The 56411-nt window shown below is 72.0% G+C and carries 54 protein-coding genes (1 of these 54 running past the window's edge); 37 read left to right on the plus strand and 17 right to left on the minus strand.

Annotated features, from left to right (window positions below):
* Nucleotides 1-47 precede the first annotated feature (47 nt).
* Entirely contained in the window at nt 48-1079 is a 1032-nt protein-coding gene (locus ACFQO7_RS05270; RefSeq protein WP_376805328.1) for an extracellular catalytic domain type 2 short-chain-length polyhydroxyalkanoate depolymerase, read from the minus strand.
* 158 nt (nt 1080-1237) lie between these two features.
* Between ACFQO7_RS05270 and ACFQO7_RS05275 the strand changes: the two genes are divergently transcribed.
* Both ACFQO7_RS05275 and ACFQO7_RS05280 read left to right on the plus strand, forming a co-directional pair.
* Nucleotides 1238-1591, plus strand: a complete 354-nt coding sequence (locus ACFQO7_RS05275) for a S24 family peptidase (protein WP_376805555.1) — start codon at nt 1238-1240, stop codon at nt 1589-1591.
* Nucleotides 1592-1623: 32 nt separating this feature from the next.
* Nucleotides 1624-3723: a glycosyl hydrolase family 18 protein gene (locus tag ACFQO7_RS05280; protein ID WP_376805556.1), complete on the plus strand. Its 2100-nt coding sequence runs from the start codon at nt 1624-1626 to the stop codon at nt 3721-3723.
* A gap of 114 nt (nt 3724-3837) precedes the next feature.
* Here the strand turns inward: ACFQO7_RS05280 and ACFQO7_RS05285 are convergent, their stop codons facing one another.
* From ACFQO7_RS05285 to ACFQO7_RS05295, 3 genes are read right to left on the minus strand one after another with little or no spacing between them, the layout of a single operon-like run.
* Nucleotides 3838-4677 carry an SDR family NAD(P)-dependent oxidoreductase gene (locus ACFQO7_RS05285; RefSeq protein WP_376805329.1) on the minus strand — a complete coding sequence of 280 codons (840 nt, stop codon included), beginning with the start codon at nt 4675-4677 and terminating at the stop codon, nt 3838-3840.
* Between the two features lie 46 nt (nt 4678-4723).
* Nucleotides 4724-6064, minus strand: a complete 1341-nt coding sequence (locus tag ACFQO7_RS05290; protein ID WP_376805330.1) for a flavin-containing monooxygenase — start codon at nt 6062-6064, stop codon at nt 4724-4726.
* Nucleotides 6065-6121: 57 nt separating this feature from the next.
* The gene (locus ACFQO7_RS05295) at nt 6122-6766 is read right to left on the minus strand and encodes a TetR/AcrR family transcriptional regulator (RefSeq protein ID WP_376805331.1); all 645 of its coding nucleotides are present in this window, start codon (nt 6764-6766) and stop codon (nt 6122-6124) included.
* A gap of 66 nt (nt 6767-6832) precedes the next feature.
* Between ACFQO7_RS05295 and ACFQO7_RS05300 the strand changes: the two genes are divergently transcribed.
* Genes ACFQO7_RS05300 through ACFQO7_RS05315 form a run of 4 tightly spaced genes read left to right on the plus strand, consistent with a single transcriptional unit; the run spans nt 6833 to nt 10360 of the window.
* On the plus strand, nt 6833-8161 hold the full coding sequence (locus tag ACFQO7_RS05300) for an MFS transporter (protein ID WP_376805332.1): 1329 nt from the start codon (nt 6833-6835) through the stop codon (nt 8159-8161).
* 27 nt (nt 8162-8188) lie between these two features.
* On the plus strand, nt 8189-8941 hold the full coding sequence (locus ACFQO7_RS05305) for an SGNH/GDSL hydrolase family protein (RefSeq protein WP_376805333.1): 753 nt from the start codon (nt 8189-8191) through the stop codon (nt 8939-8941).
* A gap of 37 nt (nt 8942-8978) precedes the next feature.
* Nucleotides 8979-9371, plus strand: a complete 393-nt coding sequence (locus ACFQO7_RS05310) for an MmcQ/YjbR family DNA-binding protein (RefSeq protein ID WP_376805334.1) — start codon at nt 8979-8981, stop codon at nt 9369-9371.
* 5 nt (nt 9372-9376) lie between these two features.
* The gene (locus tag ACFQO7_RS05315) at nt 9377-10360 is read left to right on the plus strand and encodes a WGR domain-containing protein (protein WP_376805335.1); all 984 of its coding nucleotides are present in this window, start codon (nt 9377-9379) and stop codon (nt 10358-10360) included.
* Between the two features lie 18 nt (nt 10361-10378).
* Here ACFQO7_RS05315 and ACFQO7_RS05320 read toward each other — a convergent pair whose 3' ends face one another.
* Together ACFQO7_RS05320 and ACFQO7_RS05325 are read right to left on the minus strand one after the other, a co-directional pair.
* Nucleotides 10379-10714 carry a DUF952 domain-containing protein gene (locus ACFQO7_RS05320; protein ID WP_376805336.1) on the minus strand — a complete coding sequence of 112 codons (336 nt, stop codon included), beginning with the start codon at nt 10712-10714 and terminating at the stop codon, nt 10379-10381.
* A gap of 19 nt (nt 10715-10733) precedes the next feature.
* Entirely contained in the window at nt 10734-12305 is a 1572-nt protein-coding gene (locus tag ACFQO7_RS05325) for a nucleotidyl transferase AbiEii/AbiGii toxin family protein (RefSeq protein WP_376805337.1), read from the minus strand.
* Between the two features lie 173 nt (nt 12306-12478).
* Between ACFQO7_RS05325 and ACFQO7_RS05330 the strand changes: the two genes are divergently transcribed.
* Nucleotides 12479-12922, plus strand: coding sequence for a hypothetical protein (locus ACFQO7_RS05330; RefSeq protein WP_376805338.1), 444 nt, complete (start codon nt 12479-12481; stop codon nt 12920-12922).
* Nucleotides 12923-12978: 56 nt separating this feature from the next.
* Here ACFQO7_RS05330 and ACFQO7_RS05335 read toward each other — a convergent pair whose 3' ends face one another.
* Nucleotides 12979-13524 carry an EF-hand domain-containing protein gene (locus ACFQO7_RS05335; RefSeq protein ID WP_376805339.1) on the minus strand — a complete coding sequence of 182 codons (546 nt, stop codon included), beginning with the start codon at nt 13522-13524 and terminating at the stop codon, nt 12979-12981.
* A gap of 158 nt (nt 13525-13682) precedes the next feature.
* On the opposite strand from ACFQO7_RS05335, the gene ACFQO7_RS05340 reads away from it, so the two are divergent.
* From ACFQO7_RS05340 to ACFQO7_RS05360, 5 genes are all read left to right on the plus strand, one after another.
* Nucleotides 13683-14348, plus strand: a complete 666-nt coding sequence (locus ACFQO7_RS05340; RefSeq protein WP_376805340.1) for a hypothetical protein — start codon at nt 13683-13685, stop codon at nt 14346-14348.
* Nucleotides 14349-14649: 301 nt separating this feature from the next.
* Nucleotides 14650-16539, plus strand: a complete 1890-nt coding sequence (locus ACFQO7_RS05345; RefSeq protein ID WP_376805341.1) for an adenylyl cyclase — start codon at nt 14650-14652, stop codon at nt 16537-16539.
* Between the two features lie 89 nt (nt 16540-16628).
* Complete coding sequence (locus tag ACFQO7_RS05350) at nt 16629-17156, plus strand: GNAT family N-acetyltransferase (RefSeq protein WP_376805342.1); 528 nt, start codon at nt 16629-16631, stop codon at nt 17154-17156.
* Between the two features lie 306 nt (nt 17157-17462).
* A complete protein-coding gene (locus tag ACFQO7_RS05355) occupies nt 17463-18053 on the plus strand; it encodes a TetR/AcrR family transcriptional regulator (protein ID WP_376805343.1) in 591 nt (196 codons plus the stop codon).
* Nucleotides 18054-18090: 37 nt separating this feature from the next.
* Nucleotides 18091-18927 (plus strand): oxidoreductase, encoded by an 837-nt coding sequence (locus ACFQO7_RS05360; protein WP_376805344.1) that lies wholly within the window; start codon nt 18091-18093, stop codon nt 18925-18927.
* Between the two features lie 96 nt (nt 18928-19023).
* Here ACFQO7_RS05360 and ACFQO7_RS05365 read toward each other — a convergent pair whose 3' ends face one another.
* On the minus strand, nt 19024-19950 hold the full coding sequence (locus ACFQO7_RS05365) for a carbohydrate kinase family protein (RefSeq protein WP_376805345.1): 927 nt from the start codon (nt 19948-19950) through the stop codon (nt 19024-19026).
* A gap of 141 nt (nt 19951-20091) precedes the next feature.
* Between ACFQO7_RS05365 and ACFQO7_RS05370 the strand changes: the two genes are divergently transcribed.
* Nucleotides 20092-20754 carry a TetR/AcrR family transcriptional regulator gene (locus ACFQO7_RS05370; protein ID WP_376805346.1) on the plus strand — a complete coding sequence of 221 codons (663 nt, stop codon included), beginning with the start codon at nt 20092-20094 and terminating at the stop codon, nt 20752-20754.
* 114 nt (nt 20755-20868) lie between these two features.
* Nucleotides 20869-21363: an anthrone oxygenase family protein gene (locus ACFQO7_RS05375; protein WP_376805347.1), complete on the plus strand. Its 495-nt coding sequence runs from the start codon at nt 20869-20871 to the stop codon at nt 21361-21363.
* Nucleotide 21364: 1 nt separating this feature from the next.
* Here ACFQO7_RS05375 and ACFQO7_RS05380 read toward each other — a convergent pair whose 3' ends face one another.
* A complete protein-coding gene (locus tag ACFQO7_RS05380) occupies nt 21365-21982 on the minus strand; it encodes an HAD family hydrolase (RefSeq protein ID WP_376805348.1) in 618 nt (205 codons plus the stop codon).
* Between the two features lie 94 nt (nt 21983-22076).
* Between ACFQO7_RS05380 and ACFQO7_RS05385 the strand changes: the two genes are divergently transcribed.
* The 7 genes from ACFQO7_RS05385 (at nt 22077) to ACFQO7_RS05415 (ending at nt 30540) form a co-directional block, all read left to right on the plus strand.
* Nucleotides 22077-22478, plus strand: a complete 402-nt coding sequence (locus ACFQO7_RS05385) for a YchJ family protein (RefSeq protein ID WP_376805349.1) — start codon at nt 22077-22079, stop codon at nt 22476-22478.
* A 111-nt stretch (nt 22479-22589) separates the two neighbouring features.
* Nucleotides 22590-23402, plus strand: coding sequence for a TIGR03084 family metal-binding protein (locus tag ACFQO7_RS05390; protein WP_376805350.1), 813 nt, complete (start codon nt 22590-22592; stop codon nt 23400-23402).
* Nucleotides 23399-25189 (plus strand): acyclic terpene utilization AtuA family protein, encoded by a 1791-nt coding sequence (locus ACFQO7_RS05395; RefSeq protein ID WP_376805351.1) that lies wholly within the window; start codon nt 23399-23401, stop codon nt 25187-25189. Before ACFQO7_RS05390 ends, ACFQO7_RS05395 begins: the two co-directional genes overlap by 4 nt.
* Entirely contained in the window at nt 25186-26781 is a 1596-nt protein-coding gene (locus ACFQO7_RS05400) for an acyl-CoA carboxylase subunit beta (RefSeq protein WP_376805352.1), read from the plus strand. The genes ACFQO7_RS05395 and ACFQO7_RS05400 overlap by 4 nt, the downstream gene beginning before the upstream one ends.
* Nucleotides 26782-26785: 4 nt before the next feature.
* Complete coding sequence (locus ACFQO7_RS05405; RefSeq protein ID WP_376805353.1) at nt 26786-28756, plus strand: acetyl/propionyl/methylcrotonyl-CoA carboxylase subunit alpha; 1971 nt, start codon at nt 26786-26788, stop codon at nt 28754-28756.
* Nucleotides 28753-29907, plus strand: a complete 1155-nt coding sequence (locus tag ACFQO7_RS05410; protein WP_203690512.1) for an acyl-CoA dehydrogenase family protein — start codon at nt 28753-28755, stop codon at nt 29905-29907. Before ACFQO7_RS05405 ends, ACFQO7_RS05410 begins: the two co-directional genes overlap by 4 nt.
* A gap of 21 nt (nt 29908-29928) precedes the next feature.
* Nucleotides 29929-30540: a TetR/AcrR family transcriptional regulator gene (locus ACFQO7_RS05415; RefSeq protein WP_376805354.1), complete on the plus strand. Its 612-nt coding sequence runs from the start codon at nt 29929-29931 to the stop codon at nt 30538-30540.
* 17 nt (nt 30541-30557) lie between these two features.
* Here ACFQO7_RS05415 and ACFQO7_RS05420 read toward each other — a convergent pair whose 3' ends face one another.
* From ACFQO7_RS05420 to ACFQO7_RS05440, 5 genes are all read right to left on the minus strand, one after another.
* Nucleotides 30558-31103 carry a hypothetical protein gene (locus ACFQO7_RS05420; protein ID WP_376805355.1) on the minus strand — a complete coding sequence of 182 codons (546 nt, stop codon included), beginning with the start codon at nt 31101-31103 and terminating at the stop codon, nt 30558-30560.
* A gap of 141 nt (nt 31104-31244) precedes the next feature.
* On the minus strand, nt 31245-32297 hold the full coding sequence (locus tag ACFQO7_RS05425; protein ID WP_376805356.1) for a hypothetical protein: 1053 nt from the start codon (nt 32295-32297) through the stop codon (nt 31245-31247).
* 125 nt (nt 32298-32422) lie between these two features.
* Nucleotides 32423-32803 (minus strand): PPOX class F420-dependent oxidoreductase, encoded by a 381-nt coding sequence (locus ACFQO7_RS05430; protein WP_376805357.1) that lies wholly within the window; start codon nt 32801-32803, stop codon nt 32423-32425.
* Between the two features lie 69 nt (nt 32804-32872).
* Nucleotides 32873-35224 carry a M4 family metallopeptidase gene (locus tag ACFQO7_RS05435; protein WP_376805358.1) on the minus strand — a complete coding sequence of 784 codons (2352 nt, stop codon included), beginning with the start codon at nt 35222-35224 and terminating at the stop codon, nt 32873-32875.
* 86 nt (nt 35225-35310) lie between these two features.
* Nucleotides 35311-36603 carry an alpha-lytic protease prodomain-containing protein gene (locus tag ACFQO7_RS05440; protein WP_376805359.1) on the minus strand — a complete coding sequence of 431 codons (1293 nt, stop codon included), beginning with the start codon at nt 36601-36603 and terminating at the stop codon, nt 35311-35313.
* On the opposite strand from ACFQO7_RS05440, the gene ACFQO7_RS05445 reads away from it, so the two are divergent.
* The 4 genes from ACFQO7_RS05445 (at nt 36584) to ACFQO7_RS05460 (ending at nt 41300) form a co-directional block, all read left to right on the plus strand.
* A complete protein-coding gene (locus ACFQO7_RS05445; protein WP_376805360.1) occupies nt 36584-36766 on the plus strand; it encodes a hypothetical protein in 183 nt (60 codons plus the stop codon). The two genes, ACFQO7_RS05440 and ACFQO7_RS05445, sit on opposite strands and share 20 nt — an antisense overlap.
* A gap of 39 nt (nt 36767-36805) precedes the next feature.
* Nucleotides 36806-37714, plus strand: coding sequence for a helix-turn-helix domain-containing protein (locus ACFQO7_RS05450; protein ID WP_376805361.1), 909 nt, complete (start codon nt 36806-36808; stop codon nt 37712-37714).
* Nucleotides 37715-37748: 34 nt separating this feature from the next.
* Entirely contained in the window at nt 37749-38570 is an 822-nt protein-coding gene (locus ACFQO7_RS05455) for a dioxygenase family protein (protein WP_376805362.1), read from the plus strand.
* A 297-nt stretch (nt 38571-38867) separates the two neighbouring features.
* On the plus strand, nt 38868-41300 hold the full coding sequence (locus ACFQO7_RS05460) for a collagen-binding domain-containing protein (protein WP_376805363.1): 2433 nt from the start codon (nt 38868-38870) through the stop codon (nt 41298-41300).
* Between the two features lie 65 nt (nt 41301-41365).
* Here ACFQO7_RS05460 and ACFQO7_RS05465 read toward each other — a convergent pair whose 3' ends face one another.
* Complete coding sequence (locus ACFQO7_RS05465; protein WP_376805364.1) at nt 41366-42331, minus strand: hypothetical protein; 966 nt, start codon at nt 42329-42331, stop codon at nt 41366-41368.
* Nucleotides 42332-42427: 96 nt separating this feature from the next.
* On the opposite strand from ACFQO7_RS05465, the gene ACFQO7_RS05470 reads away from it, so the two are divergent.
* Entirely contained in the window at nt 42428-42799 is a 372-nt protein-coding gene (locus tag ACFQO7_RS05470) for a hypothetical protein (RefSeq protein WP_376805365.1), read from the plus strand.
* A 42-nt stretch (nt 42800-42841) separates the two neighbouring features.
* Here the strand turns inward: ACFQO7_RS05470 and ACFQO7_RS05475 are convergent, their stop codons facing one another.
* Nucleotides 42842-43228 (minus strand): DoxX family protein, encoded by a 387-nt coding sequence (locus ACFQO7_RS05475; RefSeq protein ID WP_376805366.1) that lies wholly within the window; start codon nt 43226-43228, stop codon nt 42842-42844.
* A 183-nt stretch (nt 43229-43411) separates the two neighbouring features.
* Here ACFQO7_RS05475 and ACFQO7_RS05480 point away from each other — a divergent pair, with 183 nt between their 5' ends.
* The 4 genes from ACFQO7_RS05480 (at nt 43412) to ACFQO7_RS05495 (ending at nt 47395) form a co-directional block, all read left to right on the plus strand.
* Nucleotides 43412-44308, plus strand: coding sequence for an RNA polymerase sigma-70 factor (locus tag ACFQO7_RS05480; protein WP_376805367.1), 897 nt, complete (start codon nt 43412-43414; stop codon nt 44306-44308).
* A 94-nt stretch (nt 44309-44402) separates the two neighbouring features.
* Nucleotides 44403-44555 carry a hypothetical protein gene (locus tag ACFQO7_RS05485; protein WP_376805368.1) on the plus strand — a complete coding sequence of 51 codons (153 nt, stop codon included), beginning with the start codon at nt 44403-44405 and terminating at the stop codon, nt 44553-44555.
* Nucleotides 44552-45004, plus strand: coding sequence for a Rossmann-fold NAD(P)-binding domain-containing protein (locus tag ACFQO7_RS05490; RefSeq protein ID WP_376805369.1), 453 nt, complete (start codon nt 44552-44554; stop codon nt 45002-45004). Before ACFQO7_RS05485 ends, ACFQO7_RS05490 begins: the two co-directional genes overlap by 4 nt.
* Before the next feature lie 54 nt (nt 45005-45058).
* Nucleotides 45059-47395: an ATP-binding protein gene (locus tag ACFQO7_RS05495; protein ID WP_376805370.1), complete on the plus strand. Its 2337-nt coding sequence runs from the start codon at nt 45059-45061 to the stop codon at nt 47393-47395.
* A 28-nt stretch (nt 47396-47423) separates the two neighbouring features.
* Here ACFQO7_RS05495 and ACFQO7_RS05500 read toward each other — a convergent pair whose 3' ends face one another.
* Nucleotides 47424-47984, minus strand: a complete 561-nt coding sequence (locus tag ACFQO7_RS05500; RefSeq protein WP_376805371.1) for an RICIN domain-containing protein — start codon at nt 47982-47984, stop codon at nt 47424-47426.
* 320 nt (nt 47985-48304) lie between these two features.
* Between ACFQO7_RS05500 and ACFQO7_RS05505 the strand changes: the two genes are divergently transcribed.
* The 7 genes from ACFQO7_RS05505 to yjfF form a co-directional block, all read left to right on the plus strand.
* Nucleotides 48305-49588: a L,D-transpeptidase gene (locus ACFQO7_RS05505; protein WP_376805372.1), complete on the plus strand. Its 1284-nt coding sequence runs from the start codon at nt 48305-48307 to the stop codon at nt 49586-49588.
* Nucleotides 49589-50009: 421 nt separating this feature from the next.
* A complete protein-coding gene (araB, locus tag ACFQO7_RS05510; protein ID WP_376805373.1) occupies nt 50010-51677 on the plus strand; it encodes a ribulokinase in 1668 nt (555 codons plus the stop codon).
* A complete protein-coding gene (locus ACFQO7_RS05515) occupies nt 51674-52354 on the plus strand; it encodes an L-ribulose-5-phosphate 4-epimerase (RefSeq protein ID WP_376805374.1) in 681 nt (226 codons plus the stop codon). Before araB ends, ACFQO7_RS05515 begins: the two co-directional genes overlap by 4 nt.
* Nucleotides 52355-52483: 129 nt before the next feature.
* Nucleotides 52484-53485, plus strand: coding sequence for an ABC transporter substrate-binding protein (locus ACFQO7_RS05520; protein ID WP_376805375.1), 1002 nt, complete (start codon nt 52484-52486; stop codon nt 53483-53485).
* Between the two features lie 171 nt (nt 53486-53656).
* A complete protein-coding gene (locus tag ACFQO7_RS05525) occupies nt 53657-55204 on the plus strand; it encodes a sugar ABC transporter ATP-binding protein (protein ID WP_376805376.1) in 1548 nt (515 codons plus the stop codon).
* Nucleotides 55201-56271, plus strand: coding sequence for an ABC transporter permease (locus ACFQO7_RS05530; RefSeq protein ID WP_376805377.1), 1071 nt, complete (start codon nt 55201-55203; stop codon nt 56269-56271). The genes ACFQO7_RS05525 and ACFQO7_RS05530 overlap by 4 nt, the downstream gene beginning before the upstream one ends.
* Nucleotides 56268-56411, plus strand: partial view of a galactofuranose ABC transporter, permease protein YjfF gene (yjfF, locus tag ACFQO7_RS05535; RefSeq protein ID WP_376805378.1) — the 5' end (the start) only. The gene runs 846 nt beyond the window's last position; 144 of the gene's 990 nt are visible here — the first part of the coding sequence; it begins with the start codon at nt 56268-56270; its stop codon lies off the right edge, out of view. Before ACFQO7_RS05530 ends, yjfF begins: the two co-directional genes overlap by 4 nt.

The following is a 56411-nucleotide window of genomic DNA, read 5'->3' on the forward strand; positions in this document are numbered from 1 at the left end:
TCGAGGCCGCGACTTTTTAAGAGTTGCGGAACGGGGGGAGGAGCGGGTCAGCCGTCGAGGCGGCGGATCATGTTCATGAGGGTTTCGAGTTGGAGGCCGCCTTTGATGGGGTAGTTGGTGTAGCCGAGGTAGCCCCACCAGTCCCAGCAGCCGTACGGGTTGACGGCGGAGGCGGTGGCCTGGGGGTAGAGGACGACGGTGTTGTTGGTGTCGGCGTACTGGTTCAGGTTGGCGCGGTCGACGAAGGCGGTGCCGACCGCGTCGTAGCCCTGGGCGCAGCCGTGCAGCGCGACCAGCAGGCGGCAGCTCTGACCGGCCGCGCAGCTGCTCGGCACGTACGCGAAGCCGCTGCCGCCCATGCTCAGCCCGGCCGCGAACCCGTTGACCGCGAACGTGTTCTGGTCGAAGCGGATCAGCGAGCCGGTGAGCGGGCCGGTGTTGCGGGCGTTCACCGCGCCGTACAGCTTGGCGAACATGGCGTTCTGCGGGTCGGTGCCGCAGTCGTTGAGGTACGGCGACGCGGTGGTCGTGCAGCCTCCCGTGCCGTACGGCGTGACCCAGGCGTGCCCGGCCGAGCTGGCCGAGTTGTAGGACACGCTTGAGCCGAAGTGCTGGTAGTACCGCACGAGGTCGTCGGTGACCGACTTCTTCACGGTGGTGTCGTTGCTGCCGTGGTAGACGTACACCGGGTCGCCGGACAGCTGTGACGGCGGGTCGATCCAGCCGTAGCCCGACCACAGCGAGGTGTACGACTGCAGGCTGCTCAGCTGCGTCGACCACAGATTGTCGCCGCACGCGTAGAGCGCCCGGCTCGCGTTGTACTGCGCGCAGTAGTAGGGCCCGGCGGCGAACACGGCCGCGCCCTTGATCCGGCCCGAGTAGGCCACGTGCAGCTGGGTCGCCATGTAGCCGCCGGAGGAGACGCCGGCGACGTACACGCTGGAGATGTTGTAGGTCTTCAAAGTGCCGGCGACGGGCGGCAGGGTGTAGGGCGTCGCGGCGGCGGCGGGCGCGGCGGATCCGAAAACGACCAGCAGCGCGGCGACGACCGCGACGCCGGCGCGGACACGTGGTGACATGCCGACTCCTTCCGGGGACAGGGGTGGCGTCACCGTAGGCGCGGGCCGCGCCGGCCTCCAGCCGCGCCGTCCACATGTTTCGATGTCCTGGGATGGCTGCCGCCGCCATGCGCTATATCGTTGGCCCGGCCTGGGCGCGTCCGGGCATCCTGTGTCCCATGGGAATGCTCGACAGCGTCGCCACGCGGGTTGCCGCCGGGGCGACCGTGCGGTTCCGGCCCACCGGCAACTCGATGGTTCCGCTGATCCGCAGCCGCGACCTGGTGACCGTCGCGCCCGTGGACCCGGGCGCGGTCCAGGTCGGCGACATCGTGCTGGCCCGTGTCGCGGGCACGGTCTACCTGCACCTGGTGTCGGCCGTGGACGCGGCAGCCGGGCGGGTGCAGATCAGCAACAACCGGGGGCGGGTCAACGGCTGGACCGGTCAGGCTCGCGTCTTCGGCATCTGCACCGAGGTCGAGGGAACGGCGCGGCCGCGGCTGGACGGCAAGCTCAGACAGGCAGGCACATAGACAGATGCAAGTATGGCATTGACCGCGCCGCGATCACCGGCTGGACCCTGGAGTTCGACCTACCGGCCGGCGTGACCATGAGCAACTTCTACAACGGCACGGCCACCCAGTCCGGCAGCCACGTCACCGTCGTCAACGCGCACTACAACGGCACGGTCGCCGCCGGGGCGAGCACCGAGCCCTACAGCCCCTGGTTCATCGCCTACGGCTCCGGCGCGGCCCCGCTGAACTGCCGAATCAACGGCAACAAGTGCGACGGCAGCCCCGACCGGGCCCCGGGCACGCCGACGGGCGTGACGGTCACCGGCCGCACGACGCGTACCGTCTCGCTGGCCTGGACCGCCGGCGCGGTGACGGACTTCCCGATCGCGGGCTACGACGTGCTGTCCGGCAGCACGGTCGTGGCCACGAGCACGACCACCGCCGCGACCGTCACGGGCCTGACCCCGAACACCGGGTACACCTTCACCGTGCGGGCCCGCGACACCCGCGGGAACCTGTCCGCCGTCAGCGCGCCGGTCAGCGCGACGACGCTGAACCCGGCCAACGACACCACGCCGCCGACCGTGCCCGGCAACCTGCGCTCGACCGCGAAGGCCGCCACCTCGGTCACCCTCGCCTGGAACGCGGCGACCGACGCCAACGGCATCGCCGGCTATGACGTGTACACCGGCACGACCCTGCGGGCCAGCGTCACCGGCCTGACCGCGGTGGTCGGCGGGCTGTCGCCGCTGACCGCGTACACCTTCACGGTCAAGGCCCGCGACACCTATGACAACGCCTCCGCCGCCTCGAACGCCGTCACCGTCACCACCGACGACGTCGTCGGCGCGGGCAGCTACGCGAAGGTCGGCTACTTCGTGCAGTGGGGCATCTACGGCCGGCAGTACTTCGTGCGCAACCTGGACACCAGCGGCGCGGCGGCCAAACTGACCCACCTCAACTACGCCTTCGCCAACATCGACCCGGTCAACCTGACCTGCCTGCAGGGTGTCACCCGGGGCACCACCACCAACCCGCAGGACCCCGACCAGGGTACGGGCGCCGGTGACGCCGACGCCGACTACGGCCGCCCGATGGCCGCCGCGCAGTCCGTCGACGGGGTCGCCGACACCGGCTGGGAGCCGCTGCGCGGCAACTTCAACCAGCTGCGCAAGCTCAAGGCCAAGCACCCGCACCTCAAGGTGCTCATCTCGATCGGCGGCTGGACCTACTCGAAGTACTTCTCCGACGTCGCGGCCACCCCCGCGGCGCGGGAGAAGTTCGTGCGGTCCTGCATCGACATCTACCTCAAGGGCAACCTGCCGGCGTACAACGGAGCGGGCGGGCCGGGCAGCGCCGCGAACATCTTCGACGGCATCGACCTCGACTGGGAGTGGCCGGGCGCGGAGGGCCACCCGGGCAACCACGTCAGTCCGGCGGACAAGGCCAACAACACGGCGCTGACCGCCGAGTTCCGCCGCCAGCTCGACGCGCTGACCGCGACCACCGGCAAGCGGTACCTGATCACCGCGTTCACCCCGGCCGACCCGGCGAAGATCGCGGCGGGCTGGGACATCGGGCCGAACGGCGTTTTCAACTACATGGACTTCGCCAACGTGCAGGGCTACGACTTCCGCGGTTCCGGCTCGGACAACTCGTGGGAGCCGAACCGCACCGGCCACCAGGCCAACCTGTACCGCGACGCGCAGGACCCGTACGCGTTCGAGTTCAGCGTGGACAAGGCGATCCAGACGTACCTCGACGCCGGGGTCAGCCCGCGGCGGCTCACCGTCGGCGTGGCCTTCTACGGGCGCGGCTGGCAGGGCGTCGCAGCCGGCGGGGTCAACGGCGAGTGGCAGACCGCGACCGGCGCGGCCCCGGGGCAGTTCGCCGAGGAGGCCGGGACCAGGGGATACGCCAACCTGCTGGCGGGCGTGCCCGGGTGCACGGTGTACCACGACGTGCAGTCGGTCTCCAGCTATTGCTACACCGGCGCGGGCGGGCAGTGGTGGAGCTTCGACGATCCCTGGTCGATCGGCCAGAAGACCGCCTGGATCAAGCAGAAGGGCCTGCTCGGCGGCATGATCTGGGAGATGTCCGGGGACACCGCGTCGGGCACGCTGATGTCGGCGGTGCACTCGGGCCTGTGACGGACCGCCGCGCGGCGCGCCCCCGCCCGGACGCGCGCCGCGCGGCCTCGACGGTGATCGTCGTTTCAGGACAGGAGCTGCGGTCCGACCGCACGTTCCGACCTCAAACGGCGATCACCACCGCGGCCGCCGCCGGGGTTCGCGGCCGGCGCGGCGGCGCATGCCCGCGGCCAGCGGGGCCTGGTCCAGGTCACCGGCGGCGACGCGCTTGGCGATGGTCCGGCGCACGATCGCGCCGGTCACCGAGGGCAGGTGCCGGGCCAGGAACAGCTCGAGCCGGCCGCGCCCGGTGGTGGCCACGTCGCGCGGGGCCTTGCGGGCGGTCGCGGCGCGCAGGATCGCGGCCACCACGCCCTCCACCGGCTCGTACCGGGACACGCCCTGCAGGGACAGGCCGGCCTGGGCGGACGCGTCGTGGATCGGGGACGCGACCATGCTCGGGTAGACGACGCTGACGCCGATGTGGGTGCCGACCTCCAGCCGCAACGCGTCGGCGTACGCGACCAGGGCGCGCTTGCTGACGCCGTACGCGGCGGCCAGCGGCAGCGGCAGCAGCGCCATGCGGCTGGACACGAACACCACCCGGCCCCGGCTGCGCTCCAGGGCGGGCACGGCCGCGGCGGTGGTGTGCCAGGCGGCCATCAGGTTCACGTCGAGCTGCCTGCGGGCGGCGTCACCCGGTGCCAGTTCGGCCGGGGCGGGCCCGCCGACGCCGGCGTTGTTGATGAGCAGGTCGAGGCCGCCGAGCGTCTCGATCGCCTGGGCGACCGCGCCGGGCACGGCGGCGCCGTCGGTCAGGTCGCAGGCGATGACCGGCGAGGTGCCGACCGTGTCCGCGCGCAGGTCGAGGCCGACGACGCGGGCTCCGGCCAGCTCCAGCCGCGCGCACAGCAGGCGGCCGAAGGTGCCGTTCGCGCCGGTGACGATGACGCGCCGGCCGTTGAGGGTGGTCATCGAGCGGTCTCCTGCGGTGTGCGGGCCGGGCGGCCGGTGGGCGTGCTCAACGGACGGTCGCCGAGCTGGTCCAGGTGACGCCCTGGCCGCGGCGGGCGCGGGCCGCGCCGTCAACCAGCTCCTTCGCGGCGAGCGTGAGGTAGGCGTCGAAGTCGATGCGCATCGCGGGACGGCGCTCGCCCCAGCGGTCGCGGGCGGCGCGGTGCTCGGCGGCGATGTCGGCGGCCTGCCCGGCGGCGTCGGGCAGCGCGTACTGCCCGGCCAGGTGGGCGGCGGCGAGCCGGGCCTGGGCCTCGACGACGGGCAGCGCCGAGCCGGTGGACTGCATCAGGCCGACGAACATCAGCCCGGGGGCCTGCTGGTGGAACACGTGCCGGAACAGCGGCAGCCGGTCCGCGCCGTCGCCGAGCAGCGCCGGGTCGAGGAACGGCAGGTCGATGTCGTAGCCGGTGCACCAGACGACCAGGTCGATCTCGTCGGTCGTGCCGTCGGTGAAGTGCACGCGGTCGCCGTCGAAGCGGGCGATCGCGGGCCGTACGCCGATCTCGCCGTGGGTGATGCGCGACAGCAGCGAGTCCGACAGGGTCGGGTGGTCCTGCAGGAAGCCGTGCTCCGGGGCGGGCAGGCCGTACGCGGCGGGGCGGCCGACGGCGAAGCGCAGCATGGTCTGGCTGATGCGCTGGCGCAGCCGCCACGGCAGGCGCTTGGCCAGCGCCCCGTTGAGGGTGTCGGACGGCTTGCCGAGCAGGTGCTTGGGCACGATCCAGACGCCGCGGCGCAGCGACAGCAGGGTGCGCGGGGCGACGTACGAGGCGTCGACGGCGATGTCCATGGCCGAGTTGCCGCCGCCGACGACCAGCACCCGCCGCCCGGCGAGCTGCTCGGGGCCGCGGTAGTCGTGGCTGTGCAGCTGTTCGACGCCCAGCTCGCCCGGGTAGGCGGGCGACGGCAGCTTGGGGCGGCTGTTGTGCCCGTTGGCGACCACGACGGCTTCGACGTGCACGGTGGTGGTGCCGTCGGGGCCGAGTGCGGTGACCCGCCAGCCTGCGCCGTCGCGGACGACCTCGGTGACGGTGTGCCGCAGTTGCACGGACTCCTGCAGGCCGAAGCGCTGGGCGTAGTCGTGCAGGTAGCCGGCGATGCGGCCGTGGTCGGGGTAGTCGGGCCAGTCCGCGGGCATGGGCAGGTCGGCGAACTCGGTGCGGGTCCGCGAGGTGTTCAGGTGCAGCGTGCGGTACGCGGAGGAGTGCGGCGCGCCGTACACCCACAGGCCGCCGACCTGGGCCGCGGCGTCGAAGGCGACGGCGGGCACGCCCCGGTCGGCCAGTGCCTTGAGCGTGGCCAGCCCGGCCGGCCCGGCTCCGATCACGGCGACCCGTGGCGTCATGCGTACCCTCCCGAAATCCAACGTCCGTTGGATATTGCGTCGGGACAGGCCCCCGCGTCAAGCGGGCGGCGGGTACATGCGGTCGAGCCAGCGGTGGGCGAAGGCGCGGAACTCGCGGCGCTGGCGGGCCCCGTTCGCGCCGGACAGCAGGCCGACGACGTGCGCGTGCACGGACCAGACCAGGCTGCGCACGGCCAGGTGCGGCTGCGGTTCGCTGAGCACGCCGGCCGCGTCGGCCTCGGCCAGCACCTGCTCGACGGCCCGGTACAGCGGCTCGCTGTAGCGCTGGTCGAGTTCGGCGTGCCGGTCCGGCTCCAGCCAGCGGCGCAGCCACAGGCCGGTCACCTCGGGGCGGTCCTCCAGGAAGTCGATGAACACGTCGACGAGTTCGTGCAGCGCGGCCATGGCCGGGGCGGGCCCGGCGGCGAGCCCCTCCCGAGCGGTGGCGACGGCCCTGGTCAGCGCCTCGCTCTCGGCCGCGAAGACGCGGGCGAAGCAGCACTCGTACAGGGCGGCCTTGGTGCCGACGTGGTGGTGCACGGTGGCGACGTCCACGCCGCAGGCCGCCGCGACCTCGCGCATGCCGACGGCGTCGAAGCCGCGCCGCGCGAACAGGCCCGCCGCCGCCTCGATGATCACGTCGGGGGTGGCGCGCTGGTCCGCGCGCCGGGGGCGGCCCGGTCCCCGTCGGGGTGTAGTCATGCGCTCCATCGTGCCCTACTATCCAGCAAACGTTGGATTACACCCGCGAAAGAGCGAGGAGAGGGTATGGACGAGGCGGCGCGGCTTCCCCGCGGCGGCATGCTGGCCTTCGCGAGCGGGTCACTGGGCATGGGCACCTGGGTCACCGTACCCGGCCTGCTGCTGCTCTACTTCCTCACCGACGTGCTCGCCGTCGCGCCGCTGGTCGCCGGGTTCGTGCTGCTGCTGCCGAAGATCGCCGACGTGCTGCTGCACCCGTGGGTCGGCCACCTCTCCGACGCCGACCTGGCCCGCCGCGGCCACCGCCGCATCCTGATGATGATCGGCTGCGGCCTGCCGCTCGCCTTCGCCGCCCTGTTCCTGGTGCCCGGCGGCCTGATCGGCAACTCCGCCGCCGCCTGGGTAGCCGTCGCCTTCATCGCGGGCAACCTGCTGTTCGCCGCGTACCAGGTGCCCTACCTGTCCACGCCCGCCGACCTGGCCATCGGCTACCACGAGCGCACCCGCCTGATGGGCTTCCGGATGGTGGTGCTCACCGTCGGCATCCTGCTCAGCGGCGTGCTCGCGCCGATGCTGGCGGGCAAGGAGGACCCGACCCGGTCCGGGTACGCGCTCATGGGCCTGGTGCTAGGCGCGTCGATGCTGGTCACCATGCTGATCGGCATCGGCGGCGTGCGGCGGCTGACCGCGGCCGCCCCGAGCCCGGTGAGCACCGGGCACGGCAAGGCAGGCCTGCGCACCCTCCTGGTCGCCCTGCGCGACCCGCAGTTCCGCTGGCTCGTCGGCTCCTACCTGGCCATGTCCACCACCAGCCACCTGGTGCTGGCCGCCGTGCCCTACTTCGCCGAGTACGAGCTCGGCCGCCCCGGCCTGACGACGGTGCTCGTGGCCGCGTTCGTGGCCCCGGCGCTGATCGCCACGCCGGTCTGGGTCGTGGTGGCCCGCCGTATCGGCAAGCAGCCCGGCCTGCTCATCGCACAGGGCGCGTTCGTGGCCGGTTCGATCGTGCTCGCCCTCGGCAGCGCCGCGGGCCTGCCCGTGCTGATCGCCGCGGTCGCGGTGCTCGGCATCGCGTTCGCCGCGATGCAGCTGCTGCCGTTCTCGATGATGCCCGACGTGATCCGCGCGAGCGGCGCGGACGGCACCACCCGCGCCGGCACCTACACGGGTGTGTGGACCGCGGCCGAGGCCACCGGCGGCGCGCTCGGGCCCTACGTGTACGCGGCCTGCCTGGCCATCGGCGGTTTCGTCGCCAGCAGCGCGGGCACCGAGGTCGTGCAGTCGGAGTCCGCCCACACCATGATCCGTCTCGGCTTCGGCGTCGTCCCAGCCGTGCTGATGGTCGTCGCGATGCTGCTGCAGCGCCGCTACACCCTGGATCGCACGCTGCGGTGACCGGGCCCGGCGGTTAGCATCCGGATCATGGGTCAGATCGCCGTACGAGCCAGCCGTCCGCTCGCCTTCGCGGTCGCGCCGATCCTGCTCGCGCAGGGGGTCCGGGTGCGCCGCCGGACGCCGGTGCTGCCCGAGGCCGCAGGGGAGCGCCACGGCGTCGAGGGCGGGCCGGGCCCGGACCCGCTGGCGGTGCTCGTGCTCGGCGAGTCGACCGCCGCCGGAGTCGGCGTGCCCAACCAGGCCGACGGGCTCGCGCCCGCGCTCGCGGCCGGCCTCGCCCGGCACAGCGGCCGTCCCGTGACCTGGCGGGTCACCGCCAACACCGGGTTCAGCGCGCGCAAGACCCTGGCCCGGCTCGTCCCCCAGCTGCCCGACGAGACCTATGACGCCATGGTCGTCGTACTCGGCGTCAACGACGTGCTGGAGATGCGGTCCGGTCGCGCCTGGCAGGCCGACATCGGAGCGCTGATCACGGCGCTGCGGCCGCGCCTGCGCGCCGGCGGCCGCATCGTGCTCGCGGGAGTGCCGGACGTCGCGGGCTTCCCGACCCTGCCCCAGCCGACCCGCGCCCTGCTGGCACTGCACGCCCGGCATCTGGACCGCCGCCTGGCCCGCGCCGCCGCGAGCACGCCGTCGGCCCTGCACGTGCCCAGCCCGCGCATCGACGAAACCGGCCTGTACGCCGAGGACGGCTTCCACCCCAGCGCCGCCGGTTACCGGATGTGGGCCGCTCATCTCGTGGAAGCCCTGACGGGTGGTCCTGTACGCCCCACGGGTTAGCCTGTGGCCGTGGACCAGTCGGCGGGAAGGCGGAGCGGTGGCTGACGCGGACGACGTGCGCCGGCTGGCGCTCGCGCTGCCCGAGGTGGTCGAGATCGACAGCGAGGGCTTCGACTTCCGGGTCGCGAACAAGGGCTTCGTCTGGTCCTACCCGGAGCGCCTGCCCGGCAAGCCGCGCGTCATCCGCACCGACGTCGCGGTGCTGTACGTCGGCGACGAGGCCGAGAAGCAGGCGCTGCTGCTCGGCGAGCCCGACCTGTTCTTCACCACGCCGGGCTACGACGGCTTCCCGCTGGTCATGCTGCGGCTGCCCCGGGTGGACGCCGCCCGGCTCACCGAACTGGTCACCGACGCGTGGCGCATGCGAGCCCCCGACGAACTCGCCGCGCTGCTCGACGGACCTGACCCCGCCCCTCCGGGTCAGGCCTGACACCGATGACGGATTGGCGGCGCTTCGAACGCGGCGAAGGCGACGAGCGGGAGTACTGGCAGATCCGCCAGGAGGGCATCCGCTGCTTCATCGGCTGGGGCCGGGTGGGCGGCCGGAACACGGGGTCGACCATCGTTGCCCGGGACGAACAGCACGCCCAGGCACACACGGCGAAGAAGATCAGGGAGCGGCTGCGCAAGGGATTCGTCGAGGTGCCCGGCCCACCGGCGCCCGTCGGTGATCCGGCCGCGCTCGTGGTCGACACCATCGCCGACGCGCAGACCAAGCCCGCCTTCGGCATCGCCCGGCCGCAGTATCTGCCGGTGGCGGGCTTCACCGACGTCGTCTGCCACGCGTCGGTCTGGCCCGCCTCACCAGGCAGGGGCTTCTACCACTATCTGGTCCTCGGTGACGAGGGCCGTCGAGCCGTCGGCTTCAACGTCCGTGAGTCAGCACATTGCGCGGACCTGATCGCGGCATTCCTGGAGACCATCGTGGCCCGGCGGGATCTCGCGTTCGACGGGCGGTCCCACCACAAGATCGTGCTGGACCGTCCGGCCGGGCCGTTCAGCCACGCGCTGGTGTGCTCTCCGGCGCTCGGAGGAGCGGCTTCCGTGTACCCGGCTATCAGGGCCAGGGTCGCCACAGCGTTCCCGATCCACGACTGCGAGATCGGCGACGCCGATTCGGAGGGATTCGTCGACGCGCGGATCCACGGGCACGCGTCGTTGCCGTACGCCGACTGGGATCGCGAACCCCGTCCCGTCCTGGACCTGCGCTGCGACATCCAGGGCCCGCGGCCCCTGCGGGACCAGACCTTCAAGGTGTATCCGGGCTACCGGCTGGACGGCTTCCTGCGCGACCTGGCCGACGGCGCGCCCGGGAGCTGGCTGGAACTGCGCAACTTCCGCGGCGAGGTTCGCCACCTGACCGCGGCGAACCTCCCGGCCGCCGGCGACCTCGACCGATTCCTGGTTCGCGGCAACTGACGGACAGCAGACCGGGCGTCAAAGCGGCGGCAGGGTCTCCTCGACCGCCGCCGCCCCTGCGACGTGGTGCACGGCAATCACGGCGCTGCGCGGCAGTGGACCGTACACGTGCGGGAACACGCCTCGGTCGCGGGACTCCTCCCAGCGCAGCGACTCCTCGACCGCCTGCGTGTCCACGGCGGCCACGACGAGCTCCGGCTCGTTCCCGAACACCCGCAGCGCGGTCGCCGCGACCTGCTCGCGCGAGGACAGGTGGATGAACCCGGACTCGTGGTCGAACGGCGAGCCGTCGAACCGTCCGGCCCGTTCGAACGCCGCCCATTCCGATGGCAGCAGGATCTTGTAGATCAGCACCTCACCACCCTGCCAGACGTCATGCGGCCGACCAGCTCCGGTGCAGGGCCAGGGCGAGCCGCCGCTGCCAGGCCTCGCCGTCACCGGGGATGGACGGGTACTCGCGGATGAAGTTCTCCCAGTCGACGGTCCAGTCCAGCACGGACTCGGCGGTGAAGGCGTCGGCCTGCTCGGCCAGTTCGGGCCGGATCAGGCCGCGGACGAGCCGCAGCTCCACCGCCGTGTGCTCGGCGAGCAGCACCGCGTCGTAAAGGTCCTTGCCCTGCGGATACCGGTCGGTGGCCAGCCACATCAGCTTCCAGGCCAGCGACAGCGCGGGCGAGGCCGCCCGCATCACTGTGTCGACGCCGTCGAGCGCCACCGCGACCGGCTCGATCGGCAGGTGCTCGTTGAACACGAAGTCGACCTGCACCGAGCCGCCCGGCACGCCCGGCGCGTCGAACGGAATGACCAGGCGGCGTCCGTCGGCCCGCTCGTAGGTCCAGATCTCGGAGTGGACGGCCCGGCTCGGGTCGAGGCTCACGCCGGGCCGGGCGCGCAGCTCGTCGAGGATCGCGTCGAGCATCGCGGCGGCCTCTGTGCTCCTGCGGCTCATCGAGAACGGTTCGACGACGAAGTCGACGTCGCCGGGTTCGCGGGCATCGCCGCCGAACCATGCGGCCATGACGGCGCTGCCCCGCAGCACGAGCTGCCCGGCGTACGGCGTGCGCTGCACCGCGTTCAGCAACTCGGTCATGGCCTGCCGGCGGGCTCGCTTCCACTGCCGGGCCGTGCCCGCGCCGTCGAACACGGGCTCGCTCGGCCGGTAGGCGCTCTGGTGCTGCTTGAGCGCCGGGTCGAAGGCCACGCCCTGCGAGACTCCGGGCGTGTCGGGCAGCGGCCGGTAGGTGGCCGGGTAGTTCGGCCCACCGGGTGGGGCCGTGCGTTGCTGGTCGTTTCGCGGATGTGCGGCCGGAGCCGGCGCGAGCCAGTCCGCGTCCAGGGAGAGGCGGTCATCGTGCACGACGTACTCCTGCTCCACGGAGGCGATCTCCCAGGAGGCCTCGCGCAGCGCGGCGATGAGCCGGTCGAGCCGGTCGCGGGCGGAATCGAGGCCGACCCCGTGGCAGCGCTGGGTGACGAAACGTTCCTGCCGCCCGTCGTCGCGGACTCGGCGCGCGTTGCGGGACAGCCGGGCACCGTGCTGCTCGACCAGCGTGGCAACGGCCAGCAGGGACGCCACGTCCTCGGCGGGCAGCAGCAGCTTCACGTGATGCTCGAAGTAGCGGCCGGCGGGCTCGGCCGCGGCGTCGGCGTCGGTGGCGGGCACGCCCGTGCACCACGGCGCGGCCTCGATCTTCGTGCGTCTCGGGTGCAGCATGGCGTCACGCAGCCGCTTCCTCCACTGCTTGGCCAGGGCGTGCTGGTCGGCCAGCGTTCCGCTGCCGGTCAGGGTCAGCATCGGCTGGGAGCGCCGCGCCCCGCGATCCAGGACCACATGCACGAACTTCACCTGATGCCGTGCGGCGAACTCGGCCAGGGCGCGCATCTGGTACTCCGACACGGTCAGGTGGATCTCGAAGTCACCGGTGATGTCGGGGTGCGCGGGCATGGGGGACACCATACAAGCGAAAGATCTTGCCTTGGCGGCTGTTTTCGCCGACGGGCGTCCGTTACCACCGGCGGGGATCGGGCCGTGCCCCAGGGGGTTGCCCGCGCTGTCGGACCAGGCATGCATGATGCCGCGGTGAACGCGGACGGCGCGTTCGCGGCAAGGGAGGCGACGTGGGCGGATCGGCCGCAACGGCGCAGGCGGACGCGTACGAGGAACTGGCGGAGTTCCTGCTGCGCCCCGAGGACGACGCCTACCCCGTGCACGAGGTGCGCGAATGCGTGTGCCGGTCCTGCGGCGGGCGGGTCTTCGAGGTCGCCGCCATGGCAGACGACGAGGGCGCGGTGCGCCGAACCTGCGTGGCCTGCGGCGTCCACGGGTTCATCGCCGACAGCGCGGAGTACTGGGACGACGAGGACGACGTCGAGGTCTGCGCGTGCAACTGCGGGCACGAGGAGTTCACCGCCGCGGTCGGCTTCTCCCTGTACGACGACGGATCGGACGACGTGCGCTGGCTCTACGTCGCGCTGCGCTGCCAGTCCTGCGCGGAGATCGGCGTCTACGACGACTGGAAGATCGGTTACGGCCCGAGCGGGCTGCTGCTGGACCAGGTCTGACCTCGAACGCGGCAGGGGGCGTGCCGCGGCACGCCCCCTGGTCACCGTGCTCGGGTTCAGACGCGTCCGAAGAACCAGTTGCCGGGGGCGGTCTCGTCGGCTCCGATGTAGAACTGGCGTACGCCGAGCATCAGCTCATCGATGGTGAGGTAGCCGTCCTCGTCGGCGTCGAGCTTGTCGAAGGCCAGGTTGATCTCGCCGACCGGGGTGCCGAAGGCACGCTGCATGGTGGCGAACTCGTCCCGGCTGACCCGCCCGTCGTCGTCGGTGTCGGCCAGGTGCAGCACGGCCAGCGCGCCGGGGCGGAAACTGCGGTCGAAGGCGTCGCCGTGCACGAACGCCTCGGTGAAGCCCTGCCGCCACTCCTGCGGGCTGAGTCGCTGGTCGTGGTCGACGTCCAGCGCCTTGGCCAGCTCCTGCCAGAAGGTGGAGAAGTCCTCGGCGATCCGCAGCGCCTTCGGCGCGTCGTGCGCGGTGCCGAACTCGGCCAGCAGGCGTATGCCGAGGTTGGTCAAGTCCTGCTGCTCGACGTAGCCGCTGCGGTCGTTGTCGAGGTGGCCGAAGGCCTTGTCCAGCTTGCGGAGCTGCATCTCAGTAGCCATACCCGAAATCTAGGGGGTGCCAGCGCATAAAGTCGATATCGGGCAAACACACTTCATTCGGAAGTGGCGGGCTGAATGTCGGTTGCCGTGAGCAGCCTGGTGTGGCGATGATCCAGGCATGCGAGACAGCCTGCGGGAGTGCGACCGGTGATGACGACGTGGTGACCCGCCTGGCCGAGCGCGAGTGGCGGGTGCTGGTCAGCACGGTCGGACTCGGCGGCAGGCGATACCGGGTGGTGCGCGCCGCCCGCCCGCCGGCGTTCGCCGGGCTCCGCGAGGGCCCGCTGGGCGCGCAGCTCTGCGTGGACAAGCATTCGGCGGCGATGTTCGCGATGGCCTGGGGGCTGGCCGCCCGCTCCCCGCACACCATCGTGTACCTGCCGCTGCGCGCGTCGGCAGCGGCGGACCCCTGCGCCTGGGCCCGCCCGCTGGACCTGGTGCTGGTGCACCACAGCCTGGCGTTCCCGCCGTCGCGGTGGAAGGACGTGCGGGCGCGGCTCGGGGCGGGCAGGCCGCACACGGTCACCCTGCCGGCGGGGACGTGGCCCGGCCGTCCCGCCGCCGACCACCGCCGCACGTGGTACCGGGAATACCGCGACCACCTGCTGTGGTCCGTCGCCGCGGACACGATGGTGCTGACGGGCAGCCGGGAAGCCTACGAGCTGCGCGCCGAGCAGGTACGGCGACTGGCCGAGGACGCCCCGGCATACCGTGCGCAGGAGCCGGACCTCCACTACTGCGCCGAGATCGCGATGGGGGCCTGGCACCGATTCCCGCACAGCCGCAACGGCCACAGCGAACTGCACGTCCAGTACTGCCCGTGAACGCGGCCGGGTCCGCTCGGCCGTCGGTTCGCGGGTCGTCGACGCGGCTGAGGGCGTGACGGTCGGGCGACAGGTCATCAGGCGGACGGCGGGAAGCCGCGTTGTCGACCCCGATCCGGTCGATACGGCATCGTCCACAACGGAGATTTCCAGAATGAGTCCGCTCGGCTACGCTCCGGGGGACAGGCACGGGAGAGCGCTCTCTCCGGCAGCCGTTTTCGCTTGCCGGGCCTACCTCGCACGGGCGAGAGCGCGGTCACCCGTGCCGACCAGTCCCAGCAGAGAGGACCTGCACGCAATGATGAGCACGAGTCCCGGCAGTGCCACGGCACCGTCCGCGGGCCGCCGACGCCGGAAGGTGACGCTCGGCCTGACGACGGCGCTCGCGGCCGTCGTCGTGGTCGCCGGCAGCACCGGTCCGGCCGCCGCCGCGACCCCGTCGTCGTCCGGCACGCCGAACTTCGGCGCGAACGTCACCGTCTTCGACCCGAGCATGCCGGTCAGCCAGATCCAGGCCACCCTGGACGCGGTGCACACGGCCCAGGTCGACGCCGAGATGGCGCCCAACCGGTACGCGTTCCTGTTCAAGCCGGGCACCTACGGCACCGCCGAGCAGCCGCTCCAGGTCAAGGTGGGCTACTACACCGAGATCGCCGGCCTGGGCGCGTCGCCGACCGACGTGGTGATCAACGGCAAGGTCGAGGTCTACAACCGCTGCCTGGCCGACGGTGGCACCAGCAACTGCCTCGCGCTGGTCAACTTCTGGCGCACCCTGTCCAACCTGACGATCAACGTCAACGCCGCCGGGCAGGACGGCTGCCGCGCCTCGGCGAACTTCTGGGGTGTGTCGCAGGCGGTCTCCATGCGCCGGCTCAACATCACCGGCGCGAACCTGTCGCTGATGGACTACTGCACCGCGGGTCCGCAGTACGCCAGCGGCGGCTTCATCGCCGACTCGAAGCTGCCGTTCGTGGTCAGCGGATCGCAGCAGCAGTGGCTCACCCGCAACAGCGAGGTGGCCGGCTGGTCCAACGGCGTGTGGAACCAGGTGTTCACCGGCGTCGTCGGCGCGCCGACCGACGAGGCGTTCCCGAACCCGCCCTACACCACGCTGGACACCACCCCGGTCAGCCGGGAGAAGCCGTTCCTGTTCGTGGACGCGCAGGGCAAGTACCAGGTCCGGGTGCCGTCGGCGCAGTTCGACACCAGTGGCGTCTCGTGGGCGAACGGCCTGACCCCGGGCCGCACCGTGCCGCTGAGCGACTTCTACGTCGCCAAGCCGGGCGACTCCGTCACGAAGATCAACCTGGCCCTCGCGCTCGGCAAGCACCTGCTGCTCACCCCGGGCGTTTACGACATCGCGCGCAGCATCGAGGTGTGGCGTCCCGACACCGTGGTGCTGGGTCTCGGCCAGGCGACGCTGACGGCCGTCAACGGCTCCGTGCCGCTCGACGTCGCCGACGTGCCCGGCGTCATCATCGCCGGCGTCACCATCGACGCGGGTCTCAAGGAGTCGCCCGTGCTGCTGCGCGTGGGCCGCAAGCACAACCTGCTGCGCTGGTCGACGCCGAGCAACCCGACCACGCTGTCGGACGTGTACTTCCGCGTCGGCGGCCCGCACGTCGGCAAGACCGACACCGCGCTGCAGGTCAACAGCAACGACGTGCTCATCGACCACACCTGGGTGTGGCGCGGCGACCACGGCGTGGAGGGCTTCACCGACACGCAGCGGTGGAACACCAACACCGGCCGGTACGGCGCGATCATCAACGGTGACCGGGTCAACGCCAACGGCCTGTTCGTCGAGCACTTCCAGAAGTACAACACCGTGTGGAACGGCGAGAACGGCCGCACCATCCTGTACCAGAACGAGCTGCCCTACGACCCGCCGACGCAGGCTGACTGGATGAACGGCGACGTCGAAGGCTACGCGGGTTACAAGGTCGGCGACCACGTGCGCACGCACACCCTGTACGGCGGTGGCGTGTACGTGTTCAACCAGAACAACCCGTCGATCCACACCGAGAACGGCTTCGAGGTGCCGAACCGGCCGGGGATCAAGCTGCACCACATCATGACCGTCAACCTGAGCGCCGGCACGATCGACCACGTGGTCAACGGCCTCGGCGACCCGGCTGACACCACCCGCATCGGCTCGCCGGTGTACGTCGTGGATTACCCGGCCCCGTAAGTCGGGTGCCGCACGCTGTGGCCGGTCCGGGCACGTCCGGACCGGCCACAGCCGTATCCGGCCGAGGCGAGGAACATTACGATCATCGGGTGCCCGACTCGATCCCGTTGACGATCCGTTCCGGCGGCCTGGACGATGTCGCCGCCGTGCTCGCCCTCATGGACCAGGCGACCGAGTGGCTGGTGTCGATCGGGCGTGATGACCAGTGGGGCACGGAGCCCCACTCCACCAACCCCAAGCGCATCGCGCAGATCGAGGGATTCGCCCGCGCCGGCGGACTGTGGATCGCCGAGCGCGGCGCGGCCGTGGTCGGCGCGCTCTCGGTCGGCGAAGCCCTGCCTTACGTGCCGCCTGCCGAGGAGCCCGAGCTCTACGTCCAACTGCTGATCTCGAGTCGGTCCGCGTCGGGCCGGGGCGCGGGCGCCGCACTGCTGGCGCGTGCGCGTGAACTGGCGGTCGCCCAGGGCGTCACGCTGATCAGACTGGACTGCTTCGCCGGGGGCGAAGGGGCACTGGTGCGTTACTACGAGAAGCAGGGTTTCACCAGGGGAGACACCTTCTCCGTCGAGCAGCCCGGCCGCGAATGGCCGGGGCAGCTGCTGACCCTGCGCTGGTGAGCGCGGTTCTGCCTGCTCGGCTGGCGTGACCTGCTTAGGACTGCTCGCCGAGCGCATTTGCTCTGCACCCATTCGCTTGCTCTGCACCCACCCGCGCAACAGGGGTGTGGGCCTGTTGCATCGACGGGTGCAGAGCAAGGCTTTGGGTGCAGAGCAAATGCGTTTCGCATGAGCACAGGTGCCGGCAAGTCAGGCCAAACGTGGGGTGCATGGGCGGGTGGCCGAACATTTCTCCGACAAATGTTGGCGAAGTGCCGCTGAGCTGGCTAGTGTGGCGTGGTGGGAACAGGAGCCGAGGTCAGGGGGATGCACAGTCGCGACCCCCGGGCCGTACGCACCCGGGCCAGGCTCGCCGAGGCGTTCACCGCCGTGGCGGGACGGCACCCCGGTGCCCCGGTGTCGGTGAGCGAGATCGTGGCGGAGGCGGGCCTGAACCGGTCCTCCTTCTACGCGCACTTCGACACCACGGGCAGCCTGGCGGTGTACGTCCTGGAGCAGGCCCTGCGGGCGATCTCCGAGCAGGACGTGCAGGTGCGGCTGATCGGCGAGGCCACCGGGCGGCACGCCTCCCGGATCGTGCTCGGGCACATCCTCGACCAGGTCGAGGGCCAGCGCGCCGAGCTGCTGGCCGTGTTCGGCTCGGCCGAGGGCGGGGCCGCGACGGCCCGGTTCGGGCAGCAGCTCGCCGACAACATCGGGTACTACTTCCAGCGGTTGCGGATCGCCCCGGCGCGGCCGCCGGGTGAACTGGCGACGACCGCCGTGTTCCTCGGCCACGGCCTGGCCGCCGCGATCGTGCACTGGCTCACCGGCCCGGACCCGTGCCCACGTGACGACCTGGTCGACGTGCTCGTCGGCCTGGTCCCGGTCTGGGTGGACGACCTGGACCCACGCTGACGAAGACACCGCCTTGAACAGATCAACAGGGGGACTCATGGCGAAGAACTGGCTCATCACCGGAACCTCCAGCGGTTTCGGCTACGAACTCACCCGGGCCGTGCTGGAGCACGGCGACAACGTCGTCGCCACCGCCCGCCGGCCCGAAACCCTCGACGAACTGGTGCGCAAGTACGGCGACCAGATCCGCGCGGTGACCCTGGACGTCACCGACCCCGCGGCGTCGCGCGCCGCCGTGCAGGCCACCGTCGACGCGTTCGGCAGTCTCGACATCCTGGTCAACAACGCCGGCTACGCGGTGTCCGGGTCGCTGGAGGAGACGCCGGACGAGGATTTCCGCGCTCAGATCGAGACGAACCTCTTCGGCGTCGTGAACGTCACCAAGGCCGCGCTGCCGGTGCTGCGCGCGCAGCGGCACGGCCACGTCATCCAGTTCTCGTCCATCGGCGGGCGGGCCGGCGGCACGCCGGGGCTGGGGGCGTACCAGACCGCGAAGTTCGGTGTCGAGGGCTACTCCGAGGTGCTCGCGAACGAGGTGCGGCCGTTCGGGGTGAAGGTCACCATCGTGGAGCCGGGCGGGTTCCGCACCAAGTGGGGCGGCGGGGCGTCGCAGCTCGCGGCCCCGGTCGGGCCAGACTACGAGCCGTCCGTCGGCGCGATGATCAAATTCCGGGAGCAGTACATCGAACCCGGCGACCCGGTCCGGGCCGCCAAGGTGATCATCGACCTCGCCGACTCCGCCGACCCGCCGCTGCGGCTGCTGCTCGGCTCCGACGCCCTGAACCGCGCCCGCGAGTCCGCGGCGTCCCGCGCCGCCGAGACGGAGAAGTGGGCCGACGTCACCGTCTCCACGGACTACCCCGCCGAATCCTGACCGGCTCCGGTGGGCGCGCCGGCCGCCGCCGGCTGCAGTTTCGGGGAAACAGCAGCAATGCAACGTTCGATTGCTGCAGTTTCCCCGAAACTGCGTTCAGGTCGGTGTGTGGGCGCTCCGGGTTCGGGTGCGGTCCAGGGCCGCGGTGAGCTGGTCGGCGGTGATGAGTTCCTCGTGGGTGCCGGGTGCGCCGCAGGCGAACGCGCCCGACACGGATCCGGCCAGCACGCACTCCTCGATCGGGCGGTCGGTCAGCCACCGGCTCATGAAGGCGGTGCTGAAGCCGTCGCCCGCGCCGTTGCTGTCGATCACGGGCCGCTCGGGAGCGACCGCCGGATACCGGCGTACCTGCGGGGTGTCCCTGGTGGCGACGCGGCAGCCGGCCGCGCCGTCGGTCGCGACGACCACCTGCGCCCGGCCGGTGCTGAGCACCGCCAGCAGGATGTCGTCGATGCGCTCCGGGGCCGCCTGCGCGCTGAGGAACACCAGGTCGGCGGCGCGGGCCAGTGGCCATACCCAGTCGAGTTCGCCGTCCCACGCGTGCAGGTCGGTGGAGGTGGTGACGCCCAGCCGCTGGGCGTCGGCGAACGCGCCCGCGGCCCGGTGCCCGGCGATGTGGGCGTGCCGGGTGCGCCGCAGGAACGGCAGGTAGAAGTCCGGCGGCAGCACCAGGTCGTGGGGGTGGCGGCCGTCGAAGAACGAGAAGCGGTGACCGGCCTTGTCGACCAGGTTCACGGCCCGCGGGGTGCCGTTCGGGGCGGTGAGGTGGCTGAAGTCCAGGCCGAGTTCGGCGTAGCGGGCCAGCACCATGGCGCCGAGCATGTCGTCGCCGAGGAAGTCGATCAGTTTGGTACGCAGGCCCAGCGCGTGGAAGCCCAGCGCGACGCCGTTGCCGGAGTGCGCGACGTAGTCGCGGATCGGCGACACCGGAAGGAAGTCACCCGGCGGGACCGCCAGTTCGGGAACCTGCACGATGGTGTCCACGCCGACCCCGCCGAGCACCAGCACGTCATAGCTGGACATGGCTGACCGCCTCCCGATGGGTGACCGTTTACCCGGAGCGGCGGGCCTTGCCCACCTTAACCTCACTCCGATCTTCCCGCAGTCCCCACGCCGTGAGCCGGCAGCGCTATTGCGTACGTCGTTCGCGGTTAGAGTGGCGAGGTGACGGGTGGCCAGCACGGATCGATCTGGACCAGGCCCCAGCGGGGCGCGCGCGGTCCCTCGCCGGAACACCGGCCGGCGGACATCGCCGCGGCCGCGATCCGGCTGGCGTCCGCCGGTGGGCTCGCCGCCGTCTCCATGCGCGCCGTCGCCGCCGAGCTCAAGACCACGGCCAGCACCCTGTACCGCTACGTCGCCTCCCGTGACGAGCTGCTCGACCTCATGGTCGACACCGCCATGGCCGGATTCGCCCACACCCCTCGGTCCGATGAGGACTGGCTCGGCGAGCTGGTCCGGATCGCCGAGGCCACCCGTGCGCTCTACGTGGCGCAGCCTTGGCTGCTCGACGCGGTGCCCACCAGCTCCGCGCCGGGTCCGAACACGCTGTGCTGGTTCGAGCACTGCCTGCAGGCGATGGCGGCGCTCGACCGGACGACGCTGCGCAAGATGGAGGCCATCGGCGTGCTCAACGGCGTGATCATGCTGTTCGCCCGCAGTGCCGCCGCTCCCACGGCCATCGACTTCGCCGCGATGGACCCGGTCCGCCACCCGCGTCTGACCGCGGCGCTCACCGGCAGCTCACCCGGACTGCCCGCCGTCGACCTGTTCGAACGCGCCGTCCGCGCCCTGCTCTGCGGCCTGCTCGACGACCGCGCCGGCTAGGTGTGTTCGGACCGCCGCCTGCGGTGGCGGACTGCCGGGTGCATCTGGAGCTGATGACGCGATTCAGCAGGCCGCATAGGATCGCGCCGGTAGTGCTCGGACCGAGGGGGCGATGTGGACGCTGTGCGGATGGTCGTGCTGGTGGCGGCGACGGTGACGATGGGGATCATGGCAGGGGTGTTCGGTCTGTACTCCCACACCGTCATGCCCGGGTTGCGGCGTACCGACGACCGGACGTTCGTCGGCGCGTTCCAGGCACTCGACCGGGCGATCATCAACCCGTGGTTCATGCTCGGTGGCTTTCTCGGTGCGCTGGTCTTCACCGCCGGTTCGGTGCTGCTGCTGTTCGGGCCGGGCAGCCCGGCACTGAGCTGGACCATCGCCGCGCTCGTGCTGTACCTGGCCGTCTTCGTGATCACGATTGCCGTCAACGTGCCGATGAACAACGCGCTCAAGGCCGCCGGAGAACCTGACCAGATCGCCGACCTGGCCGGCGTGCGGGCCCGGTTCGACGAGGCCAAGTGGTCGCGGTGGAACCACGTGCGCACCGTGGCGACCACCGTCGCGTTGATCTGCCTCGCCGTTGCGCTCCTGAACTACGGCCGCTGAGTCACCTGAGCAGCCCCAGGGCCGCCTCCGGCCGAGCCAGCGCGTAGTCGGCAGGCTCCTGCGCGTCGTACAGGTGGCCCCAGGCAGCAGCCGCGCCGACACTGCCGGCCGCGGCGGCCGCGCGCAGGTCCAGTGGGGAGTCGCCGATGTACGCGACCGCGCCCGGTGCGACCTTCAGCCGCTCGGCAGCCAGTAGCACACCGTCCCCAGCGGGCTTGGGTCGACGAACATGGTCACCGCCGATCAGCACATCCACCGTCAGCCCGGCCGCGTCGAGCAGCATGCGAGCGCCCCGGGTGCTCGCCCCGGTGAACACCGCCACCGCCCGTCCCCGCTCCCGCAGCGCGGCAAGCGTTTCGACGATTCCAGGATAGGGGGCGACCTCTGCGCCGTGCAGTTCCTGGTAGTAGACGTCGGTCTCGTGCGGGCCGAGGGGCCGTCCGACCAGATGCGCCAGGATCGCCTCAGGGGTGCCCACCGGATACGCGGCGACGGCCTGCGCCGGGCTCACCGGCTGTCCACCCAGCCGTGCGACCGCGCGCACGAACGCCGCCGGCACCACGGCCGTGGAGTCGAGCAGCGTGCCGTCCATGTCCCAGACCAGTTCCGCGACCGCCATGCCGCCATCCTCCGACGGGCGGCTCAGAAGATCAAACAGGCGCCGGCGGGTGTCCCGTGGGAGGCCGGAACGCTGATGCGCCACCATGGTGACCATGGCACGAGCACGCAGGAAGCCCGAACCGCGGCCCGCCGCCTGCCCCTGCGGGACCGGCCGGCCGTATGAGGAGTGCTGCGGGCGCTGGCACCGCGGCGGCGAGGCTCCGACCGCGGAGCAGCTGATGCGCTCGCGGTACAGCGCGTTCGCGCTCGGGGACGTCGCCTACCTGTTGCGCACCTGGCATTCCAGCACCCGGCCGGGGGAGCTGGACCTGGCCGGCGGGCCGCGCTACACCGCGCTGGAGGTGCTCGCCTCCGACCACGGCACGATGTTCGACGCCGAGGGCACGGTGCTCTTCCGGGCCCACTACCGCGACGGCGGCCGGCCGGGCGTGCTGGAGGAGCACAGCCGCTTCCTGCGCGAGGGCGGCCACTGGCGGTACGTCGACCCGCTCTGACCGGTGGCCGGGAAGACCCGACGGGTGCCCCAGGCTCATAATAAAATCAAGCACGCTTGACTTTTTTGTGGCTCGGCGGAAGGGTGGAACCGACTGGAGGGAGCACCCCCGATGGCGGAAATCGAGGCGCTGCTGGCCGATCTCGACGCCGAGAGCGCCGACGCCGACCGGCTCGTCGCGGACCTGGCGACGGACCGATGGGCGACGCCGACCCCGGCCGCCGGCTGGACCGTCGCGCACCAGATCGCCCATCTGCTGTGGACCGACGAGCGCTCCCTGCTCGCCGCGACCGATCCGGCCGGCTTCGCCGGCGCGCTGCAGGAGATCGCCGACTCGCCGGACCCGCTGCGCTTCGTCGACGCCGGAGCCGAACGGCTCGCCGTGCTGCCGCCCGAGCAGCTGCTCGGCCGCTGGCGGGACACCCGGGCCCGGCTGCGGGCCGCGCTCGCCGCCGTTCCGCCCGGCACCCGGCTGCCCTGGTACGGGCCGCCGATGAGCGCCGCGTCCATGGCGACCGCCCGCATCATGGAGACCTGGGCGCACGGCCAGGACCTCGCCGACACGTTCGGCGTCGCCCGGACCCCGACCGGCCGGCTGCGCCACGTCGCCCACATCGGCGTACGGGCCCGCGACTTCGCCTACGCCGCGCACGGGCTCGACGCGCCCATCGCGCCGTTCCACGTCCGGCTCACCGGTCCCGCCGGTGACGAGTGGACATGGGGACCCGAGGAGGCCGCCCAACGCGTCACCGGCCCCGCCCTGGACTTCTGCCTGCTGGTCACCCAGCGGCGACACCGCGCCGACCTCGCCGTACGCGCCGAGGGAGCCGACGCCGACCGCTGGCTCGACATCGCCCAGGCCTTCGCCGGCCCGCCCGGCACGGGCCGCGCTCGCGGCCAGTTCGCGGCGCAGGGCACGGCATGAGCGAGCCGACGGCCGCCATCGGCGGCGAACGACCTGCGGGGGCCGCGAGCACGCCGCTGCGGATCGCGAACGTCTCCGGCTTCTACGGCGACCGGGCCTCGGCGATGCGGGAGATGCTCGAAGGCGGCCCGGTCGACGTGCTCACCGGCGACTACCTCGCCGAGCTGACCATGCTGATCCTGGCCCGTGACCGGATGAAGGACCCGGCCACCGGATACGCCAAGACGTTCCTGCGGCAGCTGGAGCAGTGCCTCGGTCCGGCCCTCGACCGGGGCGTCACCATCGTCGCCAACGCGGGCGGACTCAACCCGGCCGGGCTCGCGCAGGCGCTCGGCGCGCTCGCCGGGCGGCTCGGGCTGAGCCCGCGCATCGCGTACGTGACCGGCGACGATCTGCTGGAACGCGCGGGCGAGTTGGGGCTGGGCGCGCCGCTGGCCGCGAACGCGTACCTCGGCGCGTGGGGCATCGCGTATGCACTCCGGCAGGGGGCCGACATCGTGGTGACCGGCCGGGTCACCGACGCGTCGCTGGTCGTCGGCCCGGCCGCGGCCCACTTCGGGTGGGCACGCGACGACTTCGACGCCCTGGCCGGTGCCGTCGCGGCCGGGCACGTGATCGAGTGCGGCGCGCAGGCGACCGGCGGCAACTACGCGTTCTTCACCGAGCACGCCATGGGCCTGCCCGGGTTCCCGATCGCCGAGTTGCACGCCGACGGCACGAGCGTCATCACCAAACACCCCGGCACCGGCGGTGTCGTGAACACCGGCACGGTCACCGCCCAGCTGCTGTACGAGGTGGACGGCCCGAGGTATCTCGGACCCGACGTCACCACCCGCCTCGACACGGTGGTGCTGGCCGAGGACGGCCCCGACCGGGTGCGCATCACCGAAGTGCGCGGCGAAGCGCCGCCGGCGACGCTGAAGGTCGGGCTGAACTCGCTCGGCGGCTTCCGCAACGACGTCACCTTCCTGATCACCGGCCTGGACATCGAGGCGAAGGCGGCGCTGGTCCGCGAGCAGCTCGAAGTCTCGCTGAAGCGCGCGCCCGCCGAGCTGGTGTGGCGGCTGGCCCGCACCGACCACCCCGACGCCGACGGGCAGGAGGAGGCCAGCGCGCTGCTGCACGCCACCGTCAAGGATCCCGACCCGTCCGTGGCCGGGCGCGCCTTCAGCGGGGCCGCCGTCGAGCTGGCGCTGTCCAGCTACCCGGGCTTCACGCTGCTCGCCCCGCCCGGCGACGCGACCCCGTTCGGGGTGTTCACCTCGGCGGCCGTGTCGGCCGACCAGGTCCCGCACGTGGTGGTGCTGCCGGACGGCGCCGAGCAACGGATCGAGCCGCTCGGCCCCGATGGGCCCTCCGGCGACGCCGCGCAGCGCACTGCTGCCGGCGTCGAGCCGGGCCCGACGGCTGCCGATCCGGGCGGCGCGGCGACAGCACCGTGGACCGGCCGCGGGCCGACGCGGCGGGTGCCGCTGGGGCGGGTCGCCGGGGCACGCAGCGGCGACAAGGGCGGCAGCGCCAACATCGGCGTCTGGGTGCGCAGCGAGGCCGCGTACGCGTGGCTGGCGGCGACGCTCACCGAGGACGCGCTGGTGAAGCTGCTGCCCGAAGCGGCGGGGCTGCCCGTCGCCCGGCACCTGCTGCCGAACCTGCGGGCCCTGAACTTCGTCGTCGACGGGCTGCTCGGCGACGGCGTCTCCGCGGGCACCCGGTTCGACCCGCAGGGCAAGGGCCTGGGCGAGTGGCTGCGTTCACGGTATGTCGACATCCCGGAGGAACTGCTGTGATCCTGAGATCCACCCTGGACACCGGCGCGGCCGCGTACGCGGGCAACCGCGGTGCGCTGCTCGAAAAGCTCGCCGCGCTCGACGCCGAGCACGCCAAGGCGCTGGGCGGGGGTGGGCCGAAGTACGTCAAGCGGCACCACGACCGGGGCAAGCTGCTGCCGCGCGAGCGCATCGAGCTGCTGGTGGACCGGGACTCGCCGCTGCTGGAGCTGTCGGCGCTGGCCGCGTACGGCACCGACTACCCGGTCGGGGCGAGCGTGGTGACCGCGATCGGCGTCGTCGAGAACACCGAATGCATGATCATCGCGAATGACCCGACGGTGCGGGGTGGGGCATCCAATCCGTACACCCTGCGCAAGACCCTGCGGGCGATGGACATCGCGCGGGAGAACCGGCTGCCGCTGGTGAACCTGGTCGAGTCGGGCGGGGCCGACCTGCAGAGCCAGAAGGACATCTTCATCCCCGGCGGGCGGCTGTTCCGCGACCTGACCAGGCTTTCCGCGGCGGGCGTGCCGACGGTGACGCTGGTGTTCGGCAACTCCACCGCGGGCGGGGCGTACGTGCCGGGCATGAGCGACCACGTTGTGATGATCAAGGAGCGGTCGCAGGTGTTCCTGGCGGGCCCGCCGCTGGTCAAGATGGCCACGGGTGAGGACGCCGACGAGGAGTCGCTGGGCGGCGCGGCGATGCACGCCCGCGTCTCCGGCCTGGCCGACTATCTGGCCGACGACGAGGTGCAGGCCATCGGCATGGGGCGGCGCATCGTCGCGTCGCTGCGCTGGCGCAAGCTCGGCGCGGCCCCGTCGCCGGACGCCGCCGAGCCGCTGTTCGACGCCGAGGAACTGCTCGGCATCGTGCCGCCGGACCTGCGCACCCCGTTCGACCCGCGGGAGGTGATCGCCCGGGTCGTCGACGGCTCCCGCTTCGACGAGTTCAAACCCGAGTACGGCGCGAGCCTGGCCACCGGCTGGGCGAGCGTGCACGGCTTCCCCGTCGGCATCCTCGCCAACGCGCGCGGGGTGCTGTTCAGCGCGGAGTCGCAGAAGGCGGCGCAGTTCATCCAGCTCGCCAACCAGACCCGCACCCCGCTGCTGTTCCTGCACAACACGACCGGCTACATGGTCGGCAAGGACTACGAGCAGGGCGGCATCATCAAACACGGCGCGATGATGATCAACGCGGTGTCGAACAGCACCGTGCCGCACATCTCGGTGCTCATCGGCGCGTCCTACGGCGCGGGGCACTACGGCATGTGCGGGCGGGCGTACGACCCGCGCTTCCTGTTCGCGTGGCCCAGCGCGAAGTCTGCCGTCATGGGCGGTGCGCAGCTCGCGGGCGTGCTGTCGATCGTCTCGCGGCAGTCGGCGGCCGCTGCCGGGCGGCCCTACGACGAGGACACCGACCAGGTCGTCCGCACCATGGTCGAGAACCAGATCGAGGCCGAGTCGCTGCCCATGGTGCTGTCCGGGCTCGGCTACGACGACGGCGTCATCGACCCCCGCGACACCCGCACCGTGCTCGGCCTGTGCCTGTCCGCGGTGCAATCGGCCCCCGACCCCGGCCCGGGTCCCTACGGCGTCTTCCGGATGTGACGAGATGATCTCCCGACTGCTGGTCGCCAACCGGGGCGAGATCGCCCGCCGTGTCTTCCGCACCTGCCGCGAACGCGGCATCACCACCGTCGCCGTGTGCTCCGACGCCGACGCCCGAGCCCTGCACACCCGAGAAGCCGACATCGCGGTACGGCTGCCCGGCGTCACCGCCGCCGACACCTACCTGCGCGCCGACCTCGTCATCGAGGCCGCGGTCGCGGCCGGCGCGGACGCGGTGCACCCCGGCTACGGCTTCCTGTCGGAGAACGCCGCCTTCGCGCAGGCCGTCATCGACGCCGGGCTGACCTGGGTCGGGCCGTCGCCGGACGCCATCGACGCGATGGGCTCGAAGATCGCGTCGAAGAAGCTGATGGCCGCCGCGGGCGTGCCCGTGCTACCCGAACTCGACCCGGCCACGGTCACCGAGGCCGACCTGCCGGTGCTGATCAAGGCCTCGGCCGGTGGCGGCGGCCGGGGCATGCGTGTCGTGCGCACCCTCGCCGACCTGCCCGACCAGGTCGAGGCCGCCCGCGCCGAGGCCGCCGCCGCGTTCGGCGACCCGACCGTGTTCTGCGAGCCCTACCTGGCCACCGGGCGGCACATCGAGGTGCAGGTCATGGCCGACGTGCACGGCACGATCTGGGCGGTCGGCGAGCGCGAGTGCTCCATCCAGCGCCGCCACCAGAAGGTCGTCGAGGAGGCCCCGTCGCCGATGGTCGACCCGGCGATGCGCGAACGCCTGCACGCCGCGGCCACCGCCGCCGCGGCCGCGATCGGCTACCGCGGCGCGGGCACCGTCGAGTTCCTCGCCGCGTCCGACGGCTCCTTCCACTTCCTGGAGATGAACACGCGTCTGCAGGTCGAACATCCCGTCACCGAACTCGTCACCGGCCTCGACCTGGTCGCCCTCCAACTCGACATCGCCGAAGGCGCGGCCCTCCCACCCACCCCGCCCCCCGTCCACGGCCACGCCATCGAGGTACGCCTCTACGCCGAGGACCCCGCCCACACCTGGCGCCCCCAAACCGGCCCCCTCCACACCTTCACCCTCCCCGCCACCACCGAGTTCGGCACTCCGGTGGCGCGGGGTGTCGTGGTGCGGGTGGACAGCGGGTTCGCTGGTGGGGATGTCGTCACGCCGCATTACGACCCGATGTTGGCGAAGGTGATCGTGTGGGCGCCGACGCGGGCGCAGGCGGCGCGTGCCCTGGCGGGGGCGCTGGCGCAGGCGCGGATCCACGGGCTGGTCACCAACCGGGATCTGCTGGTCAACGTGCTCCGGCATCCGGCGTTCCTGGCCGGGCGGATCGACACCGCGTTCTTCGAGCAGCACGGGCTCGACATGCTCGCCCGGCCGCTGGCCGACGAGGACGCGCAACGGCTGTCCGCGTACGCCGCCGCGCTGGCCGCGTCCGCTGCCGAACGCGCGGAGGCGACCGTCGTGACCGGACTGCCGAGTGGCTGGCGCAACGTCGCGTCCGCGCCGCAGAACCGGGCCTACCAGGCCCCGGCCGGGCGGGTCGACGTCGGCTACCGGCGCGCCCGCGACGGCGTGCGGATCGAGGACGAGCCCGACCTCGTCGTCGGTGAGGTCACGCCGACGCGGGTCGAGCTGGGGCGCGGCACCGTGCGGCACGTGTTCGCCGTCGCGGCGTACCCGGACACGGTCTGTGTCGACTCGGTGCTCGGGCCGGTCAGCCTGCGGCCGGTCGAACGCTTCCCGGAGGCGGAGACGCAGGTCGCCAGCGGGTCGCTGCTCGCGCCGCTGCCCGGGGCCGTCATCCGCCTCGCCGTCGCCGAAGGCGACCAGGTCACCGCCGGCCAGCCGTTGCTGTGGCTGGAGGCCATGAAGATGCAGCACGAGATCACCGCCCCGACCGACGGCACCGTGACTCACCTGCCCGTGGCCGTCGGCCACCAGGTCGAGGTCGGCGCGGTGCTCGCGGTCGTCACCCCGCCGGAGGCCCAACCGTGATCCTTGAGAGCGACGAGCGCCAGGCCCTGCGCCGCGCCGTGTCCGACCTGGCCGGCAAGTACGGCCACGACTACTACCTGCGCTGCACCCGGGCGGGGGAGAAGACCACCGAGCTGTGGCAGGAGGCCGGCCGGCTCGGCTACCTCGGCGTGCACGTGCCCGAGGAGTACGGCGGCGGAGGCGGCGGCATCGGCGACCTCGCCGCCGTCTGCGAGGAACTCGGCGCGGCCGGCTGCCCGCTGCTGATGATGGTCGTCTCCCCGGCCATCTGCGCGACGGTGATCTCCCGCTTCGGCACCCCGGAGCAGAAGCGGCGCTGGCTGCCGGGCCTGGCCGACGGGACGAAGATCTTCGCGTTCGCGATCACCGAGCCCGACGCCGGCTCGAACTCCCACAAGCTCACCACCACCGCGACCCGCGACGGCGACGGCTGGCTGCTGTCCGGCCGCAAGACCTACATCTCCGGTATCGACGAGGCCGAAGCGGTGCTGGTCGTGGGGCGTACCGCCGACGAGCGCACCGGGCGGCTCAAGCCCGTGCTGTTCGTGGTGCCGACCGACGCGCCCGGGTTCACCGCGCAGCAGATCCCGACCGAGCTGGTCGCGCCGGAGAAGCAGTACAACCTGTTCCTCGACGAGGTGCGGCTGCCCGACGACGCGCTGGTCGGCAGCGCCGACGCGGGCCTGCTGCAGCTGTTCGCCGGGCTGAACCCCGAGCGCATCATGGCCTCGGCGTTCGCCCTGGGCATGGCCCGGTACGCGCTGGGGCGGGCCGTCGAGTACGCCAAGAACCGCACCGTGTGGGGGCCGCCGATCGGCGCGCACCAGGCGATCAGCCACCCGCTCGCGGCCTGCCACATCGAGGTCGAGCTGGCCCGGCTGATGACCCGCGAGGCGGCGTTCCTCTACGACAGCGGCGACGACCAGGCGGCCGGCGAGGCGGCGAACATGGCCAAGTACGCGGCGGGCGAGGCCACCGTGAAGACCGTCGACCAGGCGATTCAGACCCACGGAGGCAACGGCCTGGCCACCGAGTACGGGCTGGCCACGCTGCTGGTCGCGTCCCGGCTCGGGCGGATCGCCCCGGTCAGCCGGGAGATGATCCTCAACTTCGTCGCCCAGCACAGCCTGGGCCTGCCCAGGTCCTACTGAGCCCCGGGTAGCGTGATCGCCGTGCCGACCACCCCCGTACGTGAACCGCAGCAGGATCGCAGCCGCGCCACCCGCCGGCGGCTGCTGGAGGCCTCGGTGCAGTGCATGGCGGAACTCGGGTGGTCCGGCACGACGGTCGCCGTCGTCGCCGAGCGCGCCGGGGTCTCCCGCGGCGCGGCCCAGCACCACTTCCCGACCCGGGAGGACCTGGTCACCGGGCTGATCGAACACATGACGGAGGTGCGTGCCGCCGAGATCGAGGGTGCCGTCGCGGGTCTGCGCAGCGGTCCCCGGCGCACCGAGCAGGTGCTGGTCGTGCTGGTCGGGCTGTATCGCGGGCCGCTGTTCCGGGCCGCGCTGCACGTGTGGACCGCGGCGGCGGTGGACGCGTCACTGCGCGACCAGGTGCGGCCGCTGGAGGCGGCACTGGGGCGCACCGCGCACGGCATGGCGGTCGAGCTGCTACGCGTCGACGAGCAGACCCCGGGCGCACGGGAGACCGTGCAGGCGACCCTCGACCTGGCGCGCGGCCTGGGCCTGGGCGAGCTGCTGCACGACGACACCGCCCGCCGGGCCCGGGTGTTGCGGCAGTGGGCGGCCACCCTCGACACGGTGCTGCCGCCAACGTCTTGACCGAGGTTGGAGGGCCGTCAGTGGCGGCGGGCCGCGCCCGACCACCATCTCGTGATCAGCCAGAACGCTGTGCCGGTGCCCAGGCCGTAGACCAGATGCCCGGTCAGGTCCGTGGCCAGCGTCTTCGCGTCGTACTCCCAGATCGGCTTGTACAACCCGGCCAGTGGCAGCACGGCGTAATCGCTGCTCCAGACGGTGGCGCCGAACGGCAGCCCGTACAGCGGACGCGGGTCGTGCAGGGAACCGGCCACGATGCCGTAGAGCGCGCCCCAGCCGGAGCCGTAGCCCCAGTGCGCGGCGGTGCTGGCCGGAAACGCCCAGCGGTCGGGCAGTTCACGCTGCGTGAAGCCCTCGACGACGCGTTTGGCGACCTGACCCGGATCGGGTGCCTCCGCCCAGCTCTCGGCCGGCGCGAACTCCCAGGCCAGGGGTCGGTCCCTGCCCCCGGTGCGGCGGTAGGCGAGGTATCGGAACGTGTCCATGCAGATGGTGCCGACGATCCCGGCGAGCAGCCCCGACAGCAGCGCGGCGACGGGGGTTAGCGAGCGTTCTCGGATCCGCATACCCGGCTCCCGTCCAGGCGGCCGACCTCCCTTTTGTCGAGTATGCCGCGCGGCCGCCGCAGAAGTAGCGGAAGACGTCGACGACGACCTTGTCGGTGCGCGAAGGGCGTCGGCGGAGGCGCGCTGTCCTGCCCTCGGCGGTCAGACCCCGACCTGCGCGTCGGCCGGTGCGCCGGCCTCGGCGGCCGGTTCGGCGGACGGAGCGCGGCGGGACCCGACCCGGCGGGCGATCCACAGCCCGGCCGCGAAGATCGCGGCGAGGACGAACACGCCGACGTACTCCGCCGCGGGCACCCGGGGCAGCGTCGCCAGCTTCGCCGTGCCGAGGATCGAGACGACCACGCCGACCGAGCCGACGTAGGCCAGGCCGATCAGCCAGCGCACCCACCGGCTCAGGCCCAGGCCGTGCATCTGTGTGATCACGAAGATCGTGGCGAAGCCCCAGCCGAACTGGAACCACAGCTGCTTCGGGCTGTTCAGGGCGACGATCGCGCCGTGGAACAGCACCATGACCTCCAGCGTCACCGTCCACCAGCGGTTCACGTGCGCGCGGGTCAGGAACAGGCTGCCCTGCACCAGGATCAGGAACATGTAGAGGAAGCCGATCAGGTGACCGGTCGTGGTCTCCATCGGGTGGTACCAGAACGTGTACACCGCGGCCCAGGCGAAGTAGTAGCCGTGGTACTTGCGCGCCCACTCGCGCACGCCCGCGCCGCCGGGTGTCGGGATCGTCCTGCCGAAGAGCAGGCCCCGCCGGTCGTTCTCCATGAGCAGCACCCAGACCAGCAGGATGATGACGGAGAACTGCGACGACCAGATCGACACGTCCTGGGCGAGGCCGTCGTACCAGAGCTGGGTCTGTGCGAAGTGGAGCAGCACGAAGGCCGCGTTGAACGCCAGCGCGGCCACGTTGACCAGGTGCAGCCGTCCGGTGTACTTGCCGACGCGTTGCTGGCCGTACCAGATCAAGGCCCAGAAGCCGACCTGGTGCAGGGCGTACAGCGACCAGACGCCGGCCATGATCAGTGTGGAGCGTTCTGGCCGCTGCCAGACGTACCAGGAAGGTCCGGCGTCGGGCAGCAGGTCCGGCCGGGCCAGCCAGCCGGCGCTCAGCGCGATGAGGCCCGTCATGAGCAGGCCGGCGATGATCGCGCCGAGCAGCGCCCGGCTCGCCCGCACGTCGGTGACCTTCATCGCGAGCGCCTCCAGCCCATAGCCCGTCGCCGATCGCACGGGTTCAGACAGCTTCTTACCTGTCCGGCTCGGACGCAACCGTTTCGGTGGAGGAAACTCTGTTCTCCTGGTGGTGACCCGTGCGCTCAGAAGGTCACGGCGATGCCGACGACCGGCTTCTTCGGCAGGTGCAGGACCCGCGCGGCCCAGTTGCCCACCCGCGACATCCAGTACTTGCGGGCGATCAGCTGACGGACCCGCTGCGTGCCGGCGTCGTCGAGGACCCGGGCGGTGCCGTCCACGTGTACGGCGTCAGGCGCGATCCGGCCCCGGACGTCGCACGGGGCCAGCGACACCCGGCTCGTCCGCCGGATGCGCTTGACCTTCCACGCGTCGGCGTCCGAGACGATGAACAGTTCGTCACCGTCGACGGCCAGCCACACCGGCGTGGCGACGGGCGTGCCGTCCTTGCGGTAGGTCGTCAGGCTGACGTATTGGGCGCGGGCGAACCGGTCGGCGGTGGTCACGGCGACCAGCTTAGCCACCAGGGGCCGGACGCGGTCAGGCGTCCGGCCCCTGTGCCACCCCCTATTCGGTCAGCAGGCGCCCTGGTCGGACCAGACCGCCCAGGAGCCGGGTGCGCCGGGCTCCGCGCCGGTCGACCACCAGGTCGCCTTCCAGCGGCGTCCGTTGTGCGACACGACGTTGTCGGGGGAGTACGGCGTCGTGGAGCTCCACGCCGGCAGGCCGCCGCAGCCACCACCGCCCCCGGTCACCGTCAGCGTGAACACGGCAGTGTGCGTGGCCGACGGGCCCGCCCCGGTCACCGTCAGCGGGTACGTGCCCGCCGGGGTGCCCGCCGCGACCGACACCGACAGCGTCGCGCTGCCGCCCGAGGTCACCGATCCCGGACTCGCCGACGCCGTGACCCCGGTGGGCGCGCCGGTCACCGACAGGTTCACCGCCTGCGCGCTGCCCGACGTGGTCGCCGTGGCCACGGTCGCGCTGGTCGAGCCGCCCGCCGCGACGGTCGCCGACGACGGCGACAGCGCGACGCTGAAGTCGTCGCCACTCGGCACACTGGTGACCGTCACCGTGTACGTCGCGCTGTGCGTGGCCGAACCGGTCCCGGTGACGGTGACCGCCGCCGAGCCGGTCGCCGCGCTCGCGCTCGCGGTCAGGGTGAGGGTGCTGGAACCGCCGGAGGTGACCGACGCCGGGCTGAAGCTCGCCGTCACACCGGACGGCAGGCCGCTCGCGGTGAGGTTCACCGTCTGCGGGCTGCCCGAGGTGGTGGCCGTGACCACCGTCGTGGTGACGGCCGAGCCGCGCTGCACAGTGCCGCTGCCCGGGGTGACCGACAGCGAGAAGTCGTTGCCGGGCGCGGTGCTGCACTGCGCCTCACCGGACTGCGCGGGAACGCTGACCGCGTCCCAGGCCGCCTTGACGGTGCGGCACTCGGCCGACGCCGCGCCGAACAGGTTGACCGCCGCGCGCAGCGTCGCCGTACGCACGTTGACGTAGCGCCAGGACGAGGTCTTCATGTTCAGTGCGGCCATGTAGATCTGGCCGGCCTTCTGCAGGCCGATGCCGGTGACCGTGGAGCCGTTGCAGGTCGGGCTGGCCGGGTTGCCGCCACCGCCGGCCGAGCCGACCGCGGTCAGGTAGAACCAGTGGTTGTTCGGCCCGGCCGCGGCGTGCACCTCGGTGCTCGGGATCGCCGAGGAGTAGCAGTTCGGGTCGCCGAGCGCCGACGGGTTGTACATGTTGCGGATCGGACCCGACCCGGTGAGGTTGACCTCCTCGCCGACGAGGTAGTCCGGCGGGTCGTTGGGGTTGTTGGCGTACGCCTCGGTCAGCGCGCCGAAGATGTCGCCGGTGGACTCGTTGAGGCCGCCGTTCTCGTTGCCGGACCCGGCCCCGCCCGGGGTGGTCTGGAAGATGGCGTGGCCGTACTCGTGCGCCACCACGTCGATCGGCGTGGCCTGCCCGGTCCCGGCCTGGTTGCGGCCGAAGTTGGTGTAGCTGCCGTTCCAGTACGCGTTGACCTCGGCCAGGCCGACCCGCGCGGGGAAGCCGCCGCCGGAGCCGTTGATGCCGTTGCGGCCCAGCCAGGAGCTGAGCATGTCCCACTCGCGCTGCACCGCGTAGAGGGCGTCGACGCAGGCGGTCTCCAGGTTGGTGCCGGAGCCGTTGCCCCAGGTGTCGTCGGTGCCGGTGTACGCGGTGCCGCCCTGCCCGCCGCAGCGAATGCCCGGACGGGTGTTGTCCGTCATGGACCAGGAGCTGCCGGAACCGCTCGTGGTGATGGAGACCTGGCCGTTGTAGTAGCCGCTGCCGGTGCCGAAGCGCACGTCGTCGCGCACGTCGAGGACCACGCCGGTGCGGGCGTCGACCACGACGTGCAGGCGGCTCGGGGCGTTCTTGCGCACGCCTTCGAGCACGACCTCGTACGCCAGCCGGTCGCGCGCTGGGGTGGCGAACACGGCCAGGCGCGGGGCCGTGGCCTGGCCGACCCGGTCGAGCTGCCGCCGGGCGACGGCGGCGGCCTGTGCGGCGGACAGCTTCGGGGTCGTCGAGGCCAGGCGCACGCCCCGGCCGAGTGCGGAACTGGTGCCGCGCACCGTGCCGGTGCGGTCGGTCGCCACGACGGCGTCGCCGCCGAGCACGGGCAGGCCGCGGTGGGTGCGCTCGTAGGAGACGTACTGGAATCCGCCGGACCCGGCGACGACGTCGCGGCGTACGAAGGATTCGTGCGGGCCCTTGGCCAGCGCGTCGTAGCCGCTGTCGGCGGCCCGGTCGGCGGCGGTGACGGCGAGCGCGGCCGGGTCGGCGGCGCGGGCGGGTGCCTCGGCGGGTCTGGCGCCGGACACCCCTGGGATCACCAGGGCGAGGCCCACGGCCGCGGCGGTGGCCGCGAGCGTGAACCGTGTGCCGATGGACTTCACGGGATGGACTCCTTCTGCGGGGTGGAGGGTGGTGGCCTGGGCGTTTCTCCGGGACGCCCAGGCCACCTGAGGGGAGGGTCGTGCGTTCAGCAGGCGCCGCGGTCGGCCCAGACGGCCCACGAACCGGGGTCGCTCGGCACCGCGCCGGTGGACCACCAGGTCGACTCGTAGCGGCGGCCGTTGTAGGCGACGGTCGCGCCGGGGGCGTACGCCGTCGTCGCACTCCAGCCGGGCAGCCCGCCGCAGCCCGGCGGCGGCCCGGTGGGTCCGGCGGTCGGGCTCGGCGGATTCGTCGGCGGGGTGCCGCCACTGACCGTCAGGGTCAGGCCGTAGGTCTGCAGGATCTCGTTGACAGGCTGGAAGTACGTGGTGCCGCCGGAGCTGCAGTTGCCGGAGCCGCCGGAGGTCACGCCCTGCGCCTGGTCACCGGCGATGAGCGAGCCGCCCGAGTCGCCCGGCTCGGCGCAGACGTTGGTGCGGATCAGGCCCGTCACGGTGCCCTGCGGGTACGTCACCGAGCTGTTGAGGGCGTTGATGGTGCCGCAGTGCCAGCCGGTGGTGGAACCCGACCGGCACACCGACGCGCCGACCCCGGCGGCCTGCGAACCTGCCACCGGCACCGTGCCGGAGTAGCGGTTCACCAGGGCCCGCGGGATGTTGCCGGTGGCGGTGCGCACCCAGGCGTAGTCGTTGCCGGGGAAGCTCGAGCCGGCGAACGTGCCGCTGGGCTGGGTGGTGCTCGCCCCGGTGCTGCCGCAGTGGCCCGCGGTGACGAAACCGCCGGTGACCGCGAACCCGACGGAGCAGCGGGTGCCGCTGCCGATGTAGTACGCGTTGCCGCCGATGATGTCGATCAGCGGCTGCGGCTGCTCGGCGCTGGCCTCGAAACGGACCATCGCGGTGTCGAGGCCGCTCGACGCGGCCCAGGTGCGGGCCGCGTTCAGCGCGCCGTCCCGGTAGAGGACGACGACCCGGTTGCTGCGCACGTCGGGGTACCAGCCCGGGACCTGCTTCGGCGCGGTGGCGGCCCGCCGGTCGAGGCGGCCCGTCTCGTGTACTAGCAGGGCCTCGCTGTGTGCGACGGTGACCGGGACGGCCCCGGCCGCCCGCACGCGGGCGCTGTCGGCGGCGGTGGTCACGGCCACGGTCAGCGTCGAGGCGTCGGTGTCGAGGTAGGCCCCGCCGAAGCCGCTGCCCAGCGCGCCGCGCAGCTGCTGCTCGGTGCGGGCGAACGCCGCCTCGCGACCCAGCCGGGCCAGTGCCTGATCGGGGCTGATGCGCAGGGTGCGGGCCAGCTCGTAGACCATGCCGCGGTCCGCGGCGACGGGCAGGGGAGCGGGAGCGGGTGTGGAGCCGGCGTTGGCCGACGTGATCACCATGGCGGATGAGAGGGCCGCCACGGCGATCAGAACACTGAAGAGTTTGGATTTCGGCGTCACACCGGGGAATCTAGGAACCCCACTGGAAACCTTGTATTTCCAAACAGGTCATATTGTTTACGATAAGCAAACCGGCCATCAGGGTGTGATAGGACCGGGCTGATATCTGCCGCCCCGTGGATCGAGGCAGCAGGCTCGGGGGATGTCCCTGCCACTGCACCGGCTCACGGTGCCGCAGCCGCTGTCGGTGCCGTTCGCGATCGACACGTTCGACGCGCTCGGCCCCCTGTCGCACGCCCCGTTCCCGCACCGGCACACCTTCTACGAGGTGGCGCTGGTCCGCGCGGGCACCGGCGCGCACGTGGTGGACCTTGCGGCGTACCCGCTGGAGCCGCCGCACCTCGCCGTCGTGCTGCCCGGCCGCGCCCACCACTGGCAGGACGCGGTCGACCTGGACGGCTGGCTGATCCTGTTCGGCGAGGAGTTCCTCGCCGGGTGGCCCCGCGTCCGGGAACTGCTGCACCTGCTCGGACACCAGCCGTGCCGCACCCTCGGCCCCGAGGTCGCCGACGAGGCGTTCGGGCTGGTCAGCCGTATGCGCCGGGAGTACGACGAGCCTGCCGCGGACTCGCTCGGCGTGGTGCAGGCCTACCTGCGCGTCCTGCTGACCAAGGCGGCCCGCGCCACCGGTGCGCCCGCTCCGGCGGTGACGGGGCAGCGGGCCGAGCTGGCGGGACGCTTCCTGGACCTGCTGACCGGGCCGCGCGGCGGGGCGCTCTCGGTCCGCGAATGCGCGGCGGCGCTGGGCGTCTCGCAGGGTTACCTGGGTGAGGCGGTCCGCGAGGTGACCGGGCGCTCGCCCGGCGAGCTGATCCGCCACGCCCGCACCGTGGAGGCGATGCGGCTGCTGGCCGGCACCCGGCTGAGCATCGCGCAGATAGCCCGCGAGCTGGGCTTCGCCGACCAGGCGTACTTCTGCCGGTTCTTCCGCAGGGAGACCGGTTCGAGCGCGGGGGAGTTCCGGCGGGCGGCGTCCTGGACGTGGGGACTCGTGGAAAACACCACGAACACCCGATCACGTCCATCGAATGGTGGCTATGCGCCGCTCTAGCGTTTCCGGCGACGTCCCACGAAGGAGACCCGCCATGACTGATCCAGAAGCCCGCCAGCCGGGTGTCACCCGCAAGGCCCTGCTGCGCGCGGCGCTGGTCGTGCCGGCCGTGCCGCTGCTGGCCGGGATGCCCGCCCTAGCGAGCACGCCCTCCGGGCAGCCGCTAGCGGTCACGCCCGAGTCCTGCGACGATGACGATCTCACCCCGCCGCAGATGGAGGGGCCGTACTTCAAACCCGGCTCGCCGCTGCGCACCGCCATGGTCGACGGCGCGGGCGCCCGGCTGACCGTGACCGGCTACGTCGTCGGCCTGGCCTGCCAGCCCATCGCCGGGGCGCTGCTGGACTTCTGGCAGGCCGACAACGCCGGCGCGTACGACAACGTCGGCAACCGCTTCCGGGGCCACCAGTTCAGCGACCCCCAGGGGCGGTTCACCCTGTCCACCATCGTGCCGGGGCTCTACCCCGGCCGCACCCGGCACATCCACGTCAAGGTGCAGGCACCCGGCCGCCCGGTGCTGACCACGCAGCTTTACTTCCCGAACGAGCCCCGCAACAGCACCGACTCCCTGTTCGACCCGGCCCTGCTGATGAACGTGCAGCAGGTCGGCTCGGCCCGGCAGGCCACGTTCGACTTCGTGCTCAACGTGCCGGGCACGCCACCCTCGCCCTCCCCGACGGCCACGGCCTCACCGAGCCCCACCCCGCCCACCGGCGGCACCTGGCAGCCCTACCAGCCGTACGCCGTAGGCGCGCAGGTCACCTACGGCGGCCTGGCGTACGCCTGCCAGATCGCCCACACCTCCCTGCCCGGCTGGGAACCCCCGAACACCCCCGCCCTCTGGCAGCGCCGCTGACCGGCCCGCCGCGCTCCTGCTCTTTCGGGGAAAGTGCACCAATCACCGCCACGATTCGTGCACTTTCCCCGAAACTGCCGACCGGCACCACCGGACTCACCTACTGCTTGGGGAACTGCTGGGCGGGGCTGCCGTTGCAGTCCCACAGTTGCAGCCGCGCTCCGTTGGCGGTGGGCCGTCGCGGTCCGGACCGGTGGACCGTGGGTATCAAACACGACATTAGACCCTTAACGTCCCTAAAAACTATAAATGTGGATAACCAGGAAAATAGGGCCAAACGGCCTATATATCTCAGACATGCAGATAACTCGGATGCGCGGCATCGTCGCCGCCACCGCATTGCTGAGCGCGACAGCCTCCGCGATGCTCGTCATGCTCCCGGCCACACCGGCCCGCGCGGTGAGCCCGGCCAATCCCACCGCCGCGGCCCTGGGCTTCAACGTGTTCGTCCAAGGCAACGCGACCCTCACCAGCAACGAGTCCGAAGGACCGGTGGCGCTGGGCGGCAACCTCACCCTCGGCGGCGATTACCAGGTCGCGGGAAACGCCTCGGGGTCGTACATCGCGCCAGGTGACGCCGTCCGCAGCACGCTGGTGATCGGCGGCGCGGTCAACTTCACCGCCAGCAACCCGGGCGCCATCCTGGAGGTGCAGAACCAGACGTACGCGAAGCTCGGCAACGCGGCCGGCGCTGACGTCCGCAACACCACCAACACCGGCGACCCGACCAACACGGTGATCGTCGCCGAGGGCGCCGCCTACAACTCGGAGCCGCGCGTCCAGCTCACCACCATCCAGCCGGTCGACTCGGTCCTGCGCGCTTCCGGTATCAACTTCGCGACCGCCTTCGCGGACTTCCGCAGCTCGTCGGCCGACCTGGCCGGTTGTACGAACAACATCATCCTCCGCAACGCGAACAACGAGGCGCTGCCGGACCCCCTGCCGCCGAACACCAACGCCTTCATCACCCTCGCCCCGAACGTCACCAACGTCCTCAACATCACGGCCGCGAACCTGGCCAACGTCTCGGCGTTCACCTTCGTGAACCAGCCGAGCGCCAGCCAGCCACTGCTGGTCAACGTGAACACGGGCCCGGGCGACATCTTCAACTGGACCGTGCCCAACCAGGCCGGCATCGGCGGCACCAACGCGCCGTTCCTGCTCTGGAACTTCCCGACGGCGACGTCGATCACCCTCGCCACGAACGGGGCCACGCTGGAGGGCACCCTGTACGCGCCGCGGGCGGCGCTGACCGACCTCAGCTCCTCCAACATCGAGGGCCAGGTCATCACGGCCAGCCTCGTCCACGGCACGTCCGCGGCGAACGGCGGCGAGATGCACTACTTCCCGTTCGCGGCCACGCTGGGCTGCGTGGTCAACCCGACGCCGGACCTCACCACGGAAGCTTCCGAGAACATCGCCCTGGGCGGCCAGGTCCACGACGTCGCGACGCTCGCGGGCGGCGTGAACCCCACCGGCACGATCAGGTTTGACCTGTACGGGCCGGACGACACGACCTGCACCGGCACCCCGGTGCACAGCGCGACCGTGGTGGTCCAGGGCGACTCGACCTACACGTCGGACGACTTCACCCCGACCCAGACCGGCACCTACCGGTGGATCGCCCGCTACAGCGGCGACGGCCGCAACCTGGGCGTGGTCACCGCGTGCGATGACGAGGACGAGTGGGTGGTCGTCGGCCCGGCGGTGGTGACGCCCATGCTGGCGACGCTCGCCTCCCCGAACATCGCGGTGGGCGGCCAGATCCGCGACACCGCGACGCTGACCGGCGGCCAGAACCCGACCGGCACGATCACCTTCAGCCTGTACGGCCCGGACAACGCCCTGTGCCTGGGCACTCCGGTGTTCACCGACGCGGTGCCGGTGTCGGGCAACGGTGTCTACCAGTCGGACCAGTACACGCCGACCCTGATCGGCACCTACCGCTGGATCGCGAGCTACAGCGGCGACGCCGGCAACGCGGCCGTGCTCGGGCAGTGCAACGCCCCCAACGAGTCGGTGAACGTCCTGCGCGGCACGGTGACCCCGACCCTGACGACGGACGCGTCCGACGACATCACGCTGGGCGGCCAGGTCAACGACGTCGCGACGCTCGGCGGCGGCCAGAACCCGACCGGCAACATCACCTTCGACCTGTACGGCCCGAACGACGCGGACTGCACCGGTGACCCGGTGTTCACCTCGACGGTGCCGGTGACGGGCAACGGCGCCTACCCGTCGGGCCAGTTCCCGCCGACGCAGCCGGGCACCTACCGGTGGATCGCGAGCTACAGCGGCGACGGGAACAACGCGGGCGTCACGCTGTCCTGCAACGCGCCGAACGAGTCGGTCGTCGTCCGGGCGGAGGGTCCGGTCACGCCGACGCTGACCACCGTGGCGTCCCGCGACACGTACGTCGGCAAGGAGATCTTCGACACCGCCACCCTGGCCGGCGGCGCCGCGCCGACCGGCTCGATCACCTTCGAGCTGTACGGCCCCGGTGACAAGACCTGCTCTCGGACGCCGGTGTTCACGACCACGGTCGACGTCGACGGCAACGGCCGGTACCGCTCGGACGCGTTCCGGCCCCGGGTGCCGGGCACCTACCAGTGGGTGGCCTCGTACAGCGGCGACGACGGCAACGAAGCCGTCCGGACCAGCTGTGACGACGAGGACGAGCGCGTGGTCGTCAAGAAGAAGAAGCCATACGGCGGCAAGCCCCGCCCGTAGCCTTCCGCAGTGAGGTCATGCACGCCGGCCGACCGCCGGCGTGCATGACCGTTCCGGCCCGTCTCTCAGCGATCCCACCAGGCGAGCACCCGCATCGCCCGCAGGGTCACCCAGCGTGACGGCTTGCCCGGCTCTTCGTCCAGCTCGAACCAGACCCGGCCGCGCAGCCTGCTGTCGAGGGGCCACGTGCCGTCCGGCAGCCGTCGCGAGCGCAGGTAGGCGACCGCGTCGCCCAGCCTCGGGTCGGGCGTCGCGCCGGTCAGCCCGGCGGCGGCACGGAAGTGGTCCAGCCCTCGTAGCACGTCGTAGTGCCAGCGGTGCGGATACGTGAGACTCAGAAACCGCTCGTCGGCCGGTTCGCCGGTGCTCAGCCGGCGGAACAGGCCACGTGCCAGCAGATACTCCTCGCCCGAGGCGCGCGCCGAGCGGGTCTGCGGGGTGCCGCCGGTGGCCTGCTCGAACTCCAGCAGCCCTTCCAGCACGTTGACGGTGCTGTGGAAGGACGAGCGGAGCGAGCCGTTCTGCCGCTCGCAGTTCCACCCGCCGTCGGCGAGACGCTCGCCGACGAGCCGTTCCGCGATCCCGGAGACGTCGGCCCCGAAGTACGCGCCGTCGGCGAGGGTCCGGCCGTTGATGCACTCCTCGACCTCGCCCTCCCAGTACGGCTGGCCGTCGTGGTCCCAGCGCGAGTGGGCGCCGACCAGCGCGACGGTGCGGGCAGCCGACTTCGAGCCGGGGTCGAGGCCGAACTCCCGCAGCTGCTGCAGCGTGAACGAGGTGGCCGTCCACGGCTGCCCGACCTCGTGCCACTCGCGCGAGTCGAATCCGCGTGGAGCGAACGCGCCACCCGCCCACTGCCCGTCGTCGTCGGCCAGGGCGAGCAGCCTCGCCCCCCAGCCTGTCGTCTCGACCGCCGCCCGCTCGGCCGCCCACTGCGGCTGCGGGGCGTCGAGCAGATCGCGCATCACCTGCCACCTGATCGCGGGATCCGCGTCGAGCAGCCAGTCGATCACCGCATCGCCACCGGTCATGCCCGCCAGCGTAGGAAGCACCGCGCGGTCTGTCCACGCGGCGGGCCTCGGCGTGGTTCCCAGCATCTGCCCAGCGTTGCTGGCTACGGTGGGCGAATGGACGAGAACCGAGCCCGGCGAGTGGTGGACCGTCTGCGTGACCGCGGGGTGCCCGCGCACCTGTCCCTCGGCGGCGGCCACCGCAAGGTCGGTGTCCGGATCGCGCTGCCCGACGGCCGCGAGGCACTGTGGGACACCGACGGCACGGCGGGCCTGGAGGCGCAGGTGATGCGCGACGGGATGCTGGTCGGGTTCGTCCCGCACATTCCCGGCTCCGAGGACTTCACCGAGGAGCAGGTCATCGACGCCATCGCGCGCACCGACTACGACCAGCCGATCGCCCGCCAGCGCCGGGAGGCCCCGCCGCCGGCCGCGCCGCTGCCGATGGAGGGCGGCTTCTTCCGCCGCCTGCGCGACGGATTCCGCTGACCGGCGACGACGGCCGGGCGACCTGGGCGTCCGGCCGCCGGTTCAGCCGAGGAAGGACTCGGGCCCGAAGCGCCCCCACGCGACGAACCCCGCCAGCGCGAGATAGACCAGGTCCACCAGCATGTATCGGTACTCGCCACGCCGGATACGGGTGATCGCCGCACCGGTCATGACGAACATCAGGCCGAGGGCGGCCAGGGGCACCAGCACCGGCGCGATGTCGAGCACGGCCGGCAGGATCAGGCCGACCGCCGCCAGGACCTCCAGCGCGCCGATCGCCTTGACGGCACCGGGGCTGAAGTCCTCGACCCACTTCGAGCTGGGCCCGAAGGCCTCGATCCGGTCTTTCGACATGATCAGCTTGCTGGCACCGCCGAACAGGTAGGCGGTCGCGAGCAGCCCTGCGACGATCCACAGTGCGAGGTTCATGAGGTGTCTCCTTGATGTCCTGGGACGACAGGGCTTCGGCCCTGCGGGCTGGGGTTCGAACATGGGATGCCGGTTCCGCGACGGCTGTGACAGCAGCGGTCGGTGACACGCGTCACGGACCGGATCTGTCGCGCCGGGCCCCTGTCCGGCGTCTTGTGGTGGGACCGCGGGAAGGAGTCACCGATGAGCGAGGCAGACCGGCCGGACCCGGCGACCGAGGTGTTCGTCGCCCATCGCAACCTGCTCTTCACCGTCGCGTACGAGATGCTCGGCTCGGCGGCCGACGCGGAGGACGTCCTCCAGGAGACGTGGCTGCGCTGGTCGGGCGTCGCGTTCGAGCAGGTGCGCGACCCGCGCGCGTACCTGGTCAGGATCGCCACCCGGCAGGCGCTCGGCCGCCTGCGCACCCTCAGCCGGCGCAAGGAGTCCTACGTCGGGCCGTGGCTGCCCGAACCGCTGCTGACCGCGCCGGACGTGGCCGAGGACGTCGAACTCGCCGACAGCGTCTCGATGGCGATGCTGCTGGTGCTGGAGACGCTCGGGCCGACCGAGCGGGCGGTGTACGTGCTGCGCGAGGTCTTCGATCTGGGGTACGACGAGATCGCCGACGCCGTCGGCAAGAGCCCCGCCACGATCCGGCAGATCGCCCACCGGGCACGGGCGCACGTCGCCGCCCGCAGGCCACGCGAGGCCGCCTCCCCGGCGCAGACCCGGGCCGTCCTGACCGCCTTCCACCGCGCGGTCGAGACGGGCGACATGCAGAGCCTGCTCGACGTGCTCGCCCCGGACGTGGTGGTCCTGAGCGACGGCGGCGGAGTCCGCCAGGCCGTGCTCCGGCCCGTCGTCGGGGCGGACAAGGTCGCCCGCCTGCTGGTCGCGGGCTGGAAGAAGGTCGGCGCACTGGTGACGTTCGATCCGGTGCAGATCAACGGGTGTCCGGCGCTGCTCATGCGGCTCGACGGGGAGGTCGACAGCGTCGTCGCCGCACGGATCGAGGGCGGTGCCGTGTCCGGGCTCTACGTCGTGCGCAACCCGGAGAAGCTGTCGCGAGTGGAGCAGGAGACCGCACTGAGCCGTTGATGCGGCCCGGCGGAGAAAATCGGTGGCACTCCCCGTCTCCGCCGGTGTTGGCTGAGTCCGATCGTCGGGCGACAGGGTGGAGCGAGGAAAGCACATGATCGCCGTCTCCGCGGCCTCCGGCGCGCTCGGCCGCCTGGTCATCGAGCAGCTCCTGAGCAGGCTGCCCGGCGGACCCGGCAGCACCTGGCCGCGGTGGCCGCGGCCGTGGCCGCGGGTGTTCAGGCCGTCGCGTACACCGGCTTCTTGAGCGCCGACCGCGGCGGCGACGGCCCGAACGCCGCCCACCACGCCACCGAGCAGGCGATCGCCGGCACCGCGCTGAGGGCAGATCTGGCCGAGGCCGCCGCGAACGCGCTCACCGACGACGCTCATCTCGGCCACGGCTACGACCTCACTGGTCCGGTGTGGACGTATCCGCAGCTCGCGGTGACCCTCGGCGACATCGCGGGCAGAGAGGTCCAGTATCACGAGGCAGCCGAACCGATCCCCGGGCCGATGGGCTTCCTGATGGGGCTGGCCCGGTCGGGAGCGCTCGAACGGCAGACGGGTGATCTGGCGCGGTTGCTTGGCCGCCCGCCCGCCCGCGACGCTGCGGCAGGCCGTGGCAGCGGCACTCGGCGGAACAGGCGCATAGCCGCCGTTATCCGAGCCAACGAGGGCGATGTCGGCAGAGCGACACCGTCCGATCGCGGATAAGCGTGGCCCGGCGGGGTCCCTAGGCTGGAGACAGCCATCGATACAGGGGGAGCGATGACGGTATCGGGCGGTGCCGGCCAGGAACTGCTCGGCCGCCTCTGCGACGACCTGCGCCATCTGCGCGAGCAGGCGGGTGGGCCGAGCCTGCGCACGCTGGCGGCCGAGGTGGGGCTGGGCAAGAGCCAGCTGGGGGCGATCCTCAACGGGCGCGTCGAGCGCCTGCCGGACTGGCGGGTCGTCCGCGCGGTGGTGGCCCGCTGCCATGCGTACGCCGGACAGCACGGGCGGGCCGCGCACCTGTCCGGCAAGTTCGGGGTCGAGGAGTACTGGCGGCGGCGGCACACCGCGGTCGAGCAGCTGCTGAGCGAAGCGCCTGCAGCCGTCGACCCGAACCCGGCCGAGCCGGAGCAGGCCCCGCCGCGAGGCCTGCCGCCCCGACCCCGGACCTTCGTCGGGCGCGAGCCCGAACTGGCCGCGCTGACCGCGGCAGCCGATCCGGTGATCATTTCGGGGCCGCCCGGCATCGGCAAGACGTCCCTGGCCGTGCAGTGGGCGCACCAGGTCGCGCCCCGGTTCCCGGACGGCCAGCTCTACGTCGACTTGCGCGGATTCGAACACTCCGGGGCGGTGATGTCGGCGGCCGAGGCGACGCGCGGCTTTCTGGAAGCGCTCGGCGTGCCGCCGGACCGGCTGCCGACCAGCCCCGACGCCCAGCTCGTGCTGTACCGCAGCCTGCTCGCGAACCGGCGGGTGCTGGTCGTGCTCGACAACGCCCGGGACGCGGAGCAGGTGCGGTCGCTGCTGCCGAGCGGGCCGGGCTGCCGGGCGGTGGTGACCAGCCGCAGCCGCCTGGCGGGTCTGGTCGTGGCACAGGCCGCGCAGGTGCTGCACCTGGACCCGCTCAGCGCGGGAGAGTCCACCGACCTGCTCGCCTCGCGCATCGGCGAGCAGCGGCTGCACGCCGAGCGCGAAGCAGCCGACGCGATCGTGCGCGCCTGCGCCCGGCTGCTGCTCGCGCTGAGCGTCGCGGCGTGCCGGGTCGCGTTGCAGCCCGCGCTGTCGCTGGCGGAGCTGGCCCGGGAGCTGCGCGAGGAGCCGGGGGAGTTGGAGGCGCTGCGCACCGGCGACGAGGCCACCGACGTACGCGCCGTCTTCTCCTGGTCGTACCGCACCCTCGACGCGCCGGCGGCGCGGGCGCTGCGCCTGCTGGGCCTGGCCGCGGGTGGCGACATCACACCCGTGGCGGCGGCGAGCCTCGTGGACGTGCCGGTCGGCTCGGCACGGCGGCTGGTCGCCGGGCTGGCCGACGCGGGCCTGCTCACCGAGCACCGGCCTGGCCGGTACGCGATGCACGACCTGGTCCGGGCGTACGCCCGCGAGCTGGCGCACGACACCGACAGTGCCGCCGACCGGCGCGCGGCCACGCGGCGGCTGCTCGACCATTACCTGCACACCGCGCACCGCGCGGCGGTTCTACTGCACCCGCCGTTCAGCGACATCACCCTCACGCCGTGCAGCGAAGGCGCGACGGCCGTGGAACTCGCCGACGGTAGGGCCGCCCAGGACTGGTTCGACGCGGAGCTGGCCGTGCTGGCGGCCGAGATCAGGCAGGCGTGCGCCACCGGGTTCGGGCGGCACGCCTGGCAGCTCGTCTGGTCCCTGTCCGGTCACCTGGACCGGCGGGCGCGGTGGGCGCAGTGGCACGAGATTCAGGAGCTGGTGCTGGGCGCGGCCGAGCGGGACGGCGATCTCGCCGGGCAGGCGCACGGGCACCGCGACCTGGCCCGGGTCTGCTCCCGGCTGGGCCGCCACGACGAGTCCCACGGGCAGCTCAAGCAGGCCCTGGACGACTTCACCGATCTCGGCGACACCGACGGGCTGGCCCAGACACACCTGAACCTCGGCCAGACCCTGGAGCGGGCGCACCGGCACCAGGAGGCGCTGGAGCACTCGCGGCGCGCGCTGGAGCTGTTCACCGGGTTGGGCAACACGGCGGGGGAGGCGTACACGCTCAATGCGGTGGGCTGGCAGCTCGGCCTGCTCGGCGACCACCGCCAGGCGGTCGCCTACTGCCGGCGGGCGCTGGAGCGGCTGCAGCGGGTCGCCGACCCGCAGGGCGTCGCGGACACCCTGGACAGCCTCGGTCACGCGTATCACCATCTCGGGGACCTCGCGGCGGCCGCCTCGTGCTACGAGCGGGCGCTGGAGATGTTCCGGGCCGACGGCGACCGGTTCGGCACGGCGGCCACGCTGCAGAACCTCGCCGAGACCCGGCTCGCGGCCGGGGACGAGGCCGCCGGGCGGGCGGCGCTGGAGGAGGCGTGGGAGATCCTCGACCGGATCGGCCACGAGAACGCGCACGCGGTGCGTGCCCGGCTGGACGCCGCCTGAGGCGACGCCCCGCCGGGCGGGACCGTTCTCACTGGTAGTAGAACTGCTGCGCGGGCTCGTACAGCTTGCACTCGATGACCTGCAGCGGGACGTCGTTGCCGGTGGAGCGGCCCAGCACGTCCAGGCACAGGCCCTTGACCTTGTTCTGGTACAGGTAGCGCCCGGTGCCGAAGTACGAGATCGGCGTCCACTCCTCGCTGGTGTACGCCGCGTTGCAGGTGAACTGCTGCACCCGGGTGCCGATCTGCACCTCGTCCTCGCTGTTGGCCAGAAGGTCGAGGCACAGGCCGCTGCCCTGGTTGACGATCCAGTAGTAGCCGTTGCCGGTCGGGAACAGCGCCCAGCGGTGGTGCGGCCGGTTCTCGCAGCTGCGCTGCACGATCGGGGCGTTGTGGTTGCTGGAGTTGCCCTTCGGGATCAGGCACTTGTACGAGTACTCGTTGCGGATCTGCTCGAAGACCCCGACCCCCATGGTCTGGTTGTCCTGCGTCGTGGGCGCCGCGTTCGCGGGCCCCGCGGCCGCCAGCCCGGTGACCGCCGCGACGGCAGCGGCCAGGACCAGGGTGGCCAGCCTGTGCCGGATGCTCATCCGTGACTCCTTCTGTTCGTTCGGATGTCGTGGAATGACCGTGTCACCGCCGCGGTGGCGGGATCCGCGGGTCCGGACAGGACGGTCGTGACGCCCGGTGAAGGCGCAGCTCACCGGGGCATGTCCGGGCGGTGGGCACCGGACACGACCGGACGGTGCGCGCCGCGCGCCGCGGACCGCCGGAGCCGCCGTGACGCGGCCGGGCACCGCCGTCGTGAGGTTCCCTCGCGTACCGCCGCGTACAGTTGGCCGGGATCGTCGACGCCTGCCCGCTCCACCCGCGGACCGGCGTCCGCCCCGTACTAGCTGGTGAGGAACGCATGCCCTCCTTCCCCCGCACCGACCTGGGCCCGCTGACGCGCCGGTCCGCCCTGGCCGCCCTGGGCCTGACGGGCGCCGCGATCGGCCTTGCCGCCTGCACGGGCGGCAAGGGCCCGTCCGGGACCTCGCCGTCCGGCGGCCAGAGCCCGGACGCCCCGCCGCCGAAGGCCAAGGTCGCCATCACCGAACCCGTCGCCGCGGCGACGGACGTCCCCGCGTCCGCCGAGATCGTGTTCACCGCGACCGACGCCGTCTCCACGCAGGTGGTGCTCAAGGACGCGGCCGGGGCTGACGTGCCCGGGGAGATGCACCCCGATGGCAGGGGCTGGCTGCCCGCCAAGGCCCTGGCGTACGGGACGGCCTACACCGTCACGGTCACCGCGACCGGTGACGACGGCAGGCCCGCCACGGCCACGTCGACGTTCACGACGATGGCCCAGCCGGACAAGACCGTCCGGGTCGTCAGCTTCCTGCCCGACGGCGCCGTGGTCGGCGTCGGCATGCCGCTGATCTTCCGGATCAGCCGCAAGATCCCCCAGGGGCAGCGGGCGGCGCTGCAGCGGCGGCTGCTGGTGCAGACCACGCCCGTGCAGGAGGGCATCTGGACCTGGTACACCGACGACGAGCTGCACTGGCGGCCCCGGGAGTTCTGGCAGGCGGGCACGAAGGTGTTCGTCGACGTGCGCGCGGGCGGCCTGCCCCTGGGCGACGGGTTCTTCGGCGCGCGCAACTCGACGCTGACCTGCTCCATCGGCCGATCGCTGACCATGACGATCGACGACAAGGCCAAGCCGAAGGTGATGAAGGTCGTCAAGGACGGCGTCACCGTACGCACCATCAAGGTCAGCCTCGGCCGGGCGAGCATGCCGTCGTCGAGCGGCACCACGGTGATCATCGAGCGGCTCGCCAAGACGGTGTTCGACACGACCAGCGACCCCAACCCGAACAACCGCTACCGGACGAACATCGTCTACGCGCAGCGGCTGACCTGGGGTGGGGAGTTCATCCACGCGGCCCCGTGGTCGGTGAAGGACCAGGGTGTGCGCAACGTCTCGCACGGCTGCGTCAACATGTCCACCGCCGACGCGAAGTGGCTGTTCGAGCAGACGATGATCGGCGACCCGGTCATCACCAAGGGCACGCCGCGCAAGCTGCAGTACGGCAACGGCTGGACCGACTTCGACAAGCCCTGGGACGAGTACGTCAAGGGCAGCGCTATCCCGTACGAGCCGTCGCCGGACGCGTCGCCCCCACCGGACGCGTCGCCTTCGCCGGCCGCCTGACCGGTGCTCTCCCTCCTCCCGTAGGTCCCGACCGGGGCCTGCGGGCGTGAGCCTGCCCGCGATCGTCCATGCCGGACGGGTCGCGGGATGGAGCGGGCGGGGGTGCCGCTCTCACCGCATGAAGTGCCACCCCCGCCCGCCGTCGAGCTGCCGCCGCGTACCGGGCGTGCGGCAAGTCCGCGGACTCGATCCGGCTGCGTTCCGGACTCGAATCGCAGCGATAGTGTTAACGCACACATAGGTTGCCGTCAAGGGAAGCCGGAAACCGGCTGGACCCGGCCATGGCGTCTGCATCCCGAGTTGCGCAAGTTCTTGAGCCGCTCAGCGTCAGCGGCCGTTACGTATCTGTTGCGAGGGCATGTCTTGACGCCTCTTGATGTGAGCGCTAACACTGTGTGCCAGCAACCGAGCGGAGGAAGACATGAGCGACCGGTACGTCGTCGGTGTCGACTACGGCACGCTGTCCGGCCGGGCCCTGGTGGTCCGCGTCAGCGACGGGGCCGAGGTCGGCACGGCGGTGCACGAGTACCGCCACGGCGTCATGGACGGCGTGCTCGCCGCGTCCGGCGCGCCGCTGCCGCCGGACTGGGCGCTGCAGGACCCCGACGACTACCGCGACGTGCTGCGCAACGCGGTCCCGGCGGCGCTGGCCGCGGCGGGCGTCGACCCGGCCGACGTGATCGGCATCGGCACCGACTTCACCGCGTGCACGGTGCTGCCGGCGCTGGCCGACGGCACGCCGCTGTGCGAGCTGCCGGAACTGCGCCACCGCCCGCACGCGTGGGTGAAGCTGTGGAAGCACCACGCCGCGCAGCCGCACGCCGACCGCATCAACGCTGTGGCCCACGAGCGCGGCGAGCCGTGGATCGGCCGCTACGGCGGCAAGATCTCCGCGGAGTGGCAGTACGCCAAGGGCCTGCAGCTGCTCGAGGAGGACCCCGAGGTCTACGACCGGGCGGAGCGCTGGATCGAGGCCGCGGACTGGATCATCTGGCAGCTGTGCGGGGTCGAGACCCGCAACGTCTGCACCGCCGGTTACAAGGGCATCTTCCAGGACGGGGCGTACCCGTCGAAGGACTACCTCGCCGCGCTGAACCCGGGCTTCGCCGGCTTCGTGGCCAAGCTGGACGGTCCGCTGCTGCCGCTGGGCGGCCGGGCCGGCTCGCTCACCGCCGAGGCCGCCGCGTGGACGGGGCTGCCGGAGGGCATCGCGGTCGCGGTCGGCAACGTCGACGCGCACGTCACCGCCGCCGCCGCGCAGGCCCTCGACCCGGGTCGGCTGGTCGCCATCATGGGCACCTCGACCTGCCACGTCGTCAACGGCACCGTGCCGGCGGAGGTCTCAGGCATGTGCGGCGTCGTCGACGGCGGCATCAGCGCGGGCGCCTGGGGCTACGAGGCCGGGCAGAGCGGCGTCGGCGACATCTTCGGCTGGTTCGTCGACCACGCGGCCCCGGCGGGCTTCGACTCGCACGAGCGACTGTCCGAACTGGCCGCGGCGCAGCCGGTCGGCGCGCACGGGCTGATCGCGCTGGACTGGTGGAACGGCAACCGCTCGCTGCTGGTCAACCACGACCTGAGCGGCCTGATCGTCGGCATGACCCTGGCCACCCGCCCGGCGGACGTCTACCGGGCGCTGCTGGAGTCGACCGCGTACGGCACGCGCATGATCATCGAGGCGTTCGCCGCGGCCGGGGTGCCGGTCACCGAGCTGGTCATCGCGGGCGGCCTGACCACGAACCGGCTGCTGATGCAGATCTACGCCGACGTGACCGGCCGGCCGCTGAGCATCATCGGCTCGGCGCAGGGCCCGGCGCTGGGCTCGGCGATCCACGCCGCGGTCGCCGCCGGGGCGTACGCCGACGTGCACGAGGCGTCGGACGCGATGGGCCGCGTCGAGCGGGGCGTCTACCAGCCCGACCCGGACCGGGCCCGCGCCTACGACGCGCTCTACGCCGAGTACGCGCTGCTGCACGACCACTTCGGACGCGGCGCGAACGACGTCATGCTGCGCCTGCGCGCCATCCGCAACGCCGCCCACCACCACTCGGCCGACGAGCCGACGGTTGCGCTGGGGGTGGCGGCATGAGCGATGTCGTCGCCGCGTTGCGGCAGACCGTGGCGTCGCTGCACGCAGAGCTGACCCGGTACGGGCTGGTGGCCTGGACCGCCGGCAACGTGTCGGCGCGGGTGCCGGGGGAGGAACTGCTGGTCATCAAGCCCAGCGGAGTGTCCTACGACGACCTCTCCCCGGCGAACATGATCGTCTGTGACCTGGACGGCGTCGTGGTCGAGGGCGACCTGTCGCCGTCGAGCGACACCGCGGCGCACGCCTACGTCTACCGGGCCATGCCCGAGGTCGGCGGCGTGGTGCACACGCACAGCACGTACGCCACGGCGTGGGCGGCGCGGGGCGAGGCCATCCCGTGCCACCTGACGGCGCAGGCCGACGAGTTCGGCGGGGAGATCCCGGTCGGCCCGTTCGCGCTGATCGGCGGCGACGACATCGGCAAGGGCATCGTGGCCACGCTGTCCGGACACCGCTCGCCCGCGGTGCTGATGCGCAACCACGGGGTTTTCACCATCGGCAAGGACGCCCGCGCCGCGGTCAAGGCCGCGGTGATGTGCGAGGACGTCGCGCGCACCGCGCACCTGGCCAGGGCGCTCGGGCAGCCGCTGCCGATGGCGCAGGCCGACGTGGACTCCCTCTACGACCGCTACCAGAACGTGTACGGCCAGCCCGGCCGCCAGCTGTCCGCCGACTAGGTCCCGGCGGTGGCACCACCTGATCCTCTCACCGCAGCATCACCGCTTCACCCGCACCACAGCGAAGGCCGCGCGCCGGCGTCCCACACGGCGCGCGGGGGTAGGCCCATCCTCATCCAAGGAGATCGCATGCTCACCATGGGCAAGGCCATCACGCGACGCCGTGCCGTCGCGGTGCTGACCGCAACTCTGCTCGCGACCGGTATGGCCGCGTGCGGCAACAGCGACACCGGCGAGCAGCCGGCCGACGACGGCAAGCTGACGCTCGGCTTCTCGCAGGTCGGCGCCGAGAGCGGCTGGCGCACCGCGAACACCAACTCGATCAAGGAGTCCGCGAAGGAAGCCGGCATCGAGCTGAAGTTCGACGACGCGCAGGGCAAGCAGGAGAACCAGATCACCGCGATCCGCAACTACATCCAGCAGAAGGTCGACGTCATCGCCTTCTCGCCGGTGGTGGAGTCGGGCTGGGACACCGTGCTCAAGGAGGCCAAGGACGCCGGCATCCCGGTGATCCTGACCGACCGCGCGGTGGACTCGGCGGACAAGTCGCTGTACAAGACGTTCATCGGCTCGGACTTCGTCAAGGAGGGCAAGCTCTCCGGTGAGTGGCTGGTCAACGAGACCAAGTCGGCCACCGGCGTGGTGAACATCGTGGAGCTGCAGGGCACCACGGGTTCGGCCCCGGCCAACGACCGCAAGAAGGGCTTCGCGGAGGCCATCGCGGCCAACCCGAACCTGAAGGTCATCGCTTCGCAGACCGGTGACTTCACCCGCGCCGGCGGCAAGGCCGTCATGGAGCAGTTCCTGAAGGCCAATCCGAAGATCGACGTGCTGTTCGCGCACAACGACGACATGGGTCTGGGCGCGCTCGAGGCGATCACGGCCGCGGGCAAGGTGCCCGGTAAGGACATCAAGATCATCACGATCGACGCGGTCAAGGACGGCATGCAGGCCCTGGCCGACGGCAAGTTCAACTTCATCGCCGAGTGCAGCCCGCTGCTCGGGCCCCAGCTGATGGAGATGGTCAAGAAGGTCAAGGCCGGGGAGACCATCCCCCAGCGCATCGAGACCGTCGAGACCACCTTCACGCCGGAGCAGGCCAAGGCCGCGCTGCCGACCCGCAAGTACTGATCCCATACCGGGGCCGCCGCACGCCGTGCGGCGGCCCCGTCCTCCATCACCGCAGACGGAGCCGGATCGGCGGGGCACACCGCGTCCGGCCGACGTCCTCGCCGCTGTGCCGGCCCTCGCCGGCCGGCCGCGGCGACCCCTTGCCCAGTACTCAGCGAAAGGTCGGATGGGATGTCGGGTAGGCAACCGGTCCTGACGATGACCGCCATCAGCAAGTCCTTCCCGGGGGTGCGCGCGCTCGACGGCGTCGACTTCCGGCTGTTCCCCGGCGAGGTGCACGCCCTCATGGGCGAGAACGGCGCCGGCAAGTCCACCCTGATCAAGGTGCTGACCGGTGTGTACGCCCACGACGCGGGCGACATCGAGCTGGCCGGGCAGCAGGTGTCGTTCACCGGCCCGATGCAGGCCGCGGCCGCCGGGGTGAGCACCGTCTACCAGGAGGTCAACCTCTGCGCGAACCTGTCGGTGGCGGAGAACATCTTCATCGGCCGCGAGCCGCGCACGCTCGGCGCGATCCGCTGGGGCGAGATGCGCCGCCGGGCCCGCGACCTGCTGGCCCGGCTCGACCTGCACATCGACGTCACCCAGCTGCTCGGCACGTACTCGCTGGCCGTGCAGCAGATGGTCGCCATCGCCCGCGCCATCGACATCCAGGCCCGGGTGCTCATCCTCGACGAGCCCACCTCCAGCCTCGACGCGACCGAGGTGGAGCAGCTGTTCCGCATCATGCGCCAGCTGCGCGACGAGGGCATCGCGATCATCTTCGTGACCCACTTCCTCGACCAGGTCTACGGCATCGCCGACAGGATCACCGTGCTGCGCAACGGCCGCCTGGTGGGGGAGTACCCGACCGCCGAGCTGCCGCAGCTCGCCCTGGTCGAGAAGATGATCGGCAAGGAACTCGACGTGCTGGAGAGCCTGGACGAGCAGTCCAAGCGCGACCTCGCCGCGCTGGAGGCGAGCACGCCGTTCCTGCAGGCCGAGGAGCTGGGCCGCAGGGGTTCCGTCGCGCCGTTCAGCCTCACCATCCACGCGGGCGAGGTCGTCGGCCTGGCCGGGCTGCTCGGCTCCGGCCGCACCGAGGTGGCCCGCCTGCTGTTCGGCGCGGACCGGGCCGACCACGGCCGCACCGCCGTCGACGGCAAACCGGCGTCGCTGCGCAACCCGATCGCCGCGATCGGCCACGACATCGCCTTCTGCTCCGAGAACCGGCGCACCGAGGGCCTGGTCGGCGAGCTGAGCGTGCGGGAGAACATCATCCTCGCGATGCAGGCCGCACGCGGCTGGCTGCGCCCGATCCCGCGCCGCCGCCAGGACGAACTGGTCGACAAGTACGTCAAGGCGCTGAGCATCCGCCCCGCCGATCCCGAGACCCCGGTGCGCAACCTGTCCGGCGGCAACCAGCAGAAGGTGCTGCTGGCCCGCTGGCTGATCACCGAACCGCGGCTGCTGATCCTCGACGAGCCCACCCGCGGCATCGACGTCGGCGCGAAGGCCGAGATCCAGAAGCTGGTGGTGCAGCTGTCCGACGGCGGCATGGCGGTGCTGTTCATCTCCGCCGAGCTGGAGGAGGTGCTGCGGCTCAGCCACAAGATCGCCGTCATGCGGGACCGGCAGCTGGTCACCGAGCTGGCCAACGACCACACGGTGGACGCCGACCGCGTCATGCAGACCATCGCCAGCGGCACGCGCCACCACGAAGGGCCGGAAGTAGCATGAGCAATTCGAAGGCACGGTGGGACGCCGTCACCGGCCACTCGCTGTTCTGGCCCGCGGTCGCGCTGCTGGCGCTGCTGGTGGCCAACACCATCTACCGGCCCGGCTTCCTGACCGTCGAGATGAAGGACGGGCACCTCTACGGCAGCCTCGTCGACATCCTGCGGCTGGCCGCCCCCCTGATCCTGGTCGGGCTCGGGATGACCCTGGTCATCGCCACCGGCGGCATCGACCTGTCGGTCGGCTCGATGTGCGCGATCAGCGGCGCGATCGCCTGCCTGCACATCAGCCAGCAGCCGGATCAGAACGCCCTGAGCGGGGTGCTGGTCGCGCTGGCGCTGGGCATCGGGCTGTCGCTGCTGCTCGGCGCGTGGAACGGGGCGCTCGTCTCGATCATCGGCATCCAGCCGATCATCGCCACGCTGATCCTGATGGTGGCCGGGCGCGGCCTCGCCCAGCTGATCACCGAGGGCCAGATCATCACCATCAACTCCGAGCCGTACAAGTCCGTCGGCGTCGGCTACCTGCTCACCCTGCCGCTGGCCATCTTCATCGCGGCGGGCGTCGCGCTGCTGGTCGCCGCGGTCACCCGGCGCACCGCGCTCGGCATGATCATCGAGGCGGTCGGCGGCAACGCCGAGGCCAGCCGGCTGGCCGGCATCCGCTCGGCGCGCATCACGTTCCTGGTGTACGTCATCAGCGCGGTCTGCGCCAGCATCGCCGGTTTCATGGTCACCGCGAACGTGTCCAGCGCCGACGGCAACGCGGCCGGCCTGTGGATCGAACTCGACGCGATCCTCGCCGTCGTGATCGGCGGCACGTCGCTGGCCGGCGGGCGGTTCTCGCTCAGCGGCACCATCCTCGGCGCGCTGCTCATCCAGACCCTGACCACGACCGTGTACGCGATGAACATCTCGCCGCAGACGTCGCTGCTGTTCAAGGCCGTGGTCGTGATCATCGTCTGCCTCGTCCAGGCCCCCGCGTTCCGGGCCAGGTTCGCGCGCCGGCGACCCGTCGCGCCCGCCGCGCCGACGGCGGCCGACCAGAGCAAGGAGCAGGTGCCGGCATGACCACGAGCTCACTGACCCCCGCCCGCGACTGGTGGCGCATCCCGCAGCGGTACGTGCCGGTGCTGGCCACGCTCACCCTGCTGCTGGTCATGTACGGCATCGGCGTCTCGCAGTACCGGGCCTTCTCCAACATCCAGGTC

Origin of the sequence: Catellatospora aurea, from assembly GCF_042663325.1 — a bacterium.
Classification (GTDB): Bacteria; Actinomycetota; Actinomycetes; order Mycobacteriales; family Micromonosporaceae; genus Catellatospora; species Catellatospora aurea.

Coding starts and splice junctions, on each gene's coding strand:
- ACFQO7_RS05270 (WP_376805328.1), bottom strand. CDS start 1,079: ATGTCACCACGTGTCCGCGCCGGCGTCGCGGTCGTCGCCGCGCTGCTG.
- ACFQO7_RS05275 (WP_376805555.1), top strand. CDS start 1,238: ATGGGAATGCTCGACAGCGTCGCCACGCGGGTTGCCGCCGGGGCGACC.
- ACFQO7_RS05285 (WP_376805329.1), bottom strand. CDS start 4,677: ATGACCACCCTCAACGGCCGGCGCGTCATCGTCACCGGCGCGAACGGC.
- ACFQO7_RS05290 (WP_376805330.1), bottom strand. CDS start 6,064: ATGACGCCACGGGTCGCCGTGATCGGAGCCGGGCCGGCCGGGCTGGCC.
- ACFQO7_RS05295 (WP_376805331.1), bottom strand. CDS start 6,766: ATGACTACACCCCGACGGGGACCGGGCCGCCCCCGGCGCGCGGACCAG.
- ACFQO7_RS05300 (WP_376805332.1), top strand. CDS start 6,833: ATGGACGAGGCGGCGCGGCTTCCCCGCGGCGGCATGCTGGCCTTCGCG.
- ACFQO7_RS05305 (WP_376805333.1), top strand. CDS start 8,189: ATGGGTCAGATCGCCGTACGAGCCAGCCGTCCGCTCGCCTTCGCGGTC.
- ACFQO7_RS05315 (WP_376805335.1), top strand. CDS start 9,377: ATGACGGATTGGCGGCGCTTCGAACGCGGCGAAGGCGACGAGCGGGAG.
- ACFQO7_RS05325 (WP_376805337.1), bottom strand. CDS start 12,305: ATGCCCGCGCACCCCGACATCACCGGTGACTTCGAGATCCACCTGACC.
- ACFQO7_RS05335 (WP_376805339.1), bottom strand. CDS start 13,524: ATGGCTACTGAGATGCAGCTCCGCAAGCTGGACAAGGCCTTCGGCCAC.
- ACFQO7_RS05345 (WP_376805341.1), top strand. CDS start 14,650: ATGAGCACGAGTCCCGGCAGTGCCACGGCACCGTCCGCGGGCCGCCGA.
- ACFQO7_RS05355 (WP_376805343.1), top strand. CDS start 17,463: ATGCACAGTCGCGACCCCCGGGCCGTACGCACCCGGGCCAGGCTCGCC.
- ACFQO7_RS05360 (WP_376805344.1), top strand. CDS start 18,091: ATGGCGAAGAACTGGCTCATCACCGGAACCTCCAGCGGTTTCGGCTAC.
- ACFQO7_RS05365 (WP_376805345.1), bottom strand. CDS start 19,950: ATGTCCAGCTATGACGTGCTGGTGCTCGGCGGGGTCGGCGTGGACACC.
- ACFQO7_RS05380 (WP_376805348.1), bottom strand. CDS start 21,982: ATGGCGGTCGCGGAACTGGTCTGGGACATGGACGGCACGCTGCTCGAC.
- ACFQO7_RS05385 (WP_376805349.1), top strand. CDS start 22,077: ATGGCACGAGCACGCAGGAAGCCCGAACCGCGGCCCGCCGCCTGCCCC.
- ACFQO7_RS05390 (WP_376805350.1), top strand. CDS start 22,590: ATGGCGGAAATCGAGGCGCTGCTGGCCGATCTCGACGCCGAGAGCGCC.
- ACFQO7_RS05395 (WP_376805351.1), top strand. CDS start 23,399: ATGAGCGAGCCGACGGCCGCCATCGGCGGCGAACGACCTGCGGGGGCC.
- ACFQO7_RS05405 (WP_376805353.1), top strand. CDS start 26,786: ATGATCTCCCGACTGCTGGTCGCCAACCGGGGCGAGATCGCCCGCCGT.
- ACFQO7_RS05420 (WP_376805355.1), bottom strand. CDS start 31,103: ATGCGGATCCGAGAACGCTCGCTAACCCCCGTCGCCGCGCTGCTGTCG.
- ACFQO7_RS05425 (WP_376805356.1), bottom strand. CDS start 32,297: ATGAAGGTCACCGACGTGCGGGCGAGCCGGGCGCTGCTCGGCGCGATC.
- ACFQO7_RS05440 (WP_376805359.1), bottom strand. CDS start 36,603: ATGGTGATCACGTCGGCCAACGCCGGCTCCACACCCGCTCCCGCTCCC.
- ACFQO7_RS05450 (WP_376805361.1), top strand. CDS start 36,806: ATGTCCCTGCCACTGCACCGGCTCACGGTGCCGCAGCCGCTGTCGGTG.
- ACFQO7_RS05455 (WP_376805362.1), top strand. CDS start 37,749: ATGACTGATCCAGAAGCCCGCCAGCCGGGTGTCACCCGCAAGGCCCTG.
- ACFQO7_RS05460 (WP_376805363.1), top strand. CDS start 38,868: ATGCAGATAACTCGGATGCGCGGCATCGTCGCCGCCACCGCATTGCTG.
- ACFQO7_RS05465 (WP_376805364.1), bottom strand. CDS start 42,331: ATGACCGGTGGCGATGCGGTGATCGACTGGCTGCTCGACGCGGATCCC.
- ACFQO7_RS05470 (WP_376805365.1), top strand. CDS start 42,428: ATGGACGAGAACCGAGCCCGGCGAGTGGTGGACCGTCTGCGTGACCGC.
- ACFQO7_RS05475 (WP_376805366.1), bottom strand. CDS start 43,228: ATGAACCTCGCACTGTGGATCGTCGCAGGGCTGCTCGCGACCGCCTAC.
- ACFQO7_RS05480 (WP_376805367.1), top strand. CDS start 43,412: ATGAGCGAGGCAGACCGGCCGGACCCGGCGACCGAGGTGTTCGTCGCC.
- ACFQO7_RS05485 (WP_376805368.1), top strand. CDS start 44,403: ATGATCGCCGTCTCCGCGGCCTCCGGCGCGCTCGGCCGCCTGGTCATC.
- ACFQO7_RS05495 (WP_376805370.1), top strand. CDS start 45,059: ATGACGGTATCGGGCGGTGCCGGCCAGGAACTGCTCGGCCGCCTCTGC.
- ACFQO7_RS05500 (WP_376805371.1), bottom strand. CDS start 47,984: ATGAGCATCCGGCACAGGCTGGCCACCCTGGTCCTGGCCGCTGCCGTC.
- ACFQO7_RS05505 (WP_376805372.1), top strand. CDS start 48,305: ATGCCCTCCTTCCCCCGCACCGACCTGGGCCCGCTGACGCGCCGGTCC.
- araB (WP_376805373.1), top strand. CDS start 50,010: ATGAGCGACCGGTACGTCGTCGGTGTCGACTACGGCACGCTGTCCGGC.
- ACFQO7_RS05515 (WP_376805374.1), top strand. CDS start 51,674: ATGAGCGATGTCGTCGCCGCGTTGCGGCAGACCGTGGCGTCGCTGCAC.
- ACFQO7_RS05520 (WP_376805375.1), top strand. CDS start 52,484: ATGCTCACCATGGGCAAGGCCATCACGCGACGCCGTGCCGTCGCGGTG.
- ACFQO7_RS05525 (WP_376805376.1), top strand. CDS start 53,657: ATGTCGGGTAGGCAACCGGTCCTGACGATGACCGCCATCAGCAAGTCC.
- ACFQO7_RS05530 (WP_376805377.1), top strand. CDS start 55,201: ATGAGCAATTCGAAGGCACGGTGGGACGCCGTCACCGGCCACTCGCTG.